This is a genomic window from Sedimenticola sp., assembly GCF_050289425.1.
In the GTDB taxonomy this organism is placed as follows: domain Bacteria; phylum Pseudomonadota; class Gammaproteobacteria; order Chromatiales; family Chromatiaceae; genus Sedimenticola.
In genome coordinates this window covers 57,009-114,679 of record NZ_JBNKFS010000001.1, presented here as the reverse complement: position 1 = coordinate 114,679, position 57,671 = coordinate 57,009, and the positions used below count along the sequence as shown (strand labels likewise).

The following is a 57,671-nucleotide window of genomic DNA, read 5'->3' as shown; positions in this document are numbered from 1 at the left end:
AACACTGCATCCCGGAAACCGGATTCGGTATCGAGGGTGAACATAACACCGGAAGCCCCGATATCTGAACGGATCATCTTCTGAACACCGGCAGAGAGAGCGACCAGGGAGTGCTCGAAACCCTGGTGTTCCCGGTAGGCGATGGCCCGGTCGTTGAACAGGGAAGCAAACACTTCGTGGATCTGGCGCTTGATATTGTCCAGCCCGGAGACATTCAGGAAGGTCTCTTGCTGGCCGGCGAAGGAGGCGTCAGGCAGGTCTTCCGCGGTAGCTGAGGAGCGTACGGCCCAGGTTACTTCGTTACCGTACTCTTTGATCAGGTCGGTGTAGGCTTCATCGATGGCTGCATCCAGGGCTGGCTGGAAGGGGGTATCCATGATCCACCGGCGAATCTGGCTGCCGGTTTCGGCCAGCGCCTTCACATTGTCTACATCCAGCTTATCCAACGCTTCATTAATACGGTCGGCCAGGCCGTCGGTGGCCAGGTATTCCCGATAGGCGTAGGCTGTGGTGGCGAAACCACCAGGTACCTGTACGCCCAAATTGGACAGGTTCTGGATCATTTCGCCCAGGGAGGCATTCTTTCCGCCGACATGTTCGACATCGTCCATCCCCAGTTCACTCAGCCATTGGACATAGTTGTTCATGATCTTCCTCGGTAAATTGCTGCAAACATAAAATCTTTAGAGCGTCGTCGTGCGCCGGTTGATCGTCTTGATCCATACCAGTTCGCAAGCCCCGTTGCCCGTATCATCCCGGGTCAAAGAGCTGACCCAGTGCCAGCCATCGGGTGCGTCGGCACGGATCAGATAGCCATCCAGGTGGATAATGTCACCTTCCCGCACCGACCTTAACTCGGCTTCGACAGATGAATCTGCCGGCACCATGTGCATATTTGCCGAGTGGCGCGAGATAGCCTGTATTGGGATCGGCAATCTCGCGGCGGACCAGTGATAGAAGCGGCCACTCTGACTGATTGATATCTGGGAAAGCACGGCGCTATCGGACATGGGGCCCCAGCCCAGTGCCAGATCAACAGGTGAAAGATCCGCCTCTCTACCCAGGCTATAACGCTCAGTACCCAGTACTCTGGCCTCAAGACTGAATTCAGCCAGTGGTGTCACCCGGTAGCCGTTGAGGGTAAAGGGTGCGGCAGTGCCAATGTCCCGCTGAATGGGGGCGTCTGTAACCAGCACTCCCGGATCATGTTCGACGGAGCGAGTGTTGTAGGTCGCATAGGCGCCATAGGCGATCACAACGACGAAAAGCAGACGCTTAAGCATGGCAATCTTGGACCGGCGTTTTGTCGGGTACAGTGCCGTTCTTCAGTGGTTGGCGCCAGGGCGTCGATCTGTGGTCGATTTCCGGATATTCACAGTATCAAAACGCTACTCGCTTCAGGTGGGGCTGAAGTGTACGGATTTTGTCATATTTTGCAAACAAATTGGGGTGTCCGGGGTAGCGATATCGAAATGTCGGACGGGTATGTGGAATTCCGCTTGCGGAATTTAATTAATGCCTTAGCTGGGATGACCAGGCATCTTTGGCGGTGGGGTTGAAATTCATCAGTTGACCCTCACTATCAGTCGATGGCTAATTTCCCTGTGGTTTTTAGGGGGTTAGTGTGGATAACGGAGCAAGTTGAATTACCTGAAACATTATCGGAGGCGGCAACACCATGACAGTCGATGCGCATAAAGAGACGTTGGAATTTCAGGCAGAAGTGAGCCAGGTACTGAACCTGGTAATCCGCTCTCTGTACAGTAATAAGGAGATCTTCCTGCGGGAATTGGTATCCAATGCGTCTGATGCGGCGGAGAAGCTTCGGTTCGAGGCACTGACGGATGATGCACTCTACGAAGAGGACCCGAATCTGAAAATCCGGATCTCGATCGATAAGGAACGCAGAACCGTCACCATTGAAGATAACGGCATCGGCATGAGCCGTCAGGAGGTGACCGAAACCATCGGCACCATCGCCAGTTCGGGCACCAAGAAGTTCCTTGAGGCGCTGGGCAGCAAGGGTGATGACGCCGCAAGCCAGAGCCAGCTCATCGGCCAGTTTGGCGTCGGCTTTTATTCCGCCTTTATCGTGGCCGACAGGGTGACCCTGGAGACCCGTCGTGCCGGATTGGGAGCGGAGCACGGCGTGCGCTGGGAATCCACCGGCGAAGGGGCCTACAGCATTGAGACGATTGAAAAGTCGGGTCGTGGTACCACGATCACCCTGCATCTTAATGAAGAGGAGAATGAATTTCTCGAAGGCTACCGTTTGCGGAGCATTATCAGCAAGTTCTCCGACCATATCTCTATACCGATCGAGATGCTCAAGGAGCACTTCGGCACAGAAGAGGAAGAGAAGGCGCCGGAGCCCGAGTGGGAGCAAGTCAACAAGGGTACCGCTTTATGGATGCGCAACAAGGCGGATATCAGCCAAGAAGAATATAACGAGTTTTATAAACATATCGCCCACGATTTTGAAGATCCCCTGGATCAGGTTCACAACCGGGTTGAGGGAACCAACGAATACACGTCGCTGATGTATATCCCCGGGCGGGCGCCCTTCGATCTTTGGGAACGGGACCAGAAGCATGGGGTGAAGCTCTATGTACGCCGGGTCTTCATTATGGATGAAGCCGAGAAGCTGATGCCGCACTATCTGCGCTTTGTAAAGGGTGTGGTGGATTCCGATGACCTGCCGCTGAATGTTTCCCGTGAACTGCTGCAGCATGACAAAAAGATCGACAGCATCCGTACCGCCAGTACCAAGCGGGTACTGGGTCTGTTGGAGAAGATGGCCAAGGATGACGTTGAGAAGTACCAGAAATTCTGGAAAGAGTTCGGGCGGGTCATGAAGGAGGGGCCGGCAGAGGATTTTGCCAACAAGGAGAAGATTGCCGGACTGCTGCGCTTTGCCTCCACCAAATCAGAGGGTAAGGACGAGATCGTCTCGCTGGATCAGTATCTGGAACGGATGCAAGAGAAGCAGGAGAAGATTTACTACATTACTGCTGACAGTTATGCCGCCGCCCGCCACAGTCCCCACCTGGAGGTATTTAATACCAAGGATGTGGAGGTGCTGTTGCTGACCGACCGAGTCGACGAGTGGTTGGTTTCCCATCTGAATGAGTACAAGGGCAAACCGCTACAGTCCGTGGCCAAAGGTCAACTGGATCTGGGTGACATGGAAGATAAGGAGGCAATGGAAAAAGAGGCTGAAGAACACAAGGGGCTGTTGGAGCGGGTCAAGACGGTACTGGGCGAAGATGTGAAAGAGGTTAGAGTCAGCAGTCGTCTGACCGAGTCTCCGGCCTGTCTGGTCGCTGATGAACATGATATGGGCGCCAACCTGCAGCGGGTGCTGAAGCAACTGGGCCAGGATGCCCCGCAGACCAAGCCGATCCTGGAGCTGAATCTGAAACACCCGTTGGTCGAGAAGATGGATCAGGAGCCCGATGAAGACCGTTTTGCCGATCTTTCCCGCGTCCTGTTCGATCAGGCAACACTCGCCGAAGGCGGGCAGTTGGATGATCCGGCGGCCTTTGTGCACCGGCTCAATAAGCTGATGCTAAGTTTGTCGGCTTAACTCGCGCCGTTATCTGAATAAAAAATCCGCGACGGTTTATACCGCCGCGGGTTTTTTATTGTGCATTATTTGGCCATTTGGTAGGGTTTGTTATTCTTATGTGCAAGTGCAACATAAGCCTTTTATATTCATATATTTGCATACTCGAATGGTGATTGGGGATGGCCTGTGTCAGACTCCGGGCCATTCAATAAAGTGATTATCAAGAAACCGAGGAGTATTTTTAATGCGAGTGATTCTGCTAGGAGGTCCCGGCGCGGGAAAAGGCACCCAGGCCAACTATATCAAGGAACGGTATAACATCCCCCAAATCTCTACCGGCGATATGTTGCGTGCCCATGTGAAGGCTGGGAGTGAATTGGGCAAGGCGGCCAAGAAGATTATGGATGAGGGGGGGCTGGTTTCTGACGATATCATTATGGGTATGGTGAAAGAGCGGATTACCGAAGCCGACTGCGAGAACGGTTTCCTGTTCGATGGTTTTCCCCGCACTATCCCCCAGGCAGAAGCGCTTAGAGATGTCGGCGTAATGGTGGATGCGGTGGTAGAAATTGACGTCCCGGATGAAGAGATCATCAAGCGTATGTCCGGTCGCCGCGTACATCTTGCTTCCGGTCGTACCTATCACGTCACGTTTAATCCGCCCAAGGAAGCGGGTAAGGACGATGTTACCGGTGAGCCGCTGATCCAACGCGATGACGATCAGGAAGAGACAGTAAAGGCGCGTCTTAAGGTCTATCATGACCAGACCGAGCCGCTGATCGATTTCTACTCCAGTTGGGCCGCAAGCGGACAGAGTGGTGCGCCGGTACATCACAAGATTGCCGGAGTCGGCAGCGTGGACCAGATTCGCGACAGTATCTTTGCCGCGTTGGGCTGATTGGCTCACCTACTTCACGAAAAAGCCGGGTATGCCCGGCTTTTTTTATGAGCGGGTAAAATTCGTATTCATTAGAAAGTAATGATATAGTGTTTCGTAACTCTATATTTAGCGCATGAGGATTTTCCTGTGGCCGTTGTTGAATTGACCAAAGATAACTTTGAAGAGACCGTTACCAATAATGACTTTGTCATTGTCGATTTTTGGGCACCCTGGTGCGGTCCTTGCCGTTCGTTTGCGCCGACCTATGAAAAGGTTTCGGAAGATCATCCTGATATCGTTTTTGCCAAGGTCAATACGGAAGTGGAGCAGGAGATCGCCGGACATTTCCAGATTCGCTCCATTCCCACCCTGATGATATTCCGCGAGAAAGTGATTATTTTCAGCCAGGCAGGGGCTTTGCCGGAGGGTGGGTTCCGTGATCTTGTGCAGAAGGCCGGTGAACTGGATATGGCAGAGGTGCATCAGCAGATTGAGCAAGAGAACGCCTGATCAGACTTTGCTTACAGGTATAACGAAAAGCCGGCTATATGCCGGCCTTTCTTTTTTTACATTCGGTGGTTTTGTCTGTGAATCAAAGCGCCAGGCGGGTGTTCTGGGTCTGTTTGCTATAGTGTTGGAAAGCGATGCTGCGTGAAACGAATGGCGTCCGCGTAATCTCAGATATTTGTCATTTGGTATGATGAAGTGCAATTTGCTGTAAATATGAAGAACAGGGTGTATTAATGGCAATTCAAAAAACAGCGAAAAAAAGAGTTAGGAAAACAACATCAGGCAATCTGAAAAAAACGCGTAGAGTCCGGACAAAGCGGGCCAGTAGTGAAGACGCTTCAGTATCAGTTGCCAGCGCCGATACAGGTAATAATAAAGCCCGACGTGGACGACCTGTATCGATTGAGGGGTTGAAAAATAGACTGGAAAAGTTACAGGAATCATTGCAAAAAGAGCGGCTGAGGCGAAGGAAACAACTGGGTGATGCACGTGTGAAGATCAGTACCCTCACCGTCGAAAAACGGGTACTCAAACAGTCATTGCGTGAGGTGAATAGCCGCCTCGGTGAAATAGAGGCGGAGCGAAAAAAGGCACTCCGGGATGCTGAGCGACAGCAGCGGCTGGAAGAGGCGAGGAACCTTGCCGTCGCCCAGTTTTTAATGAAGTGGGACGAAAAGCAGAGACAATCCAAAATCAAGCATAAGCGCAAGGGCAAACGTGGGCCCGGCCGTCCACGGAAATCTTGAAGCGAGAAACGGCTACCGATCATGCAGATGAAATATCTCATACACAGACCTGACTATCCCTGGAGCTTGAAACAGCTGCTGTCAGGCAAACCGACGGTGGGTTGGTTGATGGATCTGTGTGAAGAGAATTACCACTATCTGATGCGGTTGGCGCCGGATTTACGGAATATGCAGGGACGCTATCGGTCTCGTTTAGATAGTGCCATGGACCTCTACCTGGAGATTCTGGAGCAGACTCCCTACACCAGCCTGCTACATCTGACCTACTATTTTGACCACGAGTCGGAACAGTTGCCCGATCCCGATGCCACGATCAGAATCTACCATGATTCGCGCCAGGCAGAGGTATTAAACCTTAAACAGCATGTGCTTCCGTTAAATAAGGGTTTTATTCGCCCGACCCTTGAACAAAAATGGAAAATCAGTCTGTTTCTCTCCAAGTGGCTCTCCTTCTCTGTCAGGCAAGGTCACTGCTTTTCGTCCGGTCATGCGACACCGGCCCGGACACAAAAGTGTCTTTTACCCGTCTGACCAGGCGCCTTTCCACCGTGCCAACCCCCTAGTTCTCTTCGATTGATGCATTTTTTGGCGGCTGTTTTGCGTTGCCTGTAAAAGCAATCTGTACTGTTAACTAACTGTATTTCAACTGAAAAGTTGACGCTGTTGGCAGATTGCCCGGTATCCGATTGGAGTCAATCCAATAAATGTTGACAATTTCCATAGGAAAATGATAGTTTTATAACCAAGTAAAGAAGTAGGTAATTATTCACCAGGCGGAACTGTAACTATGAGACTATCGACCAAAGGGCGCTACGCCGTAACTGCAATGTTAGACCTTACCCTCAACGGAAGTGACGGGCCCGTTACGCTGGCTGAGATTTCCGAAACTCAGGGTATCTCCCTCTCCTATCTGGAACAGCTGTTTGCAGCGTTACGCAGCAAACAACTGGTTAAAGGCGTACGTGGACCGGGTGGTGGTTATTACCTGGGTCGTGAGGCCGATGAGATATCTATTGCAGACATCATTTGCGCTGTTGATGAGTGGGTGGAGTTTACCCGCTGTGGCGGGAATCGTGACTGTCAGGATGGTAAACGTTGCCTGACGCATAATCTGTGGGATGATCTCAGTAATGAGATTTTTTCATTCTTGCAGAGTATCACGCTGGCTGAGTTGGTCGAGCGTGGTGGTTTGAAGGAGCAGGGGTGCCGAAAGGAACAGAACAAAGAGCCCATCATGCCACAGGCGGATACCGCTGCCGCATGATCTGATTTAGATTCCAGCGCTGTGCAAAGCGTCAAAGGCCGCCCGTTAGGGCGGCTTTTTTTTGTCTAGGGATGACTGGCCGCGGATGGATTTGGGGTATATGCGTAAAATATCAAGCGTACAGAAAGGCCGTGAGCGCTTGATCAATCCTGCGGCGTAAAGGAAAGGGCGTGGTTATAGCAGCGGTAATAGCAGATTTACCGTGGTACCCCGTTGCCTGTCGGAGGTAATGGCGATCTCTCCACCATGAGCTTCAATAATACGTTTGACGATGCTAAGTCCCAATCCGGTCCCGTGTGCCTTGGTGGTAAAAAACGGATTGAATAACTGTGAGAGATGTTCTTCCGGAATCGGTTCGCCCTGATTGGTAACAGAAACTTTCAGCAGTCGGGCGACGCCTTCCCGGTCTAGATGCCAGTATATGGTTTCGCCGGTTCCCGCTGCATCACAGGCATTTTTGGCGAGATTCAGGAAAACCTGTATCAGTCTGTCCTGATCACCCAGAATTTTTAAATCGGTGTCATTGGCGGTTAACTCAAACTGCAACTGCTTTTCTTGTACTAACTCATTATGTGTCTCAAACAGCTGTTTAAGAAGCTGTTTGATATTTATGGTCTCAAGCCGGAGTTGGAGCGGTTTGGCATAGAGTAGGATCTCTTCCAGCAACCGCGCCATGCGTTCGGCCTCCTTCTGAGCCAGTTGCGCCCGTTTTACTGCCGATCCAGGGAGTTCGCTACCCTGAAAATAGTCCAGCGCCATGCTGATCGTCGACAGCGGACTGCGTATTTCATGGGCAATTCCTGATGCAAAGCCACCGATGGCGGCAAGTCGGGAATGCTCTGCCAGTTTGACGGTTTTTCCGAAACTGTGAGTGATCAGGCCGGCAATATTGGTCAATAATTCCAGATGTTCCGGGGTGTAGGCGTCTGGATTACGGGTACCAAATGCCAAAATGCCGGGAATCGGACTGGCATCGGTGATAGGGAGAAAAATCGCGTCCTGGATTCCTTCATCCACCAGATGGTTGAGGAACTGGAAGTCGGGATTGTTACTACCGGTGGCAGACATATTGGGTATATGCAGCGGCTCGCCTGACTCCAGCGCCTTGAGTAACAAGGTGTTTGTTAACGGATAGCGGTTGCGCAAGGCGATTTCCGGTTGTCCGTCCCGGTAGCTCCCCTCTAGAACAATGGTGTTGTTGTCACAGGCGACAAACAGTGCTCCAACCCAGTCCAGTGGCAATAGACTGGAAAACTCTTGAGCTACAAAACCGAGCGTTTCATTCAGGTCTGAACCTTGCTGCAATTGGTCAATCAATCGAAAGATGGCGTGCAGTCGCCTTGAGAGGGTATTGAATGAACCTGTCATCAGGGCCAGTTCATTGTCGCTGGTAATCGGTACCTGATAACCAAAATCCCCTTGCGCCACCTTCTGGAAACCATTGACGGCGTAACGCAGGGGCTTCAATACGGCAAGGTAAAACCAGGCGAATACCCCGATGGTGATCAATACCGCGGAAAACAGCAGGCTGATATGGAGTTGGTAAACCTGTTGCAACCGCTGGTCGGTTTGGCTCTGTATCTTGGAAAGCAGGATATTGATTGAGGCGATCAGGGGGGCGTTATAGTGGGCGATATAATCGGCTGCCTCATCCAGACGAGGCATGCCGTTATCATTGCCGAGTGCGTGGATGATACCACCGCGAAAATCCTTCCAAATCTCCTCTACAGTCGCTACCGCTTGTTTTGCGTCGGGTGTCAGATCGGGTTGGAACTTGTCGCTAAAATCTGTCAGTGCGGGAGGGAATTCAGCCAACATGAAGCTGTTGGTAATGGTATCGAGCATCTCTATCTGGGCGTGCAGAGCGCTGTAATAGAGCTTTACGTCACGTTCATAGCTGCTGCTGTCCTGAGGAATATTCATGGCGTAATTCATCCCGAGTGAAACGAGGTTCTGTGCGGTCTGCTCAAGGCGGGATGTGATATTCAGCAGAACGTTGTAGCTCTGTTGTTCGTTCAGCGCGAACATGCTTAGCATGAAAATGGACCCAAACAGCAGCATGATCAGCACCAGTGCGGCGGCGATCTGGGTTTTAAGCATTTTGAGCAGTTTCATGGCGGTTTGTTATGACTTCTTCCGGCTATCTACACAGCTTATAGCAGAGATTTGGCTGGGGTATCCAGGTTTAATGGTTGTTTAGCCGCCTTCGAGCAGCTCCTCTATTGCGCTAATCTCTTTCTCTGCTTCGTTGATGATTGAGATAGAACTCATCGGATTGAGCTTGCCTTGGGCAATTTTATGAAATGCCGGTGTCAGGTCAGGTGAAGGCACTTGCTGCATCGATTGGGTGCCGATATGGGAGAACAGTTGTGCCACGATTACCAGGTCGCTGTAAGTGGCGGGTTGGTCGGTCTGCCGGAACCACTGATCACAATGCAAAACGGTATCGATGGCACTTTGCGGAAAATTCCAATTGCGCAGGATAAGGGCTCCCAGCTCGGGTTTGAGGGCATCCACTACGCTATCCAACTTTTGGGTATCGTCCAACAGTTGCGGATAATCGGCAGCGGCAATCAGGAGAGGAATAGCCCCGATGTCATGGATCAAGCCGGCTAACATTGCCTGATCGGGAACCAGCCCGGGTGAAAGCCGGGCGAGGATGTAAGCAATGGCGGCAACGCGCCGGCTGTGACGCCAGAGATGCTTCATCCGCTGCTGGATCAAAGGGGAATCGGTTGTGAACAGATTCTTCAGGACAAAGCTGGTGACCAGGTTCCGGGTATTGGCATAACCCAGGCGGGTAACCGCATCGCGGCAGTGAATGATCTTCTTTTCACCGCCAAATGCCGGGCTGTTTGCGGTGCGTACCAGACGTGCCGCCAGTGGCGGATCGGCAGAGATGATGCGCGCCAAGTCGTCACTGCTACTGTTGGGATTATCGACGGCGCGACCTATTTTAACAGCGATCTCCGGCATGCTAGGCAATTCGTATCCGCCCGCCTGAATTTGTTGATAGAAGGTCATGTAGAGGGTGTCTTCTAAGTCATCCTCTTTCAGTTCAATGCCGGAACCTGTCTGTTGTCGGCTCGTCCACCAACAGGCATAGATACTATCGATCAGTTCACGGGGAAGTCGTAGCAGTTTCACTTTGCCGTCACAGGTGGCCCCACTGGCCCCGAATGGACCGGGTGCCACCAGCGGGCTGTTCGCAGGAGTTGTTCCCGCTTCCACCACTCGATGGGTGCCGTCTGTAAGTTGGAGTGATACGCGACCTTTCAACAGGTAACCGGTGTCTTGTGTAGCCGCGTCTGCGTAAAGATCTTCACCCGGCTCAAGGTTTTCAGTCCAGGCTTGTTGGCCGATATAACCGAGAACGATTTCAGGTAGCCCACACAATGGGATCAGGCGGCTGAGTTGTGAGACTGGAATAGACACGTGCTCTGAATACTCGGTTGACAATAAAAACCATCCCTATTGCGGGGTTTGAATGTTTAGCGGCAAATTGATTCTTCGCTTTAGGTGTCGGGGATCGGTTCAGTAACGGAGCGAAGACAGCCATGTAAACATAAATTGAAGTGCCACTTGACCGCTATTGTCGCCGTCAAACCGGATAATGTCACTTGCTGACCACCCTTTTCGGCCTCATCCGCAAAGGGGCAGGCTGTGTCTTGGTCAACTCACCGAACAGTTGCGATCGTTTCCCGCGGGAAACCAAATAGGCTATCATTCACGCTCTTCTTCTGGTGGTCTAAACATGGCTGATACGATTGAGAATCTGAATACCCTGAGGGATTTTATTCGTTGGGGGGCCAGTCGATTTATTGAGGCGGGTCTCTATTTCGGTCATGGGACGGATAATCCTTTTGATGAGGCGATCAGGCTGACGCTGCATGCGCTCTATCTGCCGCAGGAGATACCGCCTGCCTACCTCGATGCCAATCTGACTCCGGATGAGAAAGAACGGGTATACGCGCTATTTCAGGAACGCATCATCCGGCGCGTACCCGCCGCCTACCTGACGCATGAGGCGACTTTTGCCGGCCTTGATTTTTACATCAATGACCAAGTGCTGGTGCCCCGCTCGCCGATTGCCGAGCTGATTGAGGCGCGTTTCGAGCCTTGGATCCAATCAGAGACGGTGAGTCGGGTGCTGGATCTCTGCACCGGCAGCGGTTGTATAGCTATTGGCTGCGCCTACGCCTTTGAGGAGGCGGATGTGGATGCGGTGGATATTTCAGCGCAGGCGCTGGAGGTGGCAGCCATCAATATCGAGCGCCACAATCTGGAAGACCGGGTAGAAGCGATCCGGTCCGATCTGTTTGACGGGCTGCGTGGGCGCCACTACGACATTATTGTCAGCAATCCGCCCTATGTCAGTCAGGAAGAGATGGCGACCCTCCCGGATGAGTATCATCAGGAGCCGGCATTGGGTCTGGAGGCCGGTGAGGAAGGGCTGGATATTGTCTGCCGTATCCTGCGGGAGGCTGCCGATTATCTCGAACCCGAGGGTATCCTGGTGGTCGAAGTGGGCAATAGCGAGTATGCGCTGGTGGAGCGATTTTCCGAGGTTCCCTTTCTCTGGTTGGAGTTCGAGCGTGGCGGACACGGGGTATTTCTGCTCACCGCCGAGCAGTTGAACGAATATCAAGACGTATTTGATGAAGGATAGGCAATAACATGGCGATACAACGTGCACGCACTGCGCAAGAGTATGCGGAGTGGGTCAAGCAGGCCAAATTTGAAGTAGGCGATTTGAAAGAGTGTCTACTTTACGAGATGGAAGAGATGACCACATTTCCCGCATATCTGGAGCCGCTGGAGCGCGGCATCAACGAGCTCTATGACGCGATGTGCAACGGCACCTACGCTTTTGGACGGGAAGATCTGCCGTTTATCGAGGTGGCGAATCGTCATGGAGATGAGATTCCCTTCCATATTCTTTTGCAACAGATCAACGAGACCCATCGCCGGGGACTCGATGTAAGTGAGGATTAATCATGGATCAATCACTGGTATTTGATCTGGACCTGATCAACAAGTACGACTATGCCGGACCAAGGTATACCTCTTATCCCACCGCGCCCCAGTTCCACGACGGGTTCGGCGAGGCGGAATACCGGCTGGCGGCTGCCGCCACCAATGAACAGGGTGGGCCGTTGTCGCTCTATTTTCATATTCCGTTCTGCGACACCATCTGTTTCTACTGCGCCTGCAACAAGATTGCTACCAAAGATCGCAGCATGGCGGCGACTTATTTGGATCGGGTACATAAAGAGATCGCCATGCAGGGCGCGATCTTCGACAAGAGCCGGGTAGTTGAACAGTTGCACTGGGGAGGTGGTACACCCACCTTTATCAGTCACCAGGAGATGCAAGATCTGATGCGGGTGACCGGTGAGCACTTCACCCTGGCCGATGATGATACCGGTGAATATTCGATTGAGATTGATCCGCGTGAAGCGACGGCAGAGACCATTCGCACACTCCGCGAAGTGGGCTTCAATCGCCTGAGCTTGGGTGTACAGGACCTGGATGACCGGGTACAGAAGGCGGTAAACCGTATTCAATCTGAAGCGGAGACCATGGCGGTGCTGGAGGCGGCCCGTGACAATGGTTTCCGTTCGGTCAGTATCGACCTGATCTATGGATTGCCGTTTCAGACGGTCGAGAGTTTTGCCAAGACACTGGACCGGGTAATCGAGGTGGGGCCGGACCGCCTTTCTGTCTTCAACTATGCCCATCTGCCGGAGCTGTTCAAACCGCAGCGGCGCATCAATGAGCAAGATCTCCCGGCTCCCCAGGTGAAGCTGGATATCCTGCAGATGGCGATCGAGCATCTCACCCGTGCGGGTTATATCTATATTGGTATGGATCACTTTGCCCGCCCGGATGATGAGTTGGCCGTGGCTCAGCGCGAAGGAACCTTGTATCGGAATTTCCAGGGTTACTCTACCCACTCGGATTGTGATCTGGTGGCGATGGGTGTGACATCAATCGGTATGGTCGGTAACACCTACAGCCAGAACGAGCGCGGCCTCGACCAGTATTACGGTTGTATCGATGCCGGTAAATTGGCGGTATTCCGCGGTATCGAATTGTCAGGTGACGACTTGATCCGGCGTGATGTGATTACCCGTCTGATTTGTAATTTCGTATTGGATTTCAACGCCGTTGAGCAGGCGTGGGGTATACATTTTCACGACTATTTTGCCACGGAACTGGAGCGTCTCCCGGGTATGGTTGCGGACGGGCTGATAGCGATGGATAAGCAGGGTATTCGGGTGCTGCCACGGGGCCGTCTGCTGATTAGGAATATCTGTATGGCTTTCGATCGCTATTTGTCAGCCGGTGCGCAGCAGAAAAACTTCTCCAAAGTAATCTGATTTCCCGCTTGATCCGGGCTTCAGGGACGAAGCCGGAGAATAGGTTCCATTGCATCAAACATGGTCAGGTTTTATCCTGCGCTATCTCTTAGCAGCAGGAAAACTGGATATGACAGTAGCGACACCCTCGATCCCGGAGATGATGCGTTCCACCGCCAAGCGTTTTGGCGATCAACCGGCCATTCTATTTACCGAAAATCAGGTGACCTTTACCGAGGTCGACCGGCAATCCGATGGTATCGCCGCGGCACTGGCCGAACAGGGTGTCGTCAAGGGTGATCGGATCGCCCTTTACTGTATCAATTCCGCCGAGTTTGCCATCGCTTATGCCGGTATCGTGAAGGCGGGTGCGGTGGTGGTTCCGGTCAATCTGCTGCTGAGTCCGCGCGAGATTCTCTATGTCCTTAACGATGCCGGCGTCAGTGGCCTGTTTTATCATCAGGTGATGGCGGCCGGTGTCGGGGCATTCCGCGATGAATTGCCGGGATTACGCTTTGCTGTCTGTATCGGAGGTGAAACATCTGGCGCCGATGATTGGCAATTCGAAACGCTTTGCCAAAGTCAGGCGCCTGTCCCCCGGCCGGATTTTGATGCGACGGAGGATCTGGCGGCGATTCTTTACACCTCAGGCACCACTGGCCACCCTAAGGGGGCCATGCTGACCCATCGCAACCTGGTGTCCAACAGCTTTAGCGTCAAGACGGCGCTGCAGTTGCGTCCCGGACAAGACCGACTGTTAGTGGTTTTGCCCATGTTTCATTCGTTCGCTGCCACTGTCGGGACGCTGACGCCACTGATGCATGGTCTGAGTTTGGCGCCGGTAGCCAAATTTGATCCGGTTGTCGTGTCTGAAGTGATCGAGTCGGTAGGGGCGACGGTATTCCTCGGGGTGCCCAGTATGTACAACGTGCTGTTGCGTCTGCCGGATGAGCAGGTTGGCCGATGGGCAAGCATACGCTATTGTGTTTCCGGTGGGGCGGCCATGCCGGAGGCGATCATGCGTCAGTTTGAAGAGCGTTTCGGCGTGCCGGTATGTGAAGGGGATGGTCCGACAGAGTGTTCCCCCGTTACCTGTGTTAATCCGATAGACGGGGTAAGAAAGTCCGCCTCTGTCGGCTTGCCGGTGCCGGACGTGGCGATGGCGATTTTTAATGAAGCGGGTTCGCCGTTGGGAATCGATGCGATTGGCGAGATCTGTGTCAAGGGACCCAACGTAATGAAGGGGTATTGGAATCTACCCGAGGCCACGGCGGAGAGTTTTTTCGGTGCCTGGGTCAGAACAGGTGATCTGGGTTACATCGATGCGGACGGTTATGTCTATATCGTCGATCGCAAGAAGGACATGATTATCGTGAACGGTATGAATGTCTACCCACGTATGGTGGAGGAGCTGCTCTATACTCACCCGGCGGTACTGGAGGTGGCGGTTGTGGGGGAACCGAGTGAGTTGCACGGTGAAATTCCTGTTGCCTATGTGGTGCTAAAAGAGGGAGAGACGGCCTCTGTCGGGGACATTAAAAGTTTTTGTCGGGATAACCTGGGAAGGCATGAGGTGCCGAGAAAGGTGGTTTTGCGTCCCGTTCTGCCAAAGAACGCGGCAGGAAAGATCCTTAAACGCGAGTTGAGAAAGAGTGGAGAGCTTGAGCGCGGTATCGACAGCCGTGATATGCCCTAACAAACTAGGGAGCAGGCGTGCGATCAGTTTAGTTTGAATGGGATTAGACATGGACGGGGCGATCGGTATAATGCCCTGCTTCGTTCGCCGTCGTGTTAGGGGTTGGGTGAGTTCCTGGTTGTGGTGATCGCTAACATGACTCACTCGGGCTGATTGATTGACCCTCCCCAATGGGGCTCTCTATAATCAGCGCATTATGCCGTCCTGGTGGAATTGGTAGACACGCCAGATTTAGGTTCTGGTACCGCAAGGTGTGGGAGTTCAAGTCTCCCGGACGGCACCATCTTTCCTGTTCGAGCCCGTTGAACGGCAAGCTGTTTCGCATGGATGGCTTTTTATTCTTGTTGGCTTCCTCCATGTTTGGGTTACACGTCTGGTATTCCTGGAGGTTGGTTCCCGATTTCTCTTCGCTTCTGACGCCCCCAAGTTAAAATACGCTTTAATATAGGTTGTTTTTAGGTACAATAGCCGGCTTATTTGCAAGCGGTAGCGTGCGGTTCTATCCCGTTGTAAGTTATCTAAAACACTTGATTTACATGGGGTTAGCGTCTGTATTCTGCAGGGCGGTGGGTATGCCGGGGCACAAATCAAGGCTGCATTCGGTTGCTGATCGGTTCGTTTACCCCCCTGACCGGGGTTCACTTTATGGTTATCGCCTACGCGGTAACCTCTTTTAACTAAAGACAGAGGAATGGCAGTAGAACCTGCCAGAAGAGGTTTTTCATGCAAGTTTCGATTGAATCGAGTGAAGGGCTTGAGCGTCGTATGACAGTTGAACTCCCTGCCGAAAAGGTAAATGCGGCAGTGGAGAAGCGGCTGAAAGAGATTGCACGGACCGTCAGATTGGATGGTTTTCGCCCGGGTAAGGTGCCTCTGTCGGTAGTACGCAAACGTTTCTCTAACGATGCCAAACAGGAAGTGTTCGGTGATCTGGTGCAATCCAGCTACTTTGAAGCGCTGATGCAGGAGAAACTAAATCCCGCTGGTGAGCCGTCAATCGAGCCTGTTGAGAAAGGCACCGATGATGGCATGGCCTATGTGGCGGTGTTTGAGGTTATGCCTGAGGTGACGCTGAATCCCCTGAGTGATGTAACGGTGAAGCGTCCGGTGGTGGAAGTGACCGATGCGGATCTGGAAGAGATGGTTGAGAAACTGCGTAAGCAGCGGATTACCTGGAATGAAGTGGAGCGCGAGGCCCAGGAAGGGGATCAAATCACAATCAACTTCAAGGGATTTATTGATGGCGAGGCCTTTGAAGGGGGCTCGGCCGAAGGTGTTCCGCTGGAGTTGGGATCTAACGGAATGATTGAAGGATTCGAAGAGGGATTGGTCGGCGCCAAGGCCGGAGAAGCCCGTACTTTGGAACTGACCTTCCCGGAAACCTATCATGCCGAAAAGCTGGCCGGTAAACCCGCCACTTTCGAGGTTGAGGTTACCAAGGTTTCTGAAGCGGTACTGCCAGAGGTGAATGAAGATTTTATCAAGGCGTTTGGCATTACCGAAGAGGGTGTGGACGGTTTCTATAAAGAGATTCGTGCCAATATGACGCGTGAACTGGATGACAAGATTCGCGGTCTTGTTAAGGAGCAGGCGATGGATGCCCTGCTGCAGGTAAATGCGTTGGAAGTTCCGAAGGCTATGGTGCAGCGAGAAGCGCAGGTGCTGTTGCAGCAGACCAAGGCCAATCTGGCCCAGGGCGGCCAGGGCAACAACATCAATTTGCCGATTGAGTTGTTTGAAGACCAGGCGAAGAAACGTGTTACCCTTGGACTCATTATTGCCGAGGTTTTAAGTAGTAATAATATAGAGTTGGATGAAGATCGCGTACGCCAGAAGATTGAGCAGTTTGCCCAATCGTACGAAGATCCCCAGCAGGTTATCGATTACTATTACAACAACAAGGAGCAGCTCTCTGGTATTCAGAACTTAGTTCTAGAAGATCAGGTGGTGGATTGGGTGCTCGATCAAGTCAAGGTCGAGGATACCACTCAGGGCTTTGATGAGGTGATGAACCCCAAAGCACCGGAAGCCGAAGCTGCTGACGAATAAGGACAGGTTAAAGGATCAATTCAGCATGACCGATATACGCAATATGGGTGGATTGGATACAACAAATCTGGGACTGATCCCGATGGTGGTCGAGCAGACCTCCCGGGGCGAGCGTTCTTACGATATCTACTCGCGACTGCTCAAGGAGCGCGTCATTTTCCTCGTCGGTCAGGTAGAGGACAACATGGCCAACCTGATTGTGGCGCAGTTGTTGTTTCTGGAATCGGAGAATCCGGATAAAGATATCCACATCTATATCAATTCTCCCGGTGGTTCCGTGAGCGCCGGTCTGGCTATCTACGACACCATGCAATTTGTCAAACCCCACATCAGTACCATGTGCATCGGTCAGGCGGCCAGTATGGGAGCGCTGCTGCTGGCGGGTGGTGAGAAGGGTAAACGCTATTGTCTGCCCAACTCAAGGATGATGATTCATCAGCCCTTGGGCGGCTTCCAGGGTCAGGCAACGGATATAGAGATCCATGCCAAAGAGATGCTGCTTATACGTGATAAGTTAAACCACATTATGTCTACCCACACCGGTCAGTCGTTGGAAACTATCTCCAAGGATACCGACCGTGATAATTTCATGAGTGGTGAGGATGCTGTCGCTTACGGATTGATCGACAAGGTCTTGAGTCGACGTCCGGATGGTGCTGAAACGGCATAATAGCTATAACTTGTTGTAATTGTTTGGAAAGTATAATTTTTCCTAATCAGTTCTCAGCGCGCTTTATCGGACGTTTTGGCGTGTTGGGGGTTGTAATGAAGTTCGATCAGCCTTATACATTATTTATGATTGAGAGCGGGTTGACTGAGATACCGAGAGGAAGGCTTCATGGGTGATGACAAGACAAGAGGCGATGACGGCAAATTGCTCTATTGCTCGTTCTGCGGGAAGAGTCAGCATGAAGTGCGTAAACTCATCGCCGGTCCATCGGTATTCATCTGCGATGAATGTGTAGAACTGTGTAATGACATCATTCGTGAGGAGATGCAGGAAGGCAGTGTAGAAACTGCCGGTAAACTGCCGAAACCGCACGAATTAAATGCACTGCTTGATCAGTATGTGATCGGCCAGGCGCGGGCAAAAAAGGTACTTTCCGTTGCTGTATACAACCACTATAAGCGGCTGGATACCAGTAAAAACAAGGACGATATCGAGATTGCAAAGAGCAATATTCTCCTGATTGGTCCAACGGGTTCCGGTAAGACGCTGTTGGCGGAGACACTTGCGCGGATGCTGAATGTTCCCTTCACCATTGCTGACGCTACCACCCTCACGGAGGCGGGTTATGTTGGTGAAGATGTCGAGAATATCATTCAGAAACTGCTGCAGAAGTGCGACTACGATGTGGAGAAGGCCCAGACGGGCATTGTCTATATCGACGAAATCGATAAAATTTCGCGCAAATCCGACAATCCTTCCATTACCCGTGATGTGTCCGGTGAGGGTGTGCAGCAGGCGCTGTTGAAGCTGATCGAAGGTACGGTCGCCTCGGTTCCGCCCCAGGGCGGCCGCAAGCACCCCCAGCAAGAGTTCCTGCAGGTGGATACCTCCAATATCCTGTTTGTGGTAGGCGGGGCTTTTGCCGGTCTCGACAAGGTTATCCGAAACCGTTCCGAAAAGGGCGGGATTGGTTTCTCTGCTGAGGTGCACAGTAAGGACGTTTCGCGCAAGGTCGGTGAAGTCCTGACCAGCGTAGAGCCGGAAGACCTAATCCAGTACGGTTTGATTCCCGAGTTCGTCGGTCGTTTGCCGGTGGTGGCCACGCTGGAGGAGTTGGATGAAGAGGCGTTGGTGCGGATTCTGACAGAACCTAAAAATGCCCTGGTAAAACAGTATCATAGGCTGTTTGAGATGGAAGATTGCGAACTGGAATTCAGAACGGATGCCCTGTCCGCCATTGCACGTAAAGCCATGGAGCGTAAAACCGGCGCGCGTGGCCTGCGAACCATTATGGAGCAAGTGCTGCTGGATACCATGTACGACTTGCCTTCGCTGGAAAATGTCTCCAAAGTGGTGGTTGATGAGTCGGTTATCACTGGCGAGAATGACCCTTATATCATTTATGAGGGTGGGGAAAAGAAGATGGTGGCCGCTGATTGACCCTCTGCTGAGATCCGCCGGTTGATAGAGTAGTGTCTGTTCTGTCGGCTGGTTACCAAGAACCGCTGTCCGGATGATCGGTCAGCGGTTTTTTATTTGGGGGATATTCGATATGCATAAGTCTGCACAGGCGCCATTTCCGCTAGCCGCCTTTTTCGGTGGGGTCCTGTTATTTCCATGCTATTGACAATATTATTGCTTCCTTCTGGAGATGAAGCCCTATTCCCTTGTAAAGACCATTGCTTATCGCCTTGAAATATTCTCCATAAACCCCCACCATCCATTAACGGCAGAATCTTGATGTGCCGCCACCAATTTCGCACTATTGGATGAGACCACCGTTTGACGCGTGATTCAGTCGTGTCATCGACTAACCAATAGGCCGCAACAGAAGGAGTACCCTCAATGGGTCAAGATGATACGAATACTACGCGGATAGCCTCTTCCTCCACAAAAATTCCGGTGCTGCCATTACGGGATGTGGTGGTCTATCCACATATGGTCATTCCGCTTTTCGTTGGCCGTGAAAAGTCAATCAAAGCGCTGGACGCGGCTATGCGGGAAGACAAGCAGATTATCCTGGTAGCGCAGAAGAGTGCAGAGACCGATGAGCCTGCGGTGGCGGATATGCACGGAGTCGGCACTTTGGCGAATATCCTGCAATTGTTAAAACTGCCGGATGGTACCGTAAAGGTATTGGTAGAGGGTGGTTCGCGCTCCTCGTTACGGGGTATCTCCGACTCCGAGGGTTATTTTTCGGCGGAGTTCTCTCGCATAGATGACATTTCCCCGGATGATGAACGGGAGTTGGAAGTGTTGATGCGCTCAGCTGTTGCGCTGTTTGACCAGTACGTAAAGCTGAATAAAAAGATTCCCCCTGAAGTGCTAACATCGCTCTCCAGTATCGAGTCACCCAGTCGCTTGGCGGATACCATGGCCGCCCACATGTCGTTGAAACTGGATGAGAAACAAAATGTTCTGGAGATGGCCAATATCGGTGATCGTCTGGAACATCTGATGAGTTTGATGGAGGCCGAGAATGATCTGCTGCAGATGGAAAAGCGGATTCGCGGCAGAGTCAAACGTCAGATGGAAAAGAACCAGCGCGAGTATTATCTGAATGAGCAGATGAAAGCGATCCAGAAAGAGTTGGGTGAAATGGATGAGGCGCCCAACGAAATTGAGGACCTGGAAAATCGCATCGAATCAGCCGGGATGCCGAAAGAGGCGAAGAGCAAAGCGCAGGCAGAACTGAATAAACTTAAGTTGATGTCGCCCATGTCGGCCGAAGCTTCTGTAGTGCGTAACTACATCGATACCTTGGTCAATGTTCCCTGGAAAAAACGCAGCAAGATAAGAAATGATCTGAAGGCGGCTGAGGATGTGCTGGAAAAGGATCATTACGGTTTGGAAAAAGTGAAGGAACGCATTATCGAATATCTGGCCGTACAGCAACGAGTGCGAAAATTGAAGGGGCCGATTCTCTGCCTGGTGGGACCACCTGGCGTGGGTAAAACTTCGGTCGGACAATCCATTGCGCGAGCCACCAATCGTAAATTTATTCGAATGGCGCTGGGTGGCGTGCGTGATGAAGCGGAAATCCGCGGTCATCGGCGCACCTATATTGGTGCGCTGCCAGGAAAGATAATTCAGAATCTGTCAAAGATCGGCACACGCAATCCACTGTTCCTGTTGGATGAAATCGACAAGATGGCGATGGATTTTCGCGGTGATCCGGCTTCCGCTTTGCTTGAAGTGCTGGACCCGGAACAGAACCACACCTTTGCCGATCATTACTTGGAGGTGGACTTTGATCTCTCCGAAGTGATGTTTGTGGCGACCGCCAACACGCTGAATGTACCCGCCGCCTTGCTGGATCGTATGGAGGTCATCAGGCTGTCCGGCTACACCGAGGATGAGAAGGTCAATATCGCCATGCGGTATCTGGTACCAAAACAGATCGAAAACAATGGATTGAAGGCCAGCGAGATTGTATTTAGGGAAGCGGTAATCCGCGACATCATCCGCTATTACAGTCGTGAGGCCGGTGTGCGAAATCTGGAACGTGAAATCTCCAAAATCTGTCGCAAAGTGGTCAAGGACATCCTGTTAACCAAGTCGGGCAAGAAGGTGGTTGTTACGCCGGCAAGTCTCGATAAGTATCTGGGTGTTAAGCGTTTCAGATATGGCGAAGTCGAAGATTATGATCAGGTTGGGCAGGTGACCGGCTTGGCCTGGACAGAGGTGGGAGGTGAGCTGTTAAAGATTGAGACGGCTCTAGTGCCCGGCAAAGGGCGCTTGACTCACACCGGCCAATTGGGCGATGTGATGCAGGAGTCGATCCAGGCGGCCATGACAGTGGTCAGAAGTCGTGCCACAGCATTGGGCATTGAAAGCGATTTCTATCAAAAACTCGATGTGCATGTGCATGTGCCTGAAGGTGCAACCCCGAAGGATGGGCCCAGTGCCGGTATCAGCATGTGCACCTGTCTGGTGTCTGCATTGACACAGATACCGGTCAGAGCCGATGTCGCGATGACTGGTGAGATAACACTCAGGGGTGAGGTGCTACCTATCGGTGGCCTTAAAGAGAAGCTCCTGGCTGCTCACAGAGGCGGCATTAAGACGGTGATCATACCGGAAGAGAATGAACGTGATTTGGTAGAGATACCGAAGAATATCAAACAGCATCTCGATATAAAGCCGGTACGTTGGATTGAGCAGGCTTTGGAAATAGCGTTAGTGCATATGCCTACGCCATTGCAGGAACAGAGCGACATCGCAGAGGTAGCAAAGAGTAAGCCACGTACGGCGAAAAAGGCCGTAAAGAAGGGCGGTGGCCTGACTCGCCATTGATTATTCGAGGCGCGATTAATCACAAATGCAAAAGAGATGGTGCAGGATCAAACTAATCGGTTTCTTCCTGCACTGCTCTGTTGTAGCAGACTGGATTGTTCTATTCTGTGACTAAACAATGAGTTGTCCGGTCTAGTGAATAAATTGTCTCAGCACTTGCTTTTTTATTATTGATGATTGAGGCAGATATTCCTCTGGAAACCGCATTAAATTAGGCTTTTGGGACTTGTTTGCTTGACACTTCTTCTGGGCCACTGGTATAAATTGACCCCGTTTCGCACACCTGCAACGGTAGCCGATAAAGTATTTTACCCACGCTGTTCACAGCGTTTTTTTATAACCATTAGGGGAGACGATTAATGAATAAGACGGAACTGATCGATGCGATGGCAGATTCTGCAGACATTTCCAAAGCAGCCGCCGGACGTGCACTGGATGGCATGATTGCAGCCATTACTGAGGCACTGAAAAACGGGGATCAAGTATCAGTCATCGGGTTCGGTTCCTTCTCCGTGCGTGAGCGAGCTGCACGTACTGGTCGGAACCCACAGACCGGCGCTACCATCGAAATCAAGGCATCTAAAAATCCATCGTTCAAGGCTGGTAAAGCCCTGAAGGATGCCGTAAACTAGCGCGCCTTCAGCGGGTGCTTAGCTCAGCTGGGAGAGCATCGCCCTTACAAGGCGAGGGTCGGGGGTTCGATCCCCTCAGCACCCACCATTTACGGAGCGGTAGTTCAGTTGGTTAGAATACCGGCCTGTCACGCCGGGGGTCGCGGGTTCGAGCCCCGTCCGCTCCGCCAGAGGTGAGAAGACGCGGGGTATCCTTGGATACCCCGTTTTCTTTTACTATCCAAATATTCGGATTCAGGTACGTCATGCTTCAGTCCATCAGGGAACGCGCCCAGGGAGTGATCGCCTGGTTCATTGTTATCCTCATCAGTGTGCCTTTCGCACTCTTCGGCATTAACTCTTATCTCGGTGGCGGTTCTGAACCTGTTGCCGCGACGGTTAACGGACAAGAGATCACGCAGCGTGAGTTTGAAGAGGGGTATCGCGATTTCCGGACGAACCTACGTCAACGGCTGGGCGACAATTACCGTCCGGAGCTGATTGACGAAGCCAAGTTACGGCAGGAAGTGCTTCAGCTCATGATTCGCAACAATCTGTTGATGCAGAAGTCCGAGGAGATGGGACTGCAGGTGGGTGATGACTTGGTGAGACAGGTTATCGGCTCGCTTCCCGGGTTCCAGGTGGATGGACGGTTTAACCAAGATGCCTATGAGAGCGGAGTTCGAGTACAAGGTTTGACCCCGGCCGGATTCGAACAGCAGATTCGTCGTGGGTTGATCAGTTCGCAGCTCTCAAAGGCGGTTACCGGTTCTGAATTTGCGACGCAATCAGAACTAAATCGTCTGGTAGCATTGAGACTGCAACGACGCGATTTTGAATACCTGACCTTGCCGGCGGCCAATTTCCTGAGTGGTGTCGAGGTCAGTGATGACGAGGTGGCTACTTATTACGCCGCCCATCAAAATGACTTTATGGCTCCCGAGCGCGTCAAGATACGTTATCTCGACCTGGATGTGGCCGGTATCGCCAAGACCTTAACGGCGGATGATGAGGCGCTGCGTGCTTACTACAATGAGAACCAGTCTCACTACAAAAGTACCGAACAGCGCCGTGCCAGCCATATTTTGATCCCGGTGGAAGAGGGCAGCGATGACGCGGCTGTGGCGAAGGCAAAGGCGGAAGCCGAGGCGATACTGAAGCGGGTGCGTGGAGGTGAGGATTTTGCTGCAGTAGCCAAGGCGGAATCCAAGGACCCCGGCTCGGTGGAAGAGGGCGGCGATCTCGGGTTCTTTGAAACGGGAGTGATGGAGCCGGCATTCGATGCCGTCGTATTCAAACTGCAGCCTGGTGAAATCAGCGATTTGGTGCGTACCCCGTTCGGTTTTCATATTATTAGGCTGACCAAGATTTTAGGTAAATCATTTGAAGATGTACGGAACGAGGTCCAAAAGGACTATTTAAAAGCTGAAGCGGAACGAATATTTTACGAATATGCAGAACGGTTAGGTAATATTGCCTATGAAGAGCCGGATAGTCTTCAGCCAGCGGCCGATGCCTTGGGCATCGAACCGAAAGAGAGCGACTGGTTTAGCCGTGATGGCGGGCAGGGAGTACTCGGCGCACCCAAAGTCATCGCAGCGGCGTTCAGCGAGGATGTCTTGGTTTCCGGGCACAACAGCGAGGCGATCGAGCTGACGCCGGAGCATATTCTGGTGTTGCGTGTGGTGGATCATGAAGAGGCGTCTATCCGGTCGCTGGATCAGGTCAAGCAGGCGATACAGGATAAGTTGCGGGTTGAAAGCGCTATTAAAAAGGCCAAGCAAGAGGGATCGGAGCTGGTTAGCAAGTTGACAAAAGGCGCAACGCTGGCGGAAATCGCCACTGAAAAAGGGGTGAAGGTCGAAGCACGTAAAGTGATCAGCCGCGATGCCCAGGATGTGCCGGCAGACTTGGTCAAGCAGTTGTTCCTGATGGCGCGTCCCGAGGGCGATGCTCCCGTTTATGGTCAACTGGCCATGGTGAGCGGCGATCTGGCACTGATAGCGCTGCATACTGTGACGGACGGTACCTTGGCAGATGCCAACGAGCTGGGCGGTGATGCTGCCTTGAAGAATGCCTTGATCCAGTCGCGCGGGAAGAGCTATTTTCAGCACTTGCAAGGCAATCTGCGTACGACGGCCGATGTCGTTATCGAAAAAGAGTCGACGGACAACTAATCGTTCATTAATAAGAAAAGCCGCTTGCTCCTTTGTCGGGACAAGCGGCTTTTCTTGTTTGAGGAACCGCTGATTAAGTCGGCGGCTATCGGTTTAGGCCATACCTACGATGTGGTAACCGGAGTCCACATACAGGATGTCACCGGTGATTCCGGATGCCAGGTCGGAACAGAGGAAGGCCGCCGCATTACCAACCTCTTCAATGGTCACGTTGCGACGCAGTGGATTCTTCTTCTCCGCTTCCGAGAGCATTCCCTTGAAACCACTGATTCCGGACGCGGCCAGGGTACGGATCGGGCCCGCAGAAATGGCGTTGACCCGGGTGCCCTCTGGCCCCAACGAGTCGGCTATGTAGCGCACGCTGGCCTCCAGACTGGCTTTGGCGATGCCCATTACATTGTAATGGGGAATGGTGCGTACCGCTCCGAGGTAACTCATGGTGATCAAGGCGCCGTTGCGTCCTTGCATCATGGTCCGGCCTGCTTTGGCCAACGCGGCAAAACTGTAGGCGCTGATGTCGTGGGCGATGCTGAATCCTTCGCGGGTGACGGCATCGATATAGCTGCCTTCAAGCTGATCACGCGGTGCAAAGCCGACCGAATGTACGATGCCATCCAAACCATCCCAACGCTTGCCCAGTTCGGTGAACACGGACTCAATCTGTTCGTCAGAGGTCACATCCAGCGGTAGGACGATGTCTGAATCCAGTTCGGCGGCCATCTTCTGTACCCGCTCCAGTAGTTTGTCACCTTGGGCGGTAAAGGCGAGTTGCGCGCCTTCACGATGCATGGCTTGAGCGGTGCCCCAGGCGATGGAGCGATTACTGGCTACTCCGACGATGAGGATGCGTTTGTCTTGTAGGAAACCCATTTGAAATCCTTAACACTTCGACTGATAGAAAGATTGAATACACCGGACCTTATGCTCGCCGGGCTGCTCTAAGGTACCGGAAAAGCGGCGACTGGAAAAGAACCCGACGGTTTTTTGTTGGTCTGTTCTAATATATGCTGCTGTTCAAGATGGTGGCTTTATCGGCGGTGAGTCGGTTTGATCAAAACCCTGCCAAGTGATCCACTTCGGCGTGAACCGGATCCCACGGAGTGATTTATAAAAACAATGCGACACCTGAGGAGACAAGTAGTACAGGCAGCGTGCGGGCGGACGAGGTGCAAACTTCTGTTGCTTGTCGCGCTGTTCGGGGTATTGCTCAGCGGTTGTGGCGAGCGGGCCTGGAATGCCCCTTATCCTCTCAGCGAATCCAAATCCAACACCTTCTTCAGTTCGTTTTCCGAACGCCCCAAACACCTGGATCCCGCCCGCTCCTACGCGGCCAACGAGTACGCCTTTATCGCCCAGATTTATGAACCACCGCTGCAATATCACTTCCTGAAACGACCCTATCAACTGGTGCCTTTGGCCGCCCAACAAGTACCGGTACCGCAATTTTTTGATCAAGCCGGACAGCTGTTGCCGGATGATGCGCCGGCGGACCGGGTTGCCTTCAGCGACTATGAGATACAGGTTAAACCGGGTATCCGTTATCAGCCCCATCCGGCGCTGGCAACCGCGGCGGACGGTAGCTATCGCTACCACCATTTGACCGAGGCCGAGGTGGAACGGGTCAACACCCTGGCGGATTTTCCGGATACCGGTACCAGAGAGGCGACGGCAGAGGATTACATCTATCAGATCAAGCGCTTGGCCAATCCCAAGCTGCATTCACCCATTGCCAGTATCATGGGGGAGTATATTGTCGGTTTTAAAGAGTTTGGTAAAACGCTGGCGGCGGCTCAGGAGCAGCAGTCGCAATCAACCGGAACCCGTAACGGCTTTATCGATCTGCGCGACTATCCCCTGGCGGGCGTGACCCAGTTGGATCGCTACCGCTTCAAGGTGCGACTAAGGGGAAAGTACCCTCAATTCATCTACTGGCTGGCCATGACCTTTTTCGCCCCCATGCCCTGGGAGGCGGATCTGTTTTACAGTCAACCGGGCCTGGCTAAACACAATATCAGTCTGAACTGGTATCCGATCGGTACCGGGCCTTTTATGCTTACGGAGAACAATCCGAATTTGCGCATGGTGTTGCAACGTAATCCCAATTTCCACGGCGAGGCATATCCCGCGGAGGGAGAGCCGGAAGACCGGGAGCAGGGCCTGCTGGATGATGCCGGCCGGCCGCTGCCGCTGATCGATAAGGCGGTTTACAGTCTGGAAAAAGAGGGGATACCTTTCTGGAATAAATTTCTACAAGGTTATTACGACACCTCCGGTGTCAGTTCGGACAGTTTTGATCAGGCGGTCAAGTTTGGCTCCGGCGGTGAAGCCAATTTGACACCGGAGATGTTGGCAAGGGGTATCAAGCTGGCGACCGCCGTGGAAACGTCGATCTTTTATCTAGGCTTCAACATGGCCGATCCGGTAATTGGCGGCGATTCCGAACAGAACCGGTATCTGCGACAAGCTATCTCGATCGCAGTCAATTTTGAAGAGTATATCTCGATCTTCAGGAACGGGCGTGGGGTGGTGGCGCAGAGCCCGCTGCCGCTGGGGATCTTTGGTAGTCGGGATGGACCGGAAGGGATCAATCCGGTGGTATTTGATGTGGTGAACGGCAAACCGCAACGCAAACCCCTCGAACAGGCGCGGGCGCTGATGGTGAAGGCAGGGTATCCCAACGGCATCAGCAGCAAGACCGGTAAACCCCTGGTGCTGAACTATGAATCGGCCTCCGCCGGACCGGACAGCAAGGCACTCCTCAACTGGATGCGTAAACAGTTCAAGCAGTTGGGGATCCAGTTGGTGATTCGGGCTACCGACTACAACCGTTTTCAGGAGAAGCTGCGCAAGGGTACCGGGCAACTGTTTATGTTCGGCTGGAATGCCGACTACCCGGATCCGGAGAATTTCCTGTTTCTGCTCTACGGTCCCAATGGCAAGGTGGATCACGCGGGCGAAAATGCGGTCAATTATAACAATCCGGAGTTCAATGCCCTGTTTGATAAGATGAAAAATATGGAGAATAGCCCTGAGCGACAGCGAATCATCGACCGTATGGTGGATATCCTGCGCCGGGATGCCCCCTGGATCTGGGGTTTTTATCCCAAAGCCTTTTCGCTGTACCACGGCTGGTACGGGAATGTGAAACCCAATCTGATGGCCAACAACACCCTCAAGTACAAACGTATCGATGGTGAAGCGCGCAGTCGGCAGCAGCAGGGATGGAATCCACCCGTTGTATGGCCGCTGATTCTGCTAATGCTGGCGCTGGTGGCCAGTGCCATTCCGGCAGTATTGGTCTATCGACGCCATGAGCGGAGTGCGGCCCGATGATCGCCTACATTATTCGTCGGATTCTCTATGCCATCCCAATCCTGATCGGGGTGAATGTCCTGACCTTTGTGCTATTTTTCGTGGTCAACTCACCGGATGACATGGCCCGTATGAACCTGGGCATGAAGCGGGTGACGGCGGAAGCGATCGAGACCTGGAAGGCGGAGCGGGGCTATGACAAGCCGCTGTTGATCAATAGCAGTCGCCAGGGCGTAGCGCAGTTCACCGACACCATCTTTTTTCAGAAATCCCTCAAACTGTTCCAGTTTGATTTTGGTACTTCCGATAGCGATCGGGACATCGGTTATGACATCTCTCAGCGGATGTGGCCGAGCCTGGCTATCGCTATACCGGTATTGATGGTCGGGCTTTTGGTGAATATCACTTATGCCCTGTTGATCGCCTTTTTTCGTGCGACCTATATCGATATCTGGAGCGTGGTGCTGTGCGTGGTGATGATGTCTGTTTCCGGGCTGTTTTATATTATTGGTGGCCAGTATCTGGTGAGTAAATTGCTCCATTTGGTACCCATCTCCGGCTACGATACCGGCTTCGCTTCCATCAAGTTTCTGGTGCTGCCGGTCCTGATTGGCGTGGTGGGAGGGATCGGTGCCGGGACACGTTGGTACCGCACGCTGTTTCTGGAAGAGATCAACCGGGATTATGTCCGTACGGCTCGCGCCAAAGGCTTGTCGGAAGGTGTGGTGTTGTTCCGACATGTACTGAAAAACGCCATGATACCGATATTGACCGGGGTAGTGGTGGTGTTGCCGCTGCTGTTCATGGGCAGCCTGATCACCGAGTCGTTCTTCGGCATCCCCGGTCTTGGCAGCTACACCATCGATGCCATCAACCGGCAGGATTTCGCCATTGTCCGCTCCATGGTCTTCCTCGGGTCGGTGCTCTATATCCTCGGTCTGCTGTTGACCGATATCTCCTATACGCTGGTTGACCCGCGGGTGCGCTTGTCATGATGGGCGGGTTGGTGGTTTTATGGACCGACGCGCTGGTCTTCCTGTTGCTGTTTTTTGCCGTCGCATTCGGCATCTACGCGGCGGGGAAAGAGCACCTGCGCGGACCCTGGCGGTTGGTGCTGCGCAGCCGGATCGGTATCGCTACCCTGGTGATACTGAGCTTCTATGTACTGGTCGGGTTGCTGGATTCGATCCACTTCGAGCCGACGTTGACGACAGATCAGCCTGCAGCTGGCCAAGTGCAGTCGATCGAAGTGGTCAGCTTGTTTGACCGTCTGGTACAGCCACTTAGGGAGCGTCAGGAAAAGACTTATTCGGCCCCGTTGGCCACTCATCTGTACGCCAAGGAGAATATCGAACTCGCGGACGGCCGGGTGATCCGGGATTTTCCACGGCTGAAATACGGCGGCGCCCACTTGGTGGATCCGCAACGGGATTGGGCTCAGGACGTCGTGCGCCTGAGTATGATCGGCGTGATCAAAGGGCTGGTTGTGACTCTGGTGATGGCCAACATCCTGTTTGCCCTGCTGGCTGCCAGCCGGCCCGGGGGATTCGCCGGCGCGGCCAGGGAGGTGTTGACCGGCAAAAGCGAAATCCCCTGGCGTACCGCGCTGATTACCCTGGGCTTATTGCTGATGCTGCTACTCTGGGCGGTGGAGTTGTCCGGCCATTATCACCTGCTCGGTACCGACAAGGTGGGTGAGGATGTGTTTTATCAGGCATTGAAGAGCATCCGCACTGGATTGCTGATCGGCACCCTGACTACCCTGGTGATGCTGCCTGCCGCCATCCTGTTGGGTATCATGGCTGGCTACTTCAGGGGGTGGGTGGATGACATGATTCAATACACCTACACCACGCTTAACTCCATCCCCGGTGTGCTGTTAATTGCGGCGGCGATTCTGATGCTGCAGATCTACATGAGCAACCACGCGGACGAATTTAACAGTTTGGTGGAACGGGCCGATCTGCGCCTGCTGTTCCTCTGTATCATCCTCGGTGTCACCAGTTGGACTGGATTGTGTCGTCTGTTGCGGGGCGAAACGATGAAACTGCGTGAGGTCGATTACGTGCAGGCGGCGGTCGCCTTTGGTGTGGGGCATTTCCAGATTATTTTACGTCACATACTGCCCAATGTGCTGCACATCGTGTTGATCACTGTGGTGCTGGACTTTTCCGGCCTGGTGCTGGCGGAAGCGGTGCTCTCCTATGTCAATATAGGCGTTGACCCCACCATGAACAGTTGGGGCAATATGATCAATAGCGCACGTTTGGAGATGGCCCGGGAACCGGTGGTCTGGTGGTCGCTGATGGCTTCGATGATCTTTATGTTTACCTTGGTGTTGTCGGCCAATCTGTTTTCCGATGTGGTGCGGGACGCCTTTGACCCGCGTCTGCGCAGTTCCCGCTGATCCGCCATAGGGTCTGTTAACACTAACGGTATCATGCCTGCTGTGGCCATTTTTTTGCGCAGCAAGGCAAAAGGAGTGAAGTGTATTGAGCATACATGAGCGACTGATAACGCCGCTGGGCGGAAAAATGGCCTCAGCCCTTCGGGTTGCCCCTGAAAAAGCACCACTCGGCGTTGCTCGTTGCTTATTTGGAGCGACCAAACTACGCGCCTCGCGCCTTGATTGGCACTTTTTCAGGGGCAACAGGTGCGATTCAGTTAGTGTTAACAGGCCCTAGGGAAACCGTTTCCGCATGAGCGATATTTTGCTGAAAGTCGACAATCTGCAAACCTGGCTGGGGAACCACGAGCGCCCGGTACGGGCCGTAGACGGTGTCGATCTGGAGATAAAAAAAGGCGAAACCTTCGCCCTGCTGGGTGAGTCCGGTTGCGGCAAGTCGATGACCGCGCTGTCGATCATGCGCCTGTTACCGCCGGCAGGGCGAATTGTGGGTGGTGAGGTACGGCTGGGTAACACCGCCATATTGGATCTGCCGGAATATGCCATGCGGGATGAACGGGGTGGTCGTATGGCGATGATCTTCCAGGAGCCTATGACCTCGCTGAACCCGGTGCTGACCATCGGGCAACAGATCGGTGAAGCGGTTAAGATTCGCGATACCGCGGATAACCAGTCCGTTGCTAAGCGGGTTGTTGAACTGCTCAACTCGGTCGGTATTCCCGATCCGCAAAGGCGGGTGAATGAGTATCCTCATCAGCTCTCTGGCGGCATGAAGCAGCGGGTCATGATTGCCATGGCTCTGGCCGGCCGTCCTGAGTTGCTCATCGCCGACGAACCCACCACTGCCCTGGATGTCACCATTCAGGCCCAGGTATTGGCGCTGCTCAAGACACTCCAACAGCAAACGGGTATGGCGATACTCCTGATTACCCATGACCTTGGTGTAGTGGCCGAGGTGGCGGACCGGGTGGCGGTGATGTATGCCGGACAGATTATCGAGGTGGCGACTCGTGAACGTTTCTTTGGGGATGCCCAACATCCCTACAGTCAGAAATTGTTCCAATCGTTGCCGAATGCCGAAAAGCGCAGCAAGCGACTCGCGGTAATTAGCGGCAATGTACCGCCTTTGAATCAGCCGTTCACCGCGTGTCGGTTTATGGATCGTTGTGACCAGGCGTTCGAGGATTGTGAGACAGCACCGGGTTGGACCACCCTGGCGCCGGGGCAGGGGGCACGCTGCTACCTGGCCGGCCAGCCGAATTTGGCCGCCATGCAGGCAGCGGAAGTGTCCGATCACACGGCGGCCAATCTTGCCACCGGTCGTGAGCCATTACTGGTGGTTGATCGGCTCAAGGTCCATTTCCCTATCCACAGGGGCGTCTTCAAACGTATCGTAGGCCATGTCAAGGCGGTGGATGGGGTGTCGTTGTCGATTTCGCCGGGCAAGACGGTCGCTCTGGTAGGTGAATCTGGCTGCGGCAAGACGACGGTGGGCAAAGGGATACTGCAACTGGTGCGGCCCACCGCCGGCACCGTTGGTTTTTCCGGCGATGAACTGACCCGGCTCAAAGGCAATGCCCTGCGCAGTCGTCGTTCCGAACTTCAGATTATTTTCCAGGACCCGGTGGCCTCAATGAATCCGCGGATGCTGGTGGGCGACATTATTGAAGAGGGGATGAAGGCCCAGCGCATCGGCGGAAGTGCCGAACAGCGCCGTAGTCGGGTGTTGGAGCTACTGGCGCAGGTGGGGCTCTCCGCCGAGGCGGCCAGTCGTTACCCGCATGAATTTTCGGGTGGGCAACGTCAGCGTATCTGTATTGCCCGGGCATTGGCCGTCAATCCAAAACTGATCATCTGTGATGAGCCGACCAGTGCCCTCGATGTTTCGGTACAGGCGCAGATTCTGAATCTGCTTAAACAGTTGCAGAATAGCCATGGATTGGCTTTTCTGTTCATTACCCACAATATCTCCGTCGTGGCCTATTTGGCGGATGAGGTGGCGGTAATGTATCTGGGCAGGATTGTGGAGCGGGGGGAGGTCGGTCAGCTCCTGGCCGCCCCACGCCATCCTTACACCCAGGCGCTGCTGTCAGCGGTGCCGGTGGCCGATCCCGGATCGAAACGACAGGTGATCAGGCTGGAGGGGGATATGCCGTCCCCGGCTCACCCGCCCGCCGGGTGTCATTTTCATCCCCGTTGTCCGGTAGCGATGGCCCAGTGCCGTGAGCGCTACCCAGATCTGATCGAGTATGCTGATGGCCGTCAGGTGAGCTGTTTTAAAGTCGAGCAGGCGAAGGCGAATCATTGATACGCCTTGCCTGCGGTCGCTTACAGGGTTTGCTCGGTCACGTCGACGAACAGTTGCAGGCGCTGTCCCGGCTGCAGATAGCGTCCTTCCAGTGAGTTCCACTTTTTCAAATCTGATACAGAGACATTGAAACGCTGGGCAATCCGCGCCAGTGAATCACCCTTTTTGACCCGGTAACGCAGGCTGCTGCGGGTGTTGGCCGCCGGGGACAGTGAAGAAGGGAGTCGGGCCAGTTTAGCTTGAGTTTTTCCATTTTGTTGCCAGACCACCAGTTTTTGTCCCAGCCTCAGCGTGTCTCGGGGCGACATGCCGTTCCAGCGGGCCAGCGCCTGGTGGCTGACATGATATTGGCGGGCGATATCCCACAGTGTATCGCCTGCCACCACGGTGTGGGTTAGACGGCGGCCTTTGCGTGACTGGTTCTGGGTCTTCGCCAGGCGTGCATCGGCGCTGTGGGTGTATTGGTCGAGACTTTTGACGGAGACCGGAATCAGCAGATGTTTACCGGCCCGTATGCGATACCCGTTCAGCTTGTTGACCTGCTGCAGCAGCGCCACGGTGGTTTTGTGTTTTCGGGCAATGCTGCCGAGATTGTCGCCCGGACGAATCTTGTAGCGCCTCCAGCGCACCCTTTTGTTCGGATCGAGCGCTGCCAGGGATTGGCTGAAGTGCTCGACATGCTCTACCGGGATACTCAGGCGATGTGGTCCCCCGGGGGCGGTGGCCCAGCGATTAAATCCGGGATTGAGTCGGTATAGCTCTTCGATAGAGATGCCTGCCATATCGGCGGCCAGGGCGAGATCGAGCTGGGAACCGATATCGACGCTCTTGAAGTAGGGCTGGTTGGGGATATCGGCAAGGGTAATGCCATATTGATCCGGGTTGGCCAGGACTTTGGCGGCGGCCAATAATTTCGGCACATAACGCATCGTCTCGACCGGTAAATCAAGGGACCAGAAATCGGTCGGCTTGCCCTGCTTTTGATTTCGCTTGATGGCGCGCAGCACGGTGCCTGCACCGGCATTGTAGCCTGCCAGGGCCAATTCCCAGTCACCGTCAAACTGGGTCGATAGAGTGTTGAGGTAATCCAGGGCGGCGCGGGTGGCGGCTACCACATCCCGGCGGCCGTCATACCACCAATTCTGCTTCAGGCCGAAGTGTTTGCCGGTCGAGGGGATGAACTGCCACAGGCCGGCCGCGCGCCCCGGTGAGTAAGCAAAGGGCTGGTAGCCGCTCTCGACGATCGGCAGCAGTGCCAGTTCGGTCGGCATGCCGCGCTGTTCGGCCTCTTCGAGAATAAAGTAGAGGTAGGGTGCTGCCCGCTCCTGTACCCGGTCCAGATAATCGCTGTTGGCGGCAAACCAGCGAACCTGGGTATCGATACGTGGTTTGTCCGGGATATTTAGGCTAAAGCCGGCGCGCAACCGCCCCATGAGATCCATCGGCGGCTCGGGAACGGCGGCGGTTTCCGTCGCCGGCAGATCGGCCTCGGGTGCAGGCTCGGATTGGCTGGTGGTCAGTGCAGGTGCCGGTGCATCGGCGATTTCGTTATCAGCGACAGGTATTACATCGGCCTCAGCCGTTACGCGGATATATTCCGGCTCGGCCCTCTGGTTGAGCGTGTTGCATCCGCCCAATACCAGGGTGGTGAGGAGCGTCAGGGTCAGATATCTTTTGTGCATGAAACGATCCGCGGCTGTCTGGCGTTGGCATAAATTAGCCCGGACTATACGCAAAACACCTGTTTTTTTCCAGGAAACCGGTCATGTTGCCGGGATAAAAACCCGTGATGAGCTTTTCCGGGTGTGAGTGGTCTGTTTAGCAGGTAGACTGGTTACAGCCTGGATCGGGCCAAACGTGATATTGATGCGTTGCACAAATGACAGTGTCTGTTGATGAAGAGACTATTTAACCGAATTATCAAGCCGCCCTCGACGGATGACCTGCGCCGCTGGTTCGGTACGACGCCGGGGCGCGAGTTGCTCGCTATGGAACTGGATTGCCTGGAACAACTGCTGTCGGAGTGTTTCGGCTACTATCTGCTGCAGGTTGGCTGCCTCGGTTTGCAGATGGATCCGCTGCGCATGAGCCGGATTAAGTCGCAGGTGGTGCTGGTGCCCAGAGAGGAGGATGCCTTTGGCGCCCAATGTGTGGTGAGCGATCCCCAGTACCTGCCCATCGCATCGGACAGTATCGATACCGTATTGCTTTCGCACACACTGGATTTTTCCAAGGATCCGCATCAGTTGTTGCGGGAGGTGGAGCGGGTGCTGATCCCCGAGGGACACGTCATTATTGTCGGTTTCAATCCCTGGAGCCTGTGGGGCATCTGGCGCTTTCTGCGAATGCGCAGCAAGCGGGTTCCCTGGTGCGGCCACTTTATCTCGTCCTGGCGGGTTCACGACTGGCTTTCGCTGCTTGGATTTGAGATCAAGGCGGAGCAGGGGGTGATGTTCAGGCCGCCCCTCGGCCGGGAACGGATGATGCAGCGTCTGGGTTTCCTGGAGCGGATAGGTGAGCGCTTCTGGTCGCCGCTGTCGGGTGTCTATATGATATTGGCGGTCAAGCGGGTGTCGCGGCTGACGCCGATCAAGCCAGCCTGGAAGCTGCGCCCCCGGCGCATCCGGGGCGGCATGGCAGAACCCTCTGCGAATAATATCCGGCATACCAGGAGTAGAGATTAAGTGATTGAAAGGGTAGAAATATTTACCGACGGGGCCTGCAAAGGCAATCCGGGTCCCGGTGGCTGGGGTGCGGTGATGCGCTACAAAGGGAAAGAGCGGCATCTGTACGGAGGCGTGCCGGATACCACCAATAACCGGATGGAACTGATGGCCGTCATCAGCGCCCTGGAAGCACTGACCCGTTCGGTCCCTGTACGGGTGACGACCGATTCGAAGTACGTGCAGCATGGTATTACCGAATGGATCAAGAATTGGAAACGCAATGGCTGGAAGACCGCGGCGAAAAAGCCGGTCAAGAACAGCGATCTTTGGCAGCGCCTGGATCAGCTTGTGGCACAACACGATGTGCAGTGGTCATGGGTGAAGGGGCACAATGGCCACCCCGAAAATGAATTGGCCGATAGTCTGGCAAACAAGGGTGTAGAGGAGTTGGGTGTATGAGCGTGCGCCAGATTGTACTGGATACGGAGACCACCGGCTTGGAGCCCTCCCAGGGGCACCGGATTATCGAGATCGGTTGTGTGGAGATGGTCGAGCGTCGGCTGACCGGGAATAATTTCCATCAATACCTGCAGCCGGATCGGGAGATCGACCAAGCGGCGATCGAGGTGCATGGCATCACCAATGAATTCCTGGCGGATAAGCCGCGATTCGGTGATCTGGTGGATGATTTTCTGGCTTACATCGAAGGGGCGGAGTTGATCATCCACAATGCGCCGTTTGACGTCGGTTTCCTGAATCATGAGCTGCGGTTGTTGGGGGGGGATCATCCAACGTTGGATGCCGTCTGTAGCGTGGTGGATACCCTGGTCATGGCCAAAAAGATGCATCCGGGGCAGCGTAACAGCCTGGACGCACTGTGTAAGCGGTATGACATCAATAACAGCCACCGTGAACTGCACGGAGCGTTACTGGATGCGGAGATTCTGGCTGACGTCTACCTGATGATGACCGGCGGCCAGGGCGCGTTGTCACTGGATGCTGGGCGCGGTGAAGGGGATACGGCGGGGGAGCGGATTCAACGCCTGGATTCGTCCCGGCCCCGTTTGAAGGTGGTTAGGGCGAATGTCGAAGAGTTGGCGTTACATCAGCAACGGCTGGATATGATCGAGAAAGGGGCCGGCAGTTGTCTCTGGCGGCGTATGGAATCGCCTGAATCGGCCGATTCTTAAATCTGGGATGGATTCGCTCAGGTGGCTTGCTGTTCGCGCACGCCACTCTGGTCGCCGTGCACGATCTGTTTGATCCGCTCGATATCCAACAGTTGTATATGCTTACGCTCCACCTTCAGCAAGCCATCGTCCTGAAAACGGGTGAACAGGCGGCTGACGGTCTCGACCGCCAATCCCAGATAGTTGCCGATCTCATGCCGTGACATACTGAGATAGAAATCGGACGGAGAAAAGCCGCGGCGCTGGAATCGGCCGGACAGGCTCAACAGGAAAGAGGCCAACCGCTCCTCGGCATTGCGCTTGCCCAACAGGGTCAACATATCCTCGTCGTGACCGATCTCCCGACTCAACAGACGGTACATCTGGTGCTGCAGGCTGGGGATTGTACTGCTCAGCTCTTCCAGCCGGGCGAAGGGGATTTCGCAAACAGCCGTAGTCTCCAGGATCTTGGCGGAGCAGTGGTGGAAGCCGCTCTCAATGGCGTCCAGCCCGATCATCTCGCCAGGTAGGTGGAAGCCCAGAACCTGCTCGCTGCCGTCTTCGCCCGGGTCAAAGCTCTTGACGGTGCCAGTCTTGACGACATAGATACACTGGAAATTATCGCCCTGACGGAACAGATGATCACCACGGTGAAGCGGACGGTTGCGCTTGACGATATTGTCCAGCAAATCCACGTCTTCCGGAGTAAGCCCCATTGGGAGACAAAGAGAGGTAAGGCTACAGTTCCTGCAGGCAACCTTGATATTGTCGAAAGAGATGACCTTGTGTTCGCTCACTGGACTACCTGACTTCTCCGTAGGAAGGGATATTTTGCAGATTGCTTTGCTCTGGATCAAGTATCTTTTCCGGAGGCGTCCTGCAAAGAGGTGCGATGGAGATGATACTAAATGATTTTACCTCTGCCTGTCAGGTTGCCTGTCCCCTTATGTCCGGTGTGGGTTTCATGCCCGACCGAGGTGAAAACAGAATTTGATAGGTAAGGCGCCTCGTTTTGGTGCGTACGTGCCAGGGTTGGCCTGTGAAACGGTTCATGGAGAGCGATAAATAAGCGGCCTTTTGATTGAGGCTACAGCCTGTTTCGCGTACTATTAAACCCCGTCCTGAATGATTTCTTTCCTCCACCACAAGACATAGAGTCTATGACCAAATTCGTATTTATCACGGGCGGTGTTGTTTCCTCGCTGGGCAAAGGTATTGCCTCTGCCTCACTGGCCGCACTCCTGGAAGCGCGCGGCTTAAAAGTCACCATGATCAAGCTGGATCCGTATATCAACGTGGATCCCGGGACCATGAGCCCGTTTCAGCACGGTGAAGTCTTCGTTACCGAAGATGGCGCTGAAACCGATCTTGATTTGGGGCACTATGAGCGTTTTATTCGCGCCACCATGGGCCGCAATAACAATTTTACCACTGGACAGATTTATGAAAGCGTCATCCGCAAGGAGCGGCGCGGTGACTATTTGGGCGGCACTGTCCAGGTGATTCCCCACATTACCAATGAGATGAAAGACAGTATCCGCTTGGGGGCCGGCGATGCCGATATTGCCCTGGTGGAGATTGGCGGTACGGTGGGCGATATCGAGTCCCTGCCGTTTCTCGAGGCAATTCGACAGATGGGCGTGGAAATGGGTAAGCAGAATGCGCTGTTTTTGCATTTGACACTGGTGCCCTATATCCCCACCTCTGGCGAAATCAAGACCAAGCCGACCCAGCATTCGGTTAAAGAGTTGCGCTCTATCGGGATTCAGCCCGACGTGCTGCTGTGTCGTTGTGAGAGCGCACTGCCGGAAGGCGAGCGTAAAAAGATAGCCCTGTTTACCAACGTTCCCGAAGAGGCGGTTATCACCGGGGTCGATGCAGACAATATCTACCGGATCCCACTGCTCCTACATGAGCAGAAGATGGATGAGATCGTAGTTCGCCAGTTGGGGCTCAACGTACCGGCTGCGGATCTGTCCGAATGGCGGGCGGTAATCGATGGCCTGGAAAACACAGATGGCAGCGTGACTGTCGCTATGGTCGGCAAGTACATGAACTTGACGGAGGCGTATAAATCCCTTTCCGAAGCGTTGATTCACGCCGGCATCCATACTCACACCAAGATCAACATCAAATATATCGATTCCGAGCAGGTGGAGAAAAGTGGCACCGACTGTCTTAAGGGGGTCGATGCGATTCTGGTTCCCGGTGGTTTTGGTGAGCGGGGTGTCGAGGGTAAGATCGAGACAGTGCGTTATGCTCGCGAGCATAAGATACCCTATCTGGGAATCTGTCTGGGTATGCAAGTAGCGGTGATTGAGTATGCGCGCCATGTGGCGGGTATGACCGATGCCCATAGCACCGAATTCAATCGTGAGACACCCTATCCGGTTATTGCACTGATCACCGAATGGCTCAATGCGGATGGTGAGCTGGAAGTGCGCAGTGAAGAATCCGATCTCGGTGGCACCATGCGGTTGGGCGGGCAAGAGTGTCGGTTGGACGAAGATGGGTTGACCCGCAAGCTGTATGCCAGCGATACCATCATTGAGCGCCATCGTCACCGTTATGAATTTAATAATCAATATCTGCAGGTACTGGAGAAAGCGGGGTTGAAGATCGCTGGCCGTTCTATGGATGGCAAACTGGTCGAGATTGTAGAAATCAGCGATCACCCATGGTTCGTTGCCTGCCAATTCCATCCGGAGTTCACCTCCACACCGAGGGATGGCCACCCGCTATTCACCGGTTTTGTCCAGGCGGCACGGAAGTATAAATACGACATGAGTAGGGAGACAGCAAACGCATGAAACTTTGTGGATTCGAGGTAGGACTTGAGCAGCCGCTGTTTTTAATTGCCGGCCCCTGTGTCGTGGAGAGCGAGCAGTTGGCTCTGGACACAGCCGGTGAGCTGAAAGCGTTAACCGGACGGCTGGGGATCCCGTTTATCTACAAATCGTCTTTCGACAAAGCCAACCGCTCTTCGGGGCAGAGTTACCGCGGACCCGGCCTCGAAGCGGGACTGAAGATCCTGGAAAAGGTCAAGCGGGAGATCGGTGTCTCGCTACTGACAGATGTGCATGAAGATACCCCGTTGAGTGAGGTGTCGGCCGTGGTGGATGTGTTACAGACACCGGCCTTCCTGTGTCGGCAAACCAATTTTATCAAGGCGGTAGCCAGCCAGGGATTGCCGGTAAACTTGAAAAAAGGCCAATTTCTCGCTCCCTGGGATATGAAGCATGTGGTGGAAAAGGCGCGCAGTACCGGTAATACGCAGATTATGGTGTGTGAGCGAGGTGCCTCGTTTGGCTACAATAATCTGGTTTCCGATATGCGTTCGCTGGCGGTGATGCGTGAGTCGAGTGCGCCGGTGGTGTATGACGCCACCCACTCGGTGCAGTTGCCCGGCGGTCAGGGGAACGCTTCGGGCGGACAGCGCGAGTTTGTGCCGGTACTGGCTCGTGCTGCAGTAGCAGCGGGTGTTTCCGGGCTGTTTATGGAGACCCATCCCAACCCGGAGAAAGCCTTGAGCGACGGCCCCAACTCTTGGCCGCTGGATAAGATGGAGGCGTTGCTGGAGACGCTTATGGAGCTGGATCAGGCGGTCAAGCGCCGTGGATTTATCGAAACCACACTATAACAGACGATACGGATCCGGATCGTCATCCGGGCATAAACCTTTTTATCTTTAAAATCTTACCTATATCCGAATAAAACTGGAGTAACAATGTCTGAGATTGTTGATGTTCGAGGTCGTGAAATCCTTGACTCGCGCGGTAATCCCACCGTAGAGGCGGATATCATTACTGCCGATGGCGCAATTGGCCGGGCCGTTGCACCATCCGGAGCCTCCACCGGTTCACGCGAGGCGTTGGAGCTGCGCGACGGCGACAAGCAACGCTACCTGGGTAAAGGCGTGCTGAAGGCGGTTGGTAACATAACCGGTGAGCTGAAGCAGGCCCTGTTGGGTTTCGATGTGCAAGATCAGGTGGGTCTGGATAGGAAAATCATCCAGCTGGACGGTACCGAGAATAAAGATCGACTGGGCGCCAACGCCCTGTTGGCGGTTTCCCTAGCGGCAGCCCATGCGGCGGCGCAGGAGAAGGCATTACCCCTCTACCGCTCCCTTTCGGAGGGACCGTTCCGCATGCCGGTGCCGATGATGAATATCATCAATGGTGGCTCCCATGCCGACAACAGCGTGGACATCCAAGAGTTCATGATCCTGCCGGTAGGGGCCGGTTCGATCCGTGAAGCGGTGCGCTACGGTGCCGAGGTGTTCCATGCGCTGAAATCGGTTCTCAAATCCCGCGGTCTCAATACCGCTGTGGGTGATGAAGGCGGTTTCGCACCCGATCTGCCCTCCAATGTCGCGGCGATAGAGGTGATCCTGGAAGCGATTGAAAAAAGCGGCTTCAAAGTGGGTAGCGATATCTATCTGGGACTGGATGTGGCCAGTTCGGAGTTCTACAAGAACGGCGTGTACGATCTGGCTTCCGAAGGGCGTCAGTTCAGTGCGGCCGAGTTTGTCGATTATCTCAGTGGCATTGTCGATCAGTATCCGATTATTTCGGTTGAAGATGGCATGGATGAGAGTGATTGGGATGGCTGGAAGTTACTGACCGAGAAGTTGGGCAACCGGGTTCAGTTGGTAGGCGATGACCTGTTTGTTACCAATACCAAGATCCTGGCCCGCGGGATTGAGCAGGGTATCGCCAACTCCATTCTGATCAAATTCAACCAGATTGGCACCCTGACCGAAACCCTGGAAGCGATCAAGATGGCAAAAGATGCGGGTTATACTGCGGTCGTGTCACATCGCTCCGGCGAGACCGAAGACACCACTATTGCCGACTTGGTGGTGGCGGCCGACACCGGTCAGATCAAGACCGGATCATTGAGTCGTACTGACCGGGTGGCGAAATATAACCAGTTGATGCGCATTGAAGACCAGCTCGGCAGCGAAGCCGTGTACGCCGGAAAAGGTGCTTTTAACTGCCTCTGAACCAATCGCGTCACTGGCAGAGCATCAAGCACGGTAATGCCGCGGGCCGGTGTCGAATGAGTAGGCATTAGCGGGAATCAGTACCCGGTCTATCGCTTCAGATTCGGCGCGGCCCCTTTCCTTGCCGTGCTCGGCGATTCGACAACGTGTCGGCGACATAAGGCGAATGACTTGGTTTTTATGATGAACGCCAATGCCTCCTGATTGTTTGATATTCAGGTTTTATCGAAGAGCCGAATAGTTACGTTAGATGATGATACGGATCCTGATACTCCTTCTCTTTGCCATGCTGGTAGTACTCCAGTATCGACTCTGGGTGGGCGAGGGGAGCTTGGCTGAGTTGCATCTGTTGAAGCAGGATATCGCTCAGCAGAAGGATGAGCTGCAACAGATGCGCCGGCGTAATCAGGCGCTGCAGGCCGAAGTGGATGATCTGAAGAAAGGCCTGGAAGCTATTGAGGAGCGGGCGCGGAATGATCTCGGTATGATCAGAGAGGGGGAAATCTTTTACCAAATCATCGAGCCGCAGCAGGGTAAGCCGTGAACCGGGAGGCTCCTTGCTTCTGGGCAATCGTTCCCGCTGCAGGTGTGGGACGTCGTATGGGGAGTACGCTGCCCAAGCAGTATCTGACGCTGCATGGGGGGCTGGTCATCGATCATGCCCTGGCGACCCTGGTGGCCCATCCGACGATTATACGGGTCATCGTGGCGATCTCCGCGCTCGATGAGTGGTGGGCCGAGACGACCCATGCGCGACATCTCCGGGTACAGCGTGTGACAGGGGGAAAGGAGCGGGCCGATTCGGTGCTGAACGGTCTGTTGGCCTTGGAACAGGAGGCCGATCCGATGGACTGGGTGTTGGTGCATGATGCCGCCAGACCCTGCCTGCATCCGAACGATCTGAACAATTTGATCGCGCAGCTTGCGTCACACCCAATTGGTGGATTACTGGCAGCGCCGCTCAGCGATACCGTTAAACGGGCAGATGATACCGGCCGCGTGTTGGAGACCCTCCCGAGAGAACAGCTGTGGCGTGCTTTTACGCCCCAAATGTTTCGCTATGGCGCCTTGCGCCAGGCACTGCAACAGGCCCGGGCAGATAATCGGTGCGTTACCGATGAAGCGAGTGCGATCGAACTTGCCGGAAACGTTCCGCAACTTGTTGAGGGGCGTAGCGACAATATAAAGATCACCCGTCCGGAAGATCTTGCCTTGGCCGAATTCTACCTCAGTCAACGAGACAGGAATTAATCCATTCGTTCAGTGGACGCTGCCGAATGAGAGATCCAGTGCGTAACGGGGAAGGGGGATACCGGAGATCTTACACGCCTGTACCACCGGTCCTCTGGGGAACAGGCTGTAGAGATAACGTTTGCCGCCTTCACGCTTGAATTGCTGGCTCAATGTCTTGAGTAGCAAGCGGGCGCTACAGCCGGTTCCATGGGTGTCACAGTGGTCTCTGAGAAAATGGATTACCTGCCAGTGCTTGTCGGTCAACTGGATATGTTCCTCAGCTGCCAACAGCTCTGCCAATGCTTTGTTCCACTCATAAAAACTGTCCGGCAACTGGCGTAGTTCAATGGGTAAGGGGTCTGATTTTGGCATCTTTCTCTCCTCCCTATATGATGCATACTTCAATGACTGCTTGTTTCTTATTATTGGTTATCCAAAGGGTAGTCCATCGTCGTCGAAGGTGCTTGTCAACGGTGGTTATCGAGTGTAGAGACATCAGTTTTACTTATTAAACAGTGAGGTGGCGCCATGCGAATTGGACAGGGCTATGATGCCCATCGGTTTGCCCCGGGTAGAGCCCTGATCTTGGGCGGAGTGACGATCGATTACCCATTTGGCCTGGAGGCACATTCGGATGGTGATGTACTGATTCATTCACTGTGTGATGCATTGCTGGGCGCGGCGGGTCTGCGGGATATCGGGTTTCATTTTCCGGACAACAGTGAGGAGTACAAGGACATCTCCAGCCGCCATCTGCTCACTCGTGTTGTGGCTCGGCTGGATACGGAAGGCTGGGTCCTGGGAAATGCCGATATCACGGTGGTTGCTCAGGCGCCTAAACTAAGCCCGCATATTGAAGCCATGCGCTCAAACCTTAGTGTTGACCTGCACAGCAGTGCTGACAAAATAAACATCAAGGCGACAACGACCGAGGGGATGGGTTTTGCCGGGCGGGGTGAAGGTATCGCCTGTTATGCCGTTGTGTTGATCAGGCGGGAAGCGTAGCAGTTTCCACTCCAGTCTGTCGCAGAGTGGCCGCTGTAGTACGTAGACCGCTATGATACCTTGTAATCCGATTCATGAGTGTGCGCAAATGGCCGTCAAACTTCAGGGGAAGTGGTGACAATAGAGCGTAGAAATAGCCTCTCCTATAAGCAGGCGATGATTACCGTGATGACGGTATTTATCATCGGGCTGTTCATTTCGCTCTATCAGATTGCGGCAGACCTGAAGCAGGAAAAGCAGCATGTTGATCAGACCGTCAACCAGGTGCTCAGCCTGTTGAGATCGCCGGCTGCCCAGGCCGCCTATAGCCTGGATAATAATCTGGCTCAGCAGGTGGTGAATGGTCTGTTTGAATATCCGCCGGTTATTCAGGCTGAGATTCGGGATGATCTGGGTGGTCTCTTGGCCAGTGCGGAGCGGCCGCATGTGGACATGAGGTTGCGCCGCTTGGCGGATCTTCTGGTTGGGAGCAGCAAAACCTATCATTTACCTCTCTCTTGGGACGGTCGTGAACAGCCGGTCGGCATGGTCATTGTGTCGATAGATCCCTATCTGGTTACGGAAGGTTTCTTCGATCGTGCCGGGCGGATTCTATTGTTTGGAGTGGTGCGCAACCTGATACTCGCCCTGCTGTTGAGTATGATTTTCTACTACACCCTCACCAAGCCGATGATGGAGACGGCGGCCTCATTTGCCGCAATCAATCCCGGCGCTGCCCGATCCAAAAAGTTGGGTATTCCAAAAGGCCATCACAAGGATGAGATCGGACTGTTGATCGATAAAGCCAATCGGATGTTGGGTGAGTTTGAACTCCACATACAACAACAGGAGGAGGCAGAGGCAGAGTTGAATCGGTTGCGCAATCTATTGAGCAATGTGGTGGACTCCATGCCTTCTTCGCTGATCTGTGTCGATGTGGATTGCCATGTTATCCAATGGAACCGCCAAGCGGAAATTATCGCTGGCGTTTCCGCTGCCCGGGCGGTAGGACAAGACCTGGTAACGGCATTTCCTTTGCTGCAGCAAGAGGTCGAGCATGTTAAGGATGCTATCCGGAATGGCATCTCATCCCATGACCAGCGTCTTAAGTCGGCTGGGGAGGAGTCGGTGCGCCTCTATGATGTCACCATTTATCCACTGACGACCAACGGCATCGATGGCGCGGTGATCCGTGTGGATGATGTGACCGAACGGGTACGTATTGAAGAGATGATGATCCAGTCCGAGAAGATGCTCTCTATCGGTGGGTTGGCCGCCGGTATGGCACACGAGATCAACAATCCCCTGGCCGGCATATTGCAGAATATTCAGGTCATGCAGAATCGTATCCAGGGTGATCTGCCGGTCAATATCAAAACGGCGGAAGCCTGTGGTACCAATATAGAGTCGGTGACGCAATATCTCTCTGAACGCAAAGTCTATGAAATGATTGAGCGGATCAGGGAGTCCGGAAAACGTGCCGCAAAGATCGTCGATAATATGCTCAGCTTTAGCCGCAAAAGCAGACGGCATCTGCAACCCTGCAATGTAGAGGAGTTGCTGGAACAGACGCTGGATTTGGCGGCCAATGATTTTAGGCTTGAGGATGGGCTTGATTTCAGGCAGATAGCGATTGTCAGAGAGTATGATCAGGGTCTGCCGACCATAGAATGCGAACCCAGTCAGATTCAACAAGTGTTGCTTAACCTGTTGAAAAATGGTGCCCAGGCAATGGGGCAACAGCGTGAGCCGGGATACCAGCCGTGTTTCACACTTCGTGCGCAGGCGGAACCAGATTGGATCAGGATAGAGATTGAGGATAACGGCCCCGGTATCCCGGATGATCAGGTAACAAGGATTTTCGAACCCTTCTACACAACCAAACCGATCGGTATCGGTACCGGCCTGGGGTTGTCGGTCTCCTATTTCATTATCAAAGAAAATTATGGTGGAGAGCTGCGGGTGGAGAAGGCGCCGACAGGTGGCGCCCGTTTTGTGCTGCGGTTGCCTTACACGCAAGATGAACTCAAGGGCTGAGCTGGCACTATCTGTTCAGCGTGGCTGGACGGGTTCAGTTAGAATGGGCGTTTTCCACCGACTGAACAGCTACCGTGACAGAACAGAACCCAACCCCTTTACCCTTCGCTAACGGCGCACCTCAATGTCGTGGCGTTATCCGCTCTTGTCTCGATGACTTTGTTGTCGATGAGATTCCCCTTGTTGAGCCGGATGGCGAAGGGGAGCATCTGCTACTGCATGTGGAGAAACGCGACAGCAATACCGCCTGGGTAGCGGCATCGCTGGCCCGGCTGGCGGGTGTCCCGCGCGTGGATGTCAGTTATGCCGGACTAAAGGATCGGCACGCGGTAACCCGGCAGTGGTTCTCCATCCGTCTGGCCGGGAAACCGGAGCCGAATTGGAATGCTATTGAATCCAGTGAATTCAAGGTGCTGAACACCGCCAGGCACAGCCGCAAATTGCGTGTCGGTGCCTTGAAGGGGAACCGTTTTAAAATTCGGGTGAGAGCGTTTGAAGGGGATGAGGCCCTACTGCGGTCGACCTTGGAGAACATCGCGCGTGACGGCATCCCCAACTATTTTGGCGAACAACGTTTTGGCACGGATGATTCAAACCTGGTTTCTGCCCGCGCCCTATTCAATGGAGAACTGAAGCGAGTCAAGCGGGAGAAGCGTGGTTTTTATCTCTCGGCGGTTCGCTCACTGTTATTCAATAAAGTCCTGGCTGCCCGGGTTGCCGCCGGTAACTGGAATTGCCCGCTGGATGGGGAGCGCATGATGCTGGACGGGACCCGGAGCAGTTTTCCGGTCGGCGAAATCGATGAATCGATCCAGCTGCGACTGCAAGAGATGGATATTCACCTTTCCGGGCCTTTGTGGGGGCGTGGCGAAAGTCTGGTATCTGGAGCGGTAGCGGAGTTGGAGTCCGAGATATTGTCTTCGGATCTGTTCTGGCGGGAAGGGCTGGAACGATTCGGACTGCAGATGGAGCGGCGCGCCCTGCGGGTGGCGGTGAGCGATTTGACCTGGTCGTTTCAGGGGGGCGAGGTGGAGCTCTCTTTCCGCCTGCCGAAAGGCTGTTTCGCCACGGCCCTGTTGCGTGAGTGTATCGACTATCGCCAACCCTCGTCTTTCAGTCCCTTGCGCGAAAGCAGTACGTAAGCGGCGCCCGTCCCACCGTCAAATCGGGGGGCGGAGCAGAAGGCGAGCACCTCTTCACGTTGTCGCAACCATTGATTGATCTTCTGTTTCAGGATCGGCTGCCGGTCTTCCGAGCGGTATCCCTTTCCATGGATGATCTGCACAACCCGTAACCGGTGCCGGATGGCGTGGGCGAGGAATTCCGCCAGCGCCTTACGTGCCTCCACCACTCGAAGGCCGTGTAGGTCGAGCATATCCTCGGGAGGGATTTTGCCTCTCCGCAGTTCCTGAAACAGCCGATTTTGAACGCCGGGACGAATAAACGACAGCTCTTCCCCCGTCTCAATATTGAGGTCGAGGAAAGTATCGCTTAGGCCGTCGCCAGTCACTTTCGGGTTGAGGGGCAGCGGCACTGGATTTAACTTGGGCTTGTAAGGAGTTGCCTTATCGTGTTCATGACGAACGGCCCCATCCATCTCCTGCTGGAAAAGCAAATCCACCTCATCCGGTATCTGTCGTTCATCACCGCTCATAACGGAGTCAGTATATCAACTGATGTTCAATTCTGCCGCTATAGTGGGAATCCAGGCCGGGAATGGCACGCTGCGGTCGAGTAGTTGCGGCATTTCCAGTATAGTTTGGCCTTTAAATCAGCGCGGTGGGCACCTTGGTTTTTGTATGAAGATTTTACTGAGTAACGATGATGGCTACCTGGCCCCGGGCCTGAGGGCGTTGGCGGAGGAGCTGTCGACCCTGGCAGAGATTACCGTGGTAGCGCCAGAGCGTAACCGCAGTGGGGCCAGTAACTCATTGACACTGGAATATCCGCTGCGCGCAGAGCTGGCGGACAACGGTTTCATCCGGGTTGACGGGACACCGACCGACTGTGTCCACCTCGCCATCACCGGATTACTCGATGATGAACCGGACATGGTGATAGCCGGTATCAACGCCGGCGCCAACCTGGGTGATGATGTGCTCTACTCCGGCACGGTGGCGGCCGCCACGGAAGGGCGCTTTCTGGGCTTGCCGGCCATTGCCCTCTCGATGAATGCCCATGATCCAAAACACTTTGCAACCGGGGCGCGGGTGGCTAGAGAGTTAGTCGAGCATCTACAGCGGGAGCCGCTGGCTTCGGATACCATTATTAACGTGAATATCCCCGATCTCCCGTATGAGGAGCTGAAAGGGTTTCAGGTCACCCGGCTTGGGCATCGTCATCGTGCGGAACCAGTGGTGCGCGATACCGATCCGCGTGGGCGCACCATCTATTGGGTGGGGCCTGCCGGCCTGGAACAGGACGCCGGTTCCGGCACGGATTTTTACGCTGTCAGAGAGGGGTATGTGTCGGTGACGCCTCTCCAGGTGGATTTGACTCGGCATAGCGATATTGTCCGACTCCAGGACTGGTTGGGCAGGATGGGGCAATGAGCAGTTCAGTCCACCGCGGGATCGGTATGACCTCGCAGCGTACCCGAGAGCGCTTAATTCAGCGTCTGCGCGATGAAGGGATCAGCAACCAAGCCGTTCTGAGTGCGATCAGGAATACCCCACGGCATATATTTGTAGATGAAGCGTTGGCCAGCCGTGCCTATGAGGACACCGCATTACCGATCGGACAGGGACAGACGATCTCCCAGCCATTTATTGTGGCGCGCATGACTGAGCTGTTGTTGCAGACTCCCCAGATGGAGACGGTGCTGGAGATCGGTACCGGGTCTGGATACCAGACCGCCATCTTGTCAAAACTGGTCAAGCGCGTGTATAGCGTAGAACGGATCAAATCCCTGCAGTTGCAGGCCAGAAAACGTTTCCAGGAACTGCATATTCGAAATATTCGCCTGCACCACCGGGACGGCGGAATGGGGTTGCCCGAATATGCGCCTTTTGACGGCATTCTGGTTACCGCCGCCCCGGAGGGTATCCCGCGGGCATTGGTGGATCAACTGAGGGTGGGGGGCGCTATGATCCTGCCGATCGGTAATCGGTCAGAGCAGGTGCTGGTGCGGGTGACGCGCACTCGCACCGGCTATGAAAAGGAGCTACTGGAGCAAGTGATCTTTGTCCCGTTGTTAGGGGGGACTCTCTGATGCGGCTTTTCTCCAAGCTCTATGCGCGTGTGCTGCAGTGGTCGCGCCACCGCCATGCTCCCCGATTCCTGGCCGGGCTCAGTTTTGCCGAATCCTCTTTTTTCCCTGTTCCTCCTGACATCATGCTGGCTCCCATGACGCTGGCAAATCCGGGCAAGGCGTGGAAATTCGCTACCCTGACCACCATTGCCTCTGTGTTGGGCGGTCTTTTGGGATATCTGATCGGTCTGTTCGCATTCGAACTGGTCGAACCGTTACTCAAGGGAGCCGGCTACTTTCCCAAGTACTTACAGGTTCGCGAGTGGTTTACGGAGTGGGGCTTCTGGGCGATCTTTCTGGCCGGTTTCTCTCCCATTCCCTATAAGCTGTTTACCATCTCGGCCGGGGTGATCTCGATGGCCCTGTTACCGTTTATCCTGGCTTCCGTGATCGGTCGTGGCGCGCGTTTCTTTCTGGTGGCCGGCTTAATGGCATGGGGCGGGGAGCGCATGGAAGAATCACTGCATAAGTACATCGATCGTATCGGTTGGATTACAGTTTTGCTTATTGCCCTGGTTGTGATTTGGGTTAAGTTGAACCGGTAATCCGTTGCGTATGCATGAATGGGATATCAGGAGCAAACGTAAGATTGGTAGGCAAAGCGCATGGCAACATGATCGGACCGCGTCACGGAAGCCGTAGCGGGAAGGTTCCGGTTTGTGGCTTGCTGGCTGCGGATGCCGGTACCTATAGCATATGGCTGATCATTCTGTTGTCGATGGGACAACTGATCGGTTGCAGTGCGCCGGTGCGCGCGCCGGTAGTGTCCCGTGACCACCCGCCGGCCCAACAACGTAGCGCCCGGCCCAGCACGTATCATGTACAGCGAGGCGATACCCTCTACTCTATCTCCTGGCGATTTGGAATTGATTACGCCTCACTGGCCAGTTGGAATGGCATCCGTTACCCCTATACGATTTATCCCGGCCAGAAACTGCGCATGGCGCCAACCGGTCGTAGGTGGGCGGTCAAAAATTACCCGACAAAAACCCCACAAACCCAGGTTGCAGCGGGGAGTGATAAATCGGTAGCATCGGATAAGACGGTATCCAGATCCGTGTCCAAAGGAGTATCATCAAGTCAGGATGAAGAGAAAATAAGCAGTATTTCTCTAAAGTTACAATGGTTATGGCCGACAAAAGGCTCAGTAGTACAGCGTTTTGTTAAAGGCGACCCGATGAGAAAGGGCGTCAAGATCGAAGGTCGAATCGGTGAGCCGGTTAATGCTGCGGAGTCGGGCAAGGTGGTTTACGCCGGCAGTGGGTTGATCGGTTATGGGCGCTTGGTGATTATAAAACATAACAAGAATTATCTGAGCGCATACGGTTACAATAAAAAAATCCATGTGAAAGAAGGCGATACGGTTAAGAAAGGGATACGTATTGCGGAAATGGGCAGCGATGGTAACGGAAAACCCGTGCTTCATTTTGAGATCAGACGCAATGGTGCGCCGGTAGATCCATTGAAGTTGTTGCCCCGACATCCCTGATTTGCAGATCGAGTTATCCGCAGTGATTTGCCAGGAGGATTTATATGGTCAAGCGGCAGTTGGATAAGGAGAGAAAAGGGAAGTCCGGCCAGCCGGATTCCCCGGTCACTACAGCAAGGACAAAGCGGCCAGCGGATAGCGATGTCAGACTCATTGCCGAGAATGACGAAGCGACCAGCCAATCAGCCCAAATGGATGCTACGAGACTCTACTTGAGTGAAATCGGTGGGTCGAAACTGTTGACGGCGGAAGAAGAGGTCACCCTGGCCAGATTGGCCCAGAAAGGTGAGGTGGCTGCCCGACAGCGGATGATCGAAAGCAATCTGCGTTTGGTGGTGAAAATTGCCCGCCGTTATATGAATCGTGGGCTGGCGCTACTCGATCTGATCGAAGAGGGAAATCTGGGTTTGATTCGGGCGGTAGAGAAGTTTGATCCCGAGCGTGGTTTTCGTTTTTCGACCTATGCCACTTGGTGGATCAGGCAGACTATCGAAAGGGCGATTATGAATCAAACCCGTACGATTCGTTTGCCGATTCACGTGGTTAAGGAGATCAATGTCTATTTGCGTGCGGCACGAAAACTGACGCAACAACTTGACCACGAGCCAACGGCCGATGAAATTGCCGACTTGCTTGATAAGCCTATTGATGAAGTAAAACACATGCTCGGTCTCAATGAGCGTATTACCTCTGTCGATACGCCGTTTGGAAAAAACGCCGATAAACCGTTGCTGGATACCATCCCCGATGTGCAATCGGAAGATCCGTCCGATAGCCTGCAGAGTGAAGGGATGACGGCTAATCTGGATGATTGGCTAAACAAGTTGAATGAAAAGCAGCGGGAAGTGGTGGAGCGCCGGTTTGGGCTGCACGGGTATGAAAATGCCACCTTGGAACAGGTTGCCAACGAACTGGGGGTGACCCGGGAGCGGGTCAGGCAGATTCAGATGGACGCATTGAAGCGCCTGCGTGGTATATTAGAAAAGGATGGTTTTTCCGTGGAAGCGCTATTCAAATAATAATCGACTTGGCGTACCCAACCATGACACCCTGATCAGTTACCCCTGACAGGGTGTTGTGCTATATCGGACATTTTTTTGACTAAGTGCTGGCCGTTAATAGGAATTAATGCTAGAAACTGTATAAATAGTGCCGTTTTTGCGGCTGCATCCTGTGAAATTCAGTAACTGAATAACGATTGACGCATGGAAAGACAGAGAAAACATATTCCCCATATTGGACGCAGAAAGGTTTCGGATAAACCGGCGGCCGGTGAAGTAGCGTGTCAGGATTGCGGCTTGGATCCGATGTGCTCCATCCTGGAATATGCCGAAGAGGGAAGCCAGGTTCCTGAGGGCGTACTATTGAGGCGTCGCCAGGTAGCCAGAGGGGAGACTATATTTCTCAAGGACGACCCATTCAGGTCTGTTTTTGCCGTTAAATCCGGGTCATTTAAAACCTATGTTCCCAAGGTGTCCGGTTTTGATCAGGTCGTCGGCTTCCATTTGATTGGTGAACTGATCGGTATGGAAGGGCTCGCACCCCAACGTTACCCCTATACCGCGCGTGCGCTGCAGGACAGTAGCGTTTGTGAATTGCGTATGGAGTCGCTGTCGAATACCGGATATCTGTTGGAGGAGCTACAGCAGGGCATTATCAGTATGTTGAGTGCCGAGGTGGCTTTTAATCATCAGCTGATTACGACGCTGATACATCAGAGCGCGGACCAGCGGCTGGCCGGTTTTCTGCTTAACCTGACTAAAAGGTTGCATTCAAGGGGCATGCGTCAGGTAGAGTTTCAAATCGGCATGTCCAGAAGTGATATCGGCAGTTACCTTGGATTGGCGAGTGAGACGGTTAGCCGAGTGTTGACGCGCTTCCAGAAGAATGGCCTGATTCAGCTTCGTCATAAGCGGTTGCGCCTGCTGGACGCGGAGGGCTTGGCCGAGATCGCCGAGCACTAGAGCCTGGGGGTCTTCTTTATCCGAGAAAGAACTGCCAGGGAAGCGGCATCCGGGTGAGGGCAACCGAGACGATATAGCCTGCCGTAGCCAGTGCCAGCAGTCCACACAAGATCCGTCCGGATCGCGATTCCACCCATTTAAAAGCCAGCATACCCAGTAGGATGTAGACCAGTAACGCCGTCAGCTTGGCGGTCAGCCAGGGGGCTGAAAAAGGGTACTGATGGCTCATTACCGCCAGGGTAATGCCGGCAAACAGGAGCAGCGTATCATTGCTCTGTGACAGCAGGCGCACCCAGCGCCGGTTAAACAGTCTCGAACCTCGCAACATCCAGAAAAAACGCACGACGAAAAAACTGATGGTGAATATCACCGTGCTGACGTGCAGAGTTTTAATCCAGTAGTAGGTCATGGGTCCGTTACTGTGCCGAGAGTGCGAGCGAAGCATACCTGTTACGACCGTTCAGGCCAAGGCGGGTCAGGTGGTGGTTAGTATGGTCAATATACCCATGTGATTTAGGGGTTGTTTCTGCACTACCGGGGAAGGGATAATTAACTTAGAAAAACTGCAGGAAATCCCGCTCAGTTTATTGGCGAGCTGCCGGTGTGATATCGAATTGCCTATATTCGACCGGTAATGGCCACTCCTGCCTTATTACCCACTACCCGAGTGAGTCAGTCGATGGAATTAGTATGTCCTGCCGGAAATCTACCCTCCCTCAAGGCCGCGGTTGATAACGGGGCCGATGCCGTCTATTTCGGATTCCGTGATGACACCAATGCCCGGCATTTCGCCGGTCTCAATTTCGGGCCTGCCAAGATTGCCGAAGGCATCCAGTACGCCCGGCAACGCGGGGTGAAGGTATTCTTGGCGCTCAACACCTATCCCCAGCCGGATGGCTGGAGTCGTTGGCAGAATGCGGTGGATCAGGCGGCTGAACTGGCGGTGGATGCCATGATCGCCGCCGATATCGGCGTACTGGACTATGCAGCGAATCGCTATCCTGAACTCAAGCTGCATCTCTCTGTGCAAGGTTCTGCCACCAATTATGAGGCGCTTCAGTTCTATAAGGATAACTTTGGTATCCGTCGGGCTGTGTTGCCAAGGGTACTCTCGCTCAGCCAGGTGCAGCATGTCGTCAACAACAGTCCGGTCGAGGTCGAAGTATTCGGTTTTGGCAGCCTCTGCGTTATGGTGGAAGGCCGCTGCATCCTCTCCTCTTACGCTACCGGTCGTTCTCCCAATACCTATGGTGCCTGTTCACCGGCCAGCCATGTCGAGTGGCGTGAGACTTCGGAAGGGCTTGAGACCCGCTTGGGCGGGGTGCTGATAGACCGTTTTGCCAAGGGAGAGAATGCCGGTTATCCCACCCTCTGCAAAGGGAGTTTCCGGGTTGGCGGCAATACCTACCATGCCATGGAAGAGCCGACCAGCCTCAATACACTGGAACTGCTTCCGCAGCTTCAAGCCGCCGGGGTGGCGGCGATAAAGATCGAAGGGCGCCAGCGTAGTCCGGTCTATGTACAGCAAGTGGCCAGGGTTTGGCGCGCAGCCCTGGATGCATGTCAGCGGGATCCGGAAAATTATCGCCCCCAGGCGGAATGGATGGCCGAATTGGGCAAAGTATCCGAAGGGACGCAAACTACTCTTGGCGCTTATAGCCGCCCCTGGCAGTAAGGTACTCTGGGTCATGAATAGAAAGCCGAAACTCTCGCTCGGTCCGGTGCTTTATTACTGGGCAAAGGACCAATTACTCGATTTTTATGCAGAGATGGCGGATTCGCCGGTGGATATTATCTATCTGGGGGAGACAGTCTGCTCCAAGCGCACGTTGATGCGCACGGATGACTGGTTCGCGCTGGCAGAGCGGTTGGCGGCAGTCGGGAAGGAGGTGGTCTTCTCCACCTTGGCGTTGCTGGAAGCCGAATCTGAGCTGAAGCGCCTGCGGCGGTTTTGCGACAACGGTGCGCACATGGTAGAAGCCAATGATATGGGGGCTGTGCAACTGATGCGCGGCAAACCTTTTGTCGCGGGGCACAGCGTCAATATCTATAACGACAGGACTCTCAACCTGTTGGCCAAGCAGGGTCTCAAGCGCTGGGTATTTCCGGTGGAGCTCTCCAAGCAGACGCTGAAAACCATGCAGACACTGCGGCCGGCGGGTGTTGAGACCGAGCTATTTGCCTTTGGGCGTTTGCCCCTGGCCTATTCGGCACGCTGTTTTACCGCCCGGTCCTTCAATCTGCCAAAAGACGATTGCCAGTATCGTTGTCTCGACTACCCGGACGGGTTGACTCTATCGGCCCAGGACGATACCCGTTTCCTCGCCTTGAACGGTATCCAGACCCAATCGGCCCATACCTTCAACCTGCTCGGAGAGCTGGAGCAGATACAGGCATTGGAGGTGGATGTGTTGCGCATCAGTCCGCAGGCTCGCCATACCGGCAAGGTGATCGATTTGTTCCAGGGTTGCCTGCAGGGCGATATTGAGCGGGAAACCGGCATGGAAAAGCTTGAGAAGTTATTGCCGGTGGGTTCCTGCAATGGCTACTGGCACGGGGATGCCGGAATGGAAAACCGCGCTCACGCGGCGGCTCAGACGCTTGTCTAAGCGAAAGTCCGGGTAAACGTCGTCGACTGGGTGACCGGTTACTAGCTGCGTCGACCCAGTTTGGGAAAGGGCAGCTTCGGGATTGCTAGACGCGGTATACGTCCAATCAGGGTGGTAGCGCCGTTCATCATCTGCAGGAACGGGCCGATGCGGACATCCAGTTCCAGTGCATCCAGGAAGTTTTTAACATAGAGTCCCAGCTCCGTGTCGCCACCGAGTCGCAGACGGCGGTTAAAAAACAGCGTGTCGGCATCTTCTCGGCGGGTAGCCAGCAGCAGAAAATCGTAGATAGAGCCTTCAATACTCAGGTCGTGGGGGCACTTGGTGTCAGCGGCGGCCAATACCCCCTGGCTCAGGGTTATGCTGAAGTGGAGTTTGGCATCGACCACATCCACTCGCATGATCTTCCCTTCCAGAAAGTCCAGTTCCCCATCCGCCAATTCAGGTCCGAACAGTTTGTTCAGCAACCTCGCCATCACCTGGCTGTAAGTTTTGCCAGGCACCAGGCTCAGGGGCAGTGCCAGCGGCGCGGGCAGGTAAGGGTTAACGGGAAGATGGGTGGTGTTGTTCATTCTGAATGCCTGTCTACTTGCTCGCTTGAGCCAATCCTCGGGATGTTGGCTCTATTTGTCAATGAATTCAGTAATTTTCTCGCCGTCACTTAATCCGCAGTCGGACCGATCGGGGAGGTGGCGCCCCGGCGCGGCACTTCAGGGGTTTTGTACCAGCTCAGTTTCTCCTGCAGTTGCACGACCTCACCGACAATAATCAGTGTCGGAGGTTTGGGTTGCTCCCGCTCTACGATGGCCTGGATGCTGGCCAGGGTGCCGGTGAATACCTTCTGTTTTTCGGTGGTACCCTGTTGGATTAGTGCGATAGGCATCTCCGGCGAGACACCATGCTCAATCAGCTTTTCGATGATCACCGGCAGACCAACCAGCCCCATATAGAACACCACGGTTTGATGTGGCTGGGCGAGTTGACCCCAATTCAGGTTAATAGAGCCATCCTTCAGGTGGCCGGTAACAAAGGTAACGGATTGCGCATAGTCCCGATGGGTCAGGGGAATGCCGGAGTAGGCGGCACAGCCTGAAGCAGCGGTAATAGCGGGTACAACCTGGAACGGCACGCCCTCCGCGGAGAGGGTATCGATCTCTTCTCCTCCACGTCCGAAAATAAACGGGTCACCACCTTTGAGGCGGACAACCCGTTTGCCCTTTTTCGCCAGATCGACCAGCAATTGGTTGATCTCTTCCTGGCGCATGGCGTGATGGTCACGCTCTTTGCCGACATAAATCCGTTCAGCATCCCGGCGGGTCATCTCCAGCACGGGGGCCGCGACCAGCCGGTCATAGACCACGACATCGGCCTGTTGCATCAGCCGCAGGGCGCGGAAGGTGAGCAGATCCGGGTCGCCGGGACCACCACCAACCAGATAAACCTCACCCATACCATCACCGGGTTCGGTGCTGTCCAGTGCCCGCTGCATACTGATATAGGCTTCTTCGATGTGGCCGGAAAAGACCCGCTCTGCCACACCGCTTTGCAGAATCTTTTCCCAGAATAGGCGACGATCTTTGGGATCTTGGAAGCGGGCCTTGACCCGGTCCCGGAAGCGATTGGCCAATTCAGCCAAGCGACCGTATCCGGCAGGAATCAATGTCTCCAGCCGGCTACGTATGATCCGCGCCAATACGGGTGAGGCACCACCGGTTGAAATGGCAGCGACGACCGGGGAGCGGTCGATAATAGAAGGTGTGATAAATGTGCAGAGTTCAGGCTGGTCGACGACATTCACCGGTAGGTGGCGGTCGCGTGCCTGTTCGGAAACTTGGCGGTTTACGGCGGGGTCATTGGTGGCGGCAATGACCAGATAGGCATCATCCAGGTCTGTACTCTGAAATTCCCGAGCCGTATGTGTTATCAGGCCTTTATCCAACGACGCCTGCAGATCGGCACAGAGCGTTGGTGATACTACGTGTATCTTGCCTTGCGCTTTCAGTAGAAGTGTAACCTTCCTGGCAGCGACATCGCCCCCGCCAACCACCAGACTTGTTCTGTTTTTAACATCGAGGAAAATGGGAAAGAAATCCATCAGTTACCTTCGTAAGCGGTGTTTGGGCCCGTGAGCCTGAATGCCGTGCCCATTGAATGAGGCGGAACTCTAACATGTGGTCCAGGGTGGAACAATAACCACCCTCGGCTTGTATATATTAGTAAATCTATAATATACTAAATAACTAGGTTAATCATCACAAGAGTGTGGCGCGTGGTTAAAGAGATCAATTCCCAGGAACTTGAAAGTAAACTGGCTGCAAACGAGGATATCTACCTTTTGGATATTCGTAGCGAAGCGGAAGTAGTGGGCGGCATGTTGCCTTCATCGAAACATCTACCCATGCATCTTAT

At 54.0% G+C, this 57,671-nt stretch carries 52 protein-coding genes and 3 tRNA genes (2 of these 55 cut by a window edge); 43 read left to right on the top strand and 12 right to left on the bottom strand.

The genetic code is table 11. The features are described 5' to 3' along the window. Both ppsA and ACQY5R_RS00565 read right to left on the bottom strand, forming a co-directional pair. Positions 1-647 carry the 5' end (the start) of a phosphoenolpyruvate synthase gene (gene ppsA / locus ACQY5R_RS00570; RefSeq protein ID WP_428603294.1) on the bottom strand. Its footprint begins 1,714 nt before the window's first position, so the window shows 647 of its 2,361 coding nt (coding positions 1-647); its start codon is at positions 645-647; its stop codon lies beyond the left edge, outside the window. Between the two features lie 36 nt (positions 648-683). Next, positions 684-1,283, bottom strand: coding sequence for a hypothetical protein (locus tag ACQY5R_RS00565; protein WP_428603292.1), 600 nt, complete (start codon positions 1,281-1,283; stop codon positions 684-686). Between the two features lie 395 nt (positions 1,284-1,678). On the opposite strand from ACQY5R_RS00565, the gene htpG reads away from it, so the two are divergent. The 6 genes from htpG (at position 1,679) to ACQY5R_RS00535 (ending at position 6,968) form a co-directional block, all read left to right on the top strand. Further along, positions 1,679-3,586, top strand: a complete 1,908-nt coding sequence (htpG, locus tag ACQY5R_RS00560; RefSeq protein WP_428603290.1) for a molecular chaperone HtpG — start codon at positions 1,679-1,681, stop codon at positions 3,584-3,586. A 226-nt stretch (positions 3,587-3,812) separates the two neighbouring features. Then, positions 3,813-4,466, top strand: a complete 654-nt coding sequence (adk, locus tag ACQY5R_RS00555; RefSeq protein WP_428603288.1) for an adenylate kinase — start codon at positions 3,813-3,815, stop codon at positions 4,464-4,466. Between the two features lie 129 nt (positions 4,467-4,595). Continuing rightward, positions 4,596-4,958 carry a thioredoxin gene (trxA, locus tag ACQY5R_RS00550; RefSeq protein WP_428603286.1) on the top strand — a complete coding sequence of 121 codons (363 nt, stop codon included), beginning with the start codon at positions 4,596-4,598 and terminating at the stop codon, positions 4,956-4,958. A 491-nt stretch (positions 4,959-5,449) separates the two neighbouring features. Continuing rightward, positions 5,450-5,704, top strand: a complete 255-nt coding sequence (locus ACQY5R_RS00545; protein ID WP_428603284.1) for a hypothetical protein — start codon at positions 5,450-5,452, stop codon at positions 5,702-5,704. Between the two features lie 27 nt (positions 5,705-5,731). Beyond that, entirely contained in the window at positions 5,732-6,235 is a 504-nt protein-coding gene (locus ACQY5R_RS00540) for a DUF1249 domain-containing protein (RefSeq protein WP_428603282.1), read from the top strand. 256 nt (positions 6,236-6,491) lie between these two features. Beyond that, a complete protein-coding gene (locus ACQY5R_RS00535; protein ID WP_428603280.1) occupies positions 6,492-6,968 on the top strand; it encodes an Rrf2 family transcriptional regulator in 477 nt (158 codons plus the stop codon). Between the two features lie 174 nt (positions 6,969-7,142). On the opposite strand, the gene ACQY5R_RS00530 is transcribed toward ACQY5R_RS00535, so the two are convergent. Further along, positions 7,143-9,083 carry an ATP-binding protein gene (locus ACQY5R_RS00530; RefSeq protein WP_428603278.1) on the bottom strand — a complete coding sequence of 647 codons (1,941 nt, stop codon included), beginning with the start codon at positions 9,081-9,083 and terminating at the stop codon, positions 7,143-7,145. An 81-nt stretch (positions 9,084-9,164) separates the two neighbouring features. Continuing rightward, on the bottom strand, positions 9,165-10,403 hold the full coding sequence (locus ACQY5R_RS00525; protein WP_428603276.1) for an HDOD domain-containing protein: 1,239 nt from the start codon (positions 10,401-10,403) through the stop codon (positions 9,165-9,167). A gap of 319 nt (positions 10,404-10,722) precedes the next feature. Between ACQY5R_RS00525 and prmB the strand changes: the two genes are divergently transcribed. The 13 genes from prmB to ACQY5R_RS00460 all read left to right on the top strand — a co-directional run bounded on the left by prmB (position 10,723) and on the right by ACQY5R_RS00460 (position 24,829). Beyond that, positions 10,723-11,637, top strand: coding sequence for a 50S ribosomal protein L3 N(5)-glutamine methyltransferase (gene prmB / locus ACQY5R_RS00520; RefSeq protein WP_428603274.1), 915 nt, complete (start codon positions 10,723-10,725; stop codon positions 11,635-11,637). 8 nt (positions 11,638-11,645) lie between these two features. Beyond that, a complete protein-coding gene (locus tag ACQY5R_RS00515) occupies positions 11,646-11,963 on the top strand; it encodes a hypothetical protein (RefSeq protein ID WP_428603272.1) in 318 nt (105 codons plus the stop codon). 2 nt (positions 11,964-11,965) lie between these two features. Beyond that, the gene (gene hemN / locus ACQY5R_RS00510; protein ID WP_428603270.1) at positions 11,966-13,351 is read left to right on the top strand and encodes an oxygen-independent coproporphyrinogen III oxidase; all 1,386 of its coding nucleotides are present in this window, start codon (positions 11,966-11,968) and stop codon (positions 13,349-13,351) included. A gap of 109 nt (positions 13,352-13,460) precedes the next feature. After that, positions 13,461-15,026 carry a long-chain-fatty-acid--CoA ligase gene (locus tag ACQY5R_RS00505; protein WP_428603268.1) on the top strand — a complete coding sequence of 522 codons (1,566 nt, stop codon included), beginning with the start codon at positions 13,461-13,463 and terminating at the stop codon, positions 15,024-15,026. 198 nt (positions 15,027-15,224) lie between these two features. Beyond that, positions 15,225-15,309 (top strand) — tRNA-Leu (locus tag ACQY5R_RS00500). 440 nt (positions 15,310-15,749) lie between these two features. Continuing rightward, entirely contained in the window at positions 15,750-17,075 is a 1,326-nt protein-coding gene (gene tig / locus ACQY5R_RS00495; RefSeq protein WP_428603266.1) for a trigger factor, read from the top strand. 25 nt (positions 17,076-17,100) lie between these two features. Continuing rightward, positions 17,101-17,745 carry an ATP-dependent Clp endopeptidase proteolytic subunit ClpP gene (gene clpP, locus ACQY5R_RS00490; RefSeq protein ID WP_428603264.1) on the top strand — a complete coding sequence of 215 codons (645 nt, stop codon included), beginning with the start codon at positions 17,101-17,103 and terminating at the stop codon, positions 17,743-17,745. A 168-nt stretch (positions 17,746-17,913) separates the two neighbouring features. After that, positions 17,914-19,185 (top strand): ATP-dependent Clp protease ATP-binding subunit ClpX, encoded by a 1,272-nt coding sequence (clpX, locus tag ACQY5R_RS00485; RefSeq protein ID WP_428603262.1) that lies wholly within the window; start codon positions 17,914-17,916, stop codon positions 19,183-19,185. Between the two features lie 405 nt (positions 19,186-19,590). Beyond that, positions 19,591-22,041: an endopeptidase La gene (gene lon / locus ACQY5R_RS00480; RefSeq protein WP_428603260.1), complete on the top strand. Its 2,451-nt coding sequence runs from the start codon at positions 19,591-19,593 to the stop codon at positions 22,039-22,041. 359 nt (positions 22,042-22,400) lie between these two features. Continuing rightward, the gene (locus tag ACQY5R_RS00475; RefSeq protein ID WP_428603258.1) at positions 22,401-22,673 is read left to right on the top strand and encodes an HU family DNA-binding protein; all 273 of its coding nucleotides are present in this window, start codon (positions 22,401-22,403) and stop codon (positions 22,671-22,673) included. A 12-nt stretch (positions 22,674-22,685) separates the two neighbouring features. Next, a tRNA-Val gene (locus tag ACQY5R_RS00470) sits at positions 22,686-22,761 on the top strand. A 5-nt stretch (positions 22,762-22,766) separates the two neighbouring features. Further along, a tRNA-Asp gene (locus ACQY5R_RS00465) sits at positions 22,767-22,843 on the top strand. A gap of 75 nt (positions 22,844-22,918) precedes the next feature. Continuing rightward, positions 22,919-24,829, top strand: coding sequence for a SurA N-terminal domain-containing protein (locus ACQY5R_RS00460; RefSeq protein WP_428603256.1), 1,911 nt, complete (start codon positions 22,919-22,921; stop codon positions 24,827-24,829). Positions 24,830-24,922: 93 nt separating this feature from the next. On the opposite strand, the gene ACQY5R_RS00455 is transcribed toward ACQY5R_RS00460, so the two are convergent. Further along, positions 24,923-25,699, bottom strand: coding sequence for an enoyl-ACP reductase FabI (locus ACQY5R_RS00455; protein WP_428603254.1), 777 nt, complete (start codon positions 25,697-25,699; stop codon positions 24,923-24,925). A 246-nt stretch (positions 25,700-25,945) separates the two neighbouring features. On the opposite strand from ACQY5R_RS00455, the gene ACQY5R_RS00450 reads away from it, so the two are divergent. From ACQY5R_RS00450 to ACQY5R_RS00435, 4 genes are all read left to right on the top strand, one after another. Next, the gene (locus ACQY5R_RS00450) at positions 25,946-28,162 is read left to right on the top strand and encodes an ABC transporter substrate-binding protein (protein WP_428603252.1); all 2,217 of its coding nucleotides are present in this window, start codon (positions 25,946-25,948) and stop codon (positions 28,160-28,162) included. Then, the gene (locus tag ACQY5R_RS00445; RefSeq protein WP_428603250.1) at positions 28,159-29,136 is read left to right on the top strand and encodes an ABC transporter permease; all 978 of its coding nucleotides are present in this window, start codon (positions 28,159-28,161) and stop codon (positions 29,134-29,136) included. Before ACQY5R_RS00450 ends, ACQY5R_RS00445 begins: the two co-directional genes overlap by 4 nt. Beyond that, positions 29,133-30,548 (top strand): ABC transporter permease, encoded by a 1,416-nt coding sequence (locus ACQY5R_RS00440; protein ID WP_428603248.1) that lies wholly within the window; start codon positions 29,133-29,135, stop codon positions 30,546-30,548. The genes ACQY5R_RS00445 and ACQY5R_RS00440 overlap by 4 nt, the downstream gene beginning before the upstream one ends. Positions 30,549-30,840: 292 nt before the next feature. Next, positions 30,841-32,856, top strand: coding sequence for a dipeptide ABC transporter ATP-binding protein (locus tag ACQY5R_RS00435; protein ID WP_428603246.1), 2,016 nt, complete (start codon positions 30,841-30,843; stop codon positions 32,854-32,856). Between the two features lie 20 nt (positions 32,857-32,876). Here the strand turns inward: ACQY5R_RS00435 and ACQY5R_RS00430 are convergent, their stop codons facing one another. After that, positions 32,877-34,538, bottom strand: coding sequence for a LysM peptidoglycan-binding domain-containing protein (locus ACQY5R_RS00430; protein ID WP_428603244.1), 1,662 nt, complete (start codon positions 34,536-34,538; stop codon positions 32,877-32,879). A gap of 213 nt (positions 34,539-34,751) precedes the next feature. On the opposite strand from ACQY5R_RS00430, the gene ACQY5R_RS00425 reads away from it, so the two are divergent. Genes ACQY5R_RS00425 through dnaQ form a run of 3 tightly spaced genes read left to right on the top strand, consistent with a single transcriptional unit; the run spans position 34,752 to position 36,712 of the window. Next, positions 34,752-35,540 (top strand): class I SAM-dependent methyltransferase, encoded by a 789-nt coding sequence (locus ACQY5R_RS00425; protein WP_428603242.1) that lies wholly within the window; start codon positions 34,752-34,754, stop codon positions 35,538-35,540. A 3-nt stretch (positions 35,541-35,543) separates the two neighbouring features. Then, complete coding sequence (gene rnhA / locus ACQY5R_RS00420; RefSeq protein WP_428603576.1) at positions 35,544-35,981, top strand: ribonuclease HI; 438 nt, start codon at positions 35,544-35,546, stop codon at positions 35,979-35,981. Between the two features lie 2 nt (positions 35,982-35,983). Next, a complete protein-coding gene (gene dnaQ / locus ACQY5R_RS00415) occupies positions 35,984-36,712 on the top strand; it encodes a DNA polymerase III subunit epsilon (RefSeq protein ID WP_428603574.1) in 729 nt (242 codons plus the stop codon). 17 nt (positions 36,713-36,729) lie between these two features. On the opposite strand, the gene fnr is transcribed toward dnaQ, so the two are convergent. Next, on the bottom strand, positions 36,730-37,488 hold the full coding sequence (gene fnr, locus ACQY5R_RS00410) for a fumarate/nitrate reduction transcriptional regulator Fnr (RefSeq protein ID WP_428603240.1): 759 nt from the start codon (positions 37,486-37,488) through the stop codon (positions 36,730-36,732). A 363-nt stretch (positions 37,489-37,851) separates the two neighbouring features. Here fnr and ACQY5R_RS00405 point away from each other — a divergent pair, with 363 nt between their 5' ends. The 5 genes from ACQY5R_RS00405 to ispD all read left to right on the top strand — a co-directional run bounded on the left by ACQY5R_RS00405 (position 37,852) and on the right by ispD (position 42,947). Continuing rightward, positions 37,852-39,501, top strand: coding sequence for a CTP synthase (locus tag ACQY5R_RS00405; RefSeq protein WP_428603238.1), 1,650 nt, complete (start codon positions 37,852-37,854; stop codon positions 39,499-39,501). Beyond that, a complete protein-coding gene (kdsA, locus tag ACQY5R_RS00400; RefSeq protein WP_428603235.1) occupies positions 39,498-40,331 on the top strand; it encodes a 3-deoxy-8-phosphooctulonate synthase in 834 nt (277 codons plus the stop codon). The genes ACQY5R_RS00405 and kdsA overlap by 4 nt, the downstream gene beginning before the upstream one ends. Positions 40,332-40,418: 87 nt before the next feature. Next, entirely contained in the window at positions 40,419-41,696 is a 1,278-nt protein-coding gene (eno, locus tag ACQY5R_RS00395; RefSeq protein WP_428603233.1) for a phosphopyruvate hydratase, read from the top strand. Between the two features lie 250 nt (positions 41,697-41,946). Then, a complete protein-coding gene (gene ftsB, locus ACQY5R_RS00390; RefSeq protein ID WP_428603231.1) occupies positions 41,947-42,240 on the top strand; it encodes a cell division protein FtsB in 294 nt (97 codons plus the stop codon). Then, positions 42,237-42,947 carry a 2-C-methyl-D-erythritol 4-phosphate cytidylyltransferase gene (gene ispD / locus ACQY5R_RS00385; RefSeq protein WP_428603229.1) on the top strand — a complete coding sequence of 237 codons (711 nt, stop codon included), beginning with the start codon at positions 42,237-42,239 and terminating at the stop codon, positions 42,945-42,947. The genes ftsB and ispD overlap by 4 nt, the downstream gene beginning before the upstream one ends. A gap of 9 nt (positions 42,948-42,956) precedes the next feature. On the opposite strand, the gene ACQY5R_RS00380 is transcribed toward ispD, so the two are convergent. Further along, a complete protein-coding gene (locus ACQY5R_RS00380) occupies positions 42,957-43,301 on the bottom strand; it encodes a TusE/DsrC/DsvC family sulfur relay protein (RefSeq protein WP_428603227.1) in 345 nt (114 codons plus the stop codon). A 156-nt stretch (positions 43,302-43,457) separates the two neighbouring features. Here ACQY5R_RS00380 and ispF point away from each other — a divergent pair, with 156 nt between their 5' ends. The 3 genes from ispF to truD all read left to right on the top strand — a co-directional run bounded on the left by ispF (position 43,458) and on the right by truD (position 47,092). Further along, complete coding sequence (gene ispF, locus ACQY5R_RS00375; protein ID WP_428603225.1) at positions 43,458-43,934, top strand: 2-C-methyl-D-erythritol 2,4-cyclodiphosphate synthase; 477 nt, start codon at positions 43,458-43,460, stop codon at positions 43,932-43,934. Between the two features lie 114 nt (positions 43,935-44,048). After that, a complete protein-coding gene (locus tag ACQY5R_RS00370; protein WP_428603223.1) occupies positions 44,049-45,950 on the top strand; it encodes an ATP-binding protein in 1,902 nt (633 codons plus the stop codon). 74 nt (positions 45,951-46,024) lie between these two features. Next, complete coding sequence (gene truD / locus ACQY5R_RS00365) at positions 46,025-47,092, top strand: tRNA pseudouridine(13) synthase TruD (protein ID WP_428603221.1); 1,068 nt, start codon at positions 46,025-46,027, stop codon at positions 47,090-47,092. Here the strand turns inward: truD and ACQY5R_RS00360 are convergent. After that, the gene (locus ACQY5R_RS00360) at positions 47,044-47,604 is read right to left on the bottom strand and encodes a Smr/MutS family protein (protein WP_428603219.1); all 561 of its coding nucleotides are present in this window, start codon (positions 47,602-47,604) and stop codon (positions 47,044-47,046) included. The genes truD and ACQY5R_RS00360 overlap by 49 nt on opposite strands. 145 nt (positions 47,605-47,749) lie before the next feature. On the opposite strand from ACQY5R_RS00360, the gene surE reads away from it, so the two are divergent. The 6 genes from surE to ACQY5R_RS00330 all read left to right on the top strand — a co-directional run bounded on the left by surE (position 47,750) and on the right by ACQY5R_RS00330 (position 52,653). Further along, complete coding sequence (gene surE, locus ACQY5R_RS00355; RefSeq protein WP_428603217.1) at positions 47,750-48,502, top strand: 5'/3'-nucleotidase SurE; 753 nt, start codon at positions 47,750-47,752, stop codon at positions 48,500-48,502. After that, positions 48,499-49,161, top strand: coding sequence for a protein-L-isoaspartate(D-aspartate) O-methyltransferase (locus ACQY5R_RS00350; protein ID WP_428603215.1), 663 nt, complete (start codon positions 48,499-48,501; stop codon positions 49,159-49,161). The genes surE and ACQY5R_RS00350 overlap by 4 nt, the downstream gene beginning before the upstream one ends. Continuing rightward, a complete protein-coding gene (locus ACQY5R_RS00345) occupies positions 49,161-49,745 on the top strand; it encodes a YqaA family protein (RefSeq protein WP_428603213.1) in 585 nt (194 codons plus the stop codon). Before ACQY5R_RS00350 ends, ACQY5R_RS00345 begins: the two co-directional genes overlap by 1 nt. 119 nt (positions 49,746-49,864) lie before the next feature. Next, complete coding sequence (locus tag ACQY5R_RS00340) at positions 49,865-50,689, top strand: peptidoglycan DD-metalloendopeptidase family protein (RefSeq protein ID WP_428603211.1); 825 nt, start codon at positions 49,865-49,867, stop codon at positions 50,687-50,689. A gap of 44 nt (positions 50,690-50,733) precedes the next feature. Further along, on the top strand, positions 50,734-51,708 hold the full coding sequence (gene rpoS / locus ACQY5R_RS00335) for an RNA polymerase sigma factor RpoS (RefSeq protein ID WP_428603209.1): 975 nt from the start codon (positions 50,734-50,736) through the stop codon (positions 51,706-51,708). A gap of 186 nt (positions 51,709-51,894) precedes the next feature. Beyond that, entirely contained in the window at positions 51,895-52,653 is a 759-nt protein-coding gene (locus ACQY5R_RS00330) for a helix-turn-helix domain-containing protein (protein WP_428603207.1), read from the top strand. Between the two features lie 16 nt (positions 52,654-52,669). On the opposite strand, the gene ACQY5R_RS00325 is transcribed toward ACQY5R_RS00330, so the two are convergent. Continuing rightward, entirely contained in the window at positions 52,670-53,062 is a 393-nt protein-coding gene (locus ACQY5R_RS00325) for a SirB2 family protein (RefSeq protein ID WP_428603205.1), read from the bottom strand. Between the two features lie 270 nt (positions 53,063-53,332). Here ACQY5R_RS00325 and ubiU point away from each other — a divergent pair, with 270 nt between their 5' ends. Together ubiU and ubiV are read left to right on the top strand one after the other, a co-directional pair. Then, the gene (gene ubiU / locus ACQY5R_RS00320) at positions 53,333-54,328 is read left to right on the top strand and encodes a ubiquinone anaerobic biosynthesis protein UbiU (protein ID WP_428603203.1); all 996 of its coding nucleotides are present in this window, start codon (positions 53,333-53,335) and stop codon (positions 54,326-54,328) included. Positions 54,329-54,341: 13 nt separating this feature from the next. Next, entirely contained in the window at positions 54,342-55,262 is a 921-nt protein-coding gene (ubiV, locus tag ACQY5R_RS00315) for a ubiquinone anaerobic biosynthesis protein UbiV (protein WP_428603201.1), read from the top strand. A gap of 41 nt (positions 55,263-55,303) precedes the next feature. Here the strand turns inward: ubiV and ubiT are convergent, their stop codons facing one another. Together ubiT and cysG are read right to left on the bottom strand one after the other, a co-directional pair. Continuing rightward, positions 55,304-55,834, bottom strand: coding sequence for a ubiquinone anaerobic biosynthesis accessory factor UbiT (gene ubiT / locus ACQY5R_RS00310; protein ID WP_428603199.1), 531 nt, complete (start codon positions 55,832-55,834; stop codon positions 55,304-55,306). Positions 55,835-55,923: 89 nt separating this feature from the next. Further along, positions 55,924-57,357: a siroheme synthase CysG gene (gene cysG / locus ACQY5R_RS00305; protein WP_428603197.1), complete on the bottom strand. Its 1,434-nt coding sequence runs from the start codon at positions 57,355-57,357 to the stop codon at positions 55,924-55,926. Positions 57,358-57,531: 174 nt separating this feature from the next. On the opposite strand from cysG, the gene ACQY5R_RS00300 reads away from it, so the two are divergent. After that, on the top strand, positions 57,532-57,671 hold the start of the coding sequence (locus ACQY5R_RS00300; protein ID WP_428603195.1) for a rhodanese-like domain-containing protein. It continues 181 nt past the right edge of the window; 140 of the gene's 321 nt are visible here — the first part of the coding sequence; its start codon is at positions 57,532-57,534; its stop codon lies off the right edge, out of view.

Excerpts from the sequence above, each read along its gene's own strand:
- ACQY5R_RS00430 (WP_428603244.1), bottom strand. The coding sequence starts at position 34,538 with ATGCACAAAAGATATCTGACCCTGACGCTCCTCACCACCCTGGTATTG.
- ACQY5R_RS00540 (WP_428603282.1), top strand. The coding sequence starts at position 5,732 with ATGAAATATCTCATACACAGACCTGACTATCCCTGGAGCTTGAAACAG.
- ACQY5R_RS00425 (WP_428603242.1), top strand. The coding sequence starts at position 34,752 with ATGAAGAGACTATTTAACCGAATTATCAAGCCGCCCTCGACGGATGAC.
- ACQY5R_RS00475 (WP_428603258.1), top strand. The coding sequence starts at position 22,401 with ATGAATAAGACGGAACTGATCGATGCGATGGCAGATTCTGCAGACATT.
- ACQY5R_RS00460 (WP_428603256.1), top strand. The coding sequence starts at position 22,919 with ATGCTTCAGTCCATCAGGGAACGCGCCCAGGGAGTGATCGCCTGGTTC.
- ACQY5R_RS00565 (WP_428603292.1), bottom strand. The coding sequence starts at position 1,283 with ATGCTTAAGCGTCTGCTTTTCGTCGTTGTGATCGCCTATGGCGCCTAT.
- cysG (WP_428603197.1), bottom strand. The coding sequence starts at position 57,357 with ATGGATTTCTTTCCCATTTTCCTCGATGTTAAAAACAGAACAAGTCTG.
- rpoS (WP_428603209.1), top strand. The coding sequence starts at position 50,734 with ATGGTCAAGCGGCAGTTGGATAAGGAGAGAAAAGGGAAGTCCGGCCAG.
- lon (WP_428603260.1), top strand. The coding sequence starts at position 19,591 with ATGGGTCAAGATGATACGAATACTACGCGGATAGCCTCTTCCTCCACA.
- eno (WP_428603233.1), top strand. The coding sequence starts at position 40,419 with ATGTCTGAGATTGTTGATGTTCGAGGTCGTGAAATCCTTGACTCGCGC.
- ACQY5R_RS00455 (WP_428603254.1), bottom strand. The coding sequence starts at position 25,699 with ATGGGTTTCCTACAAGACAAACGCATCCTCATCGTCGGAGTAGCCAGT.
- ACQY5R_RS00435 (WP_428603246.1), top strand. The coding sequence starts at position 30,841 with ATGAGCGATATTTTGCTGAAAGTCGACAATCTGCAAACCTGGCTGGGG.
- ACQY5R_RS00505 (WP_428603268.1), top strand. The coding sequence starts at position 13,461 with ATGACAGTAGCGACACCCTCGATCCCGGAGATGATGCGTTCCACCGCC.
- ispF (WP_428603225.1), top strand. The coding sequence starts at position 43,458 with ATGCGAATTGGACAGGGCTATGATGCCCATCGGTTTGCCCCGGGTAGA.
- clpP (WP_428603264.1), top strand. The coding sequence starts at position 17,101 with ATGACCGATATACGCAATATGGGTGGATTGGATACAACAAATCTGGGA.
- ACQY5R_RS00350 (WP_428603215.1), top strand. The coding sequence starts at position 48,499 with ATGAGCAGTTCAGTCCACCGCGGGATCGGTATGACCTCGCAGCGTACC.
- htpG (WP_428603290.1), top strand. The coding sequence starts at position 1,679 with ATGACAGTCGATGCGCATAAAGAGACGTTGGAATTTCAGGCAGAAGTG.
- prmB (WP_428603274.1), top strand. The coding sequence starts at position 10,723 with ATGGCTGATACGATTGAGAATCTGAATACCCTGAGGGATTTTATTCGT.
- ACQY5R_RS00535 (WP_428603280.1), top strand. The coding sequence starts at position 6,492 with ATGAGACTATCGACCAAAGGGCGCTACGCCGTAACTGCAATGTTAGAC.
- ubiV (WP_428603201.1), top strand. The coding sequence starts at position 54,342 with ATGAATAGAAAGCCGAAACTCTCGCTCGGTCCGGTGCTTTATTACTGG.
- adk (WP_428603288.1), top strand. The coding sequence starts at position 3,813 with ATGCGAGTGATTCTGCTAGGAGGTCCCGGCGCGGGAAAAGGCACCCAG.
- ACQY5R_RS00345 (WP_428603213.1), top strand. The coding sequence starts at position 49,161 with ATGCGGCTTTTCTCCAAGCTCTATGCGCGTGTGCTGCAGTGGTCGCGC.
- clpX (WP_428603262.1), top strand. The coding sequence starts at position 17,914 with ATGGGTGATGACAAGACAAGAGGCGATGACGGCAAATTGCTCTATTGC.
- ftsB (WP_428603231.1), top strand. The coding sequence starts at position 41,947 with ATGATGATACGGATCCTGATACTCCTTCTCTTTGCCATGCTGGTAGTA.
- ACQY5R_RS00450 (WP_428603252.1), top strand. The coding sequence starts at position 25,946 with ATGCGACACCTGAGGAGACAAGTAGTACAGGCAGCGTGCGGGCGGACG.
- surE (WP_428603217.1), top strand. The coding sequence starts at position 47,750 with ATGAAGATTTTACTGAGTAACGATGATGGCTACCTGGCCCCGGGCCTG.
- hemN (WP_428603270.1), top strand. The coding sequence starts at position 11,966 with ATGGATCAATCACTGGTATTTGATCTGGACCTGATCAACAAGTACGAC.
- ACQY5R_RS00360 (WP_428603219.1), bottom strand. The coding sequence starts at position 47,604 with ATGAGCGGTGATGAACGACAGATACCGGATGAGGTGGATTTGCTTTTC.
- kdsA (WP_428603235.1), top strand. The coding sequence starts at position 39,498 with ATGAAACTTTGTGGATTCGAGGTAGGACTTGAGCAGCCGCTGTTTTTA.
- ACQY5R_RS00515 (WP_428603272.1), top strand. The coding sequence starts at position 11,646 with ATGGCGATACAACGTGCACGCACTGCGCAAGAGTATGCGGAGTGGGTC.
- ubiU (WP_428603203.1), top strand. The coding sequence starts at position 53,333 with ATGGAATTAGTATGTCCTGCCGGAAATCTACCCTCCCTCAAGGCCGCG.
- ACQY5R_RS00405 (WP_428603238.1), top strand. The coding sequence starts at position 37,852 with ATGACCAAATTCGTATTTATCACGGGCGGTGTTGTTTCCTCGCTGGGC.
- ACQY5R_RS00530 (WP_428603278.1), bottom strand. The coding sequence starts at position 9,083 with ATGAAACTGCTCAAAATGCTTAAAACCCAGATCGCCGCCGCACTGGTG.
- ACQY5R_RS00325 (WP_428603205.1), bottom strand. The coding sequence starts at position 53,062 with ATGACCTACTACTGGATTAAAACTCTGCACGTCAGCACGGTGATATTC.
- ACQY5R_RS00445 (WP_428603250.1), top strand. The coding sequence starts at position 28,159 with ATGATCGCCTACATTATTCGTCGGATTCTCTATGCCATCCCAATCCTG.
- ubiT (WP_428603199.1), bottom strand. The coding sequence starts at position 55,834 with ATGAACAACACCACCCATCTTCCCGTTAACCCTTACCTGCCCGCGCCG.
- ACQY5R_RS00380 (WP_428603227.1), bottom strand. The coding sequence starts at position 43,301 with ATGCCAAAATCAGACCCCTTACCCATTGAACTACGCCAGTTGCCGGAC.
- ACQY5R_RS00330 (WP_428603207.1), top strand. The coding sequence starts at position 51,895 with ATGGAAAGACAGAGAAAACATATTCCCCATATTGGACGCAGAAAGGTT.
- ACQY5R_RS00440 (WP_428603248.1), top strand. The coding sequence starts at position 29,133 with ATGATGGGCGGGTTGGTGGTTTTATGGACCGACGCGCTGGTCTTCCTG.
- tig (WP_428603266.1), top strand. The coding sequence starts at position 15,750 with ATGCAAGTTTCGATTGAATCGAGTGAAGGGCTTGAGCGTCGTATGACA.